This is a genomic window from Chryseobacterium contaminans (genome assembly GCF_001684955.1).
In the GTDB taxonomy this organism is placed as follows: domain Bacteria; phylum Bacteroidota; class Bacteroidia; order Flavobacteriales; family Weeksellaceae; genus Chryseobacterium; species Chryseobacterium contaminans.
Genome location: NZ_MAYF01000013.1, coordinates 1 through 57,671, shown reverse-complemented (window position 1 = coordinate 57,671; position 57,671 = coordinate 1). Strand labels below are relative to the sequence as shown.

Annotated in this window: 56 protein-coding genes and 1 pseudogene (1 of these 57 running past the window's edge); 15 read left to right on the top strand and 42 right to left on the bottom strand. The window is 35.9% G+C overall.

Features of this window, described 5'->3' with window-relative positions:
* The 15 genes from BBH99_RS01830 to BBH99_RS01770 form a co-directional block, all read right to left on the bottom strand.
* A protein-coding gene (locus tag BBH99_RS01830) for a hypothetical protein (protein WP_066691172.1) crosses the window boundary here: on the bottom strand, positions 1-28 show its 5' portion. The gene continues 872 nt to the left of window position 1, outside the view; only the first 28 of its 900 coding nucleotides appear in the window; its start codon is at positions 26-28; the stop codon falls past the left edge of the window.
* A 10-nt stretch (positions 29-38) separates the two neighbouring features.
* Entirely contained in the window at positions 39-1,379 is a 1,341-nt protein-coding gene (locus BBH99_RS01825) for a beta-carotene 15,15'-monooxygenase (protein ID WP_066691169.1), read from the bottom strand.
* Positions 1,380-1,385: 6 nt separating this feature from the next.
* Complete coding sequence (locus BBH99_RS22655) at positions 1,386-1,556, bottom strand: hypothetical protein (protein ID WP_228390720.1); 171 nt, start codon at positions 1,554-1,556, stop codon at positions 1,386-1,388.
* Positions 1,553-1,792 carry a hypothetical protein gene (locus BBH99_RS22650; protein WP_228390719.1) on the bottom strand — a complete coding sequence of 80 codons (240 nt, stop codon included), beginning with the start codon at positions 1,790-1,792 and terminating at the stop codon, positions 1,553-1,555. The genes BBH99_RS22655 and BBH99_RS22650 overlap by 4 nt, the downstream gene beginning before the upstream one ends.
* Positions 1,793-1,797: 5 nt before the next feature.
* Positions 1,798-2,199, bottom strand: a complete 402-nt coding sequence (locus BBH99_RS01815) for a DUF6804 family protein (RefSeq protein ID WP_066691165.1) — start codon at positions 2,197-2,199, stop codon at positions 1,798-1,800.
* Between the two features lie 9 nt (positions 2,200-2,208).
* Positions 2,209-2,424 carry a TM2 domain-containing protein gene (locus BBH99_RS01810; RefSeq protein ID WP_066691162.1) on the bottom strand — a complete coding sequence of 72 codons (216 nt, stop codon included), beginning with the start codon at positions 2,422-2,424 and terminating at the stop codon, positions 2,209-2,211.
* Between the two features lie 3 nt (positions 2,425-2,427).
* Positions 2,428-3,054 (bottom strand): PH domain-containing protein, encoded by a 627-nt coding sequence (locus BBH99_RS01805; RefSeq protein ID WP_066691159.1) that lies wholly within the window; start codon positions 3,052-3,054, stop codon positions 2,428-2,430.
* A 17-nt stretch (positions 3,055-3,071) separates the two neighbouring features.
* Positions 3,072-3,581 carry an SH3 domain-containing protein gene (locus BBH99_RS01800; RefSeq protein ID WP_066691156.1) on the bottom strand — a complete coding sequence of 170 codons (510 nt, stop codon included), beginning with the start codon at positions 3,579-3,581 and terminating at the stop codon, positions 3,072-3,074.
* 11 nt (positions 3,582-3,592) lie between these two features.
* Positions 3,593-4,663, bottom strand: a complete 1,071-nt coding sequence (locus tag BBH99_RS01795) for a type I restriction endonuclease (RefSeq protein ID WP_066691153.1) — start codon at positions 4,661-4,663, stop codon at positions 3,593-3,595.
* Positions 4,664-4,668: 5 nt separating this feature from the next.
* Complete coding sequence (locus BBH99_RS01790; protein WP_066691150.1) at positions 4,669-5,007, bottom strand: YegP family protein; 339 nt, start codon at positions 5,005-5,007, stop codon at positions 4,669-4,671.
* A 67-nt stretch (positions 5,008-5,074) separates the two neighbouring features.
* Positions 5,075-5,245 (bottom strand): hypothetical protein, encoded by a 171-nt coding sequence (locus BBH99_RS22210; RefSeq protein ID WP_165601863.1) that lies wholly within the window; start codon positions 5,243-5,245, stop codon positions 5,075-5,077.
* Between the two features lie 138 nt (positions 5,246-5,383).
* Entirely contained in the window at positions 5,384-6,049 is a 666-nt protein-coding gene (locus BBH99_RS01785) for a response regulator (RefSeq protein WP_066691147.1), read from the bottom strand.
* Positions 6,050-6,164: 115 nt separating this feature from the next.
* Positions 6,165-6,827: a DUF5932 domain-containing protein gene (locus BBH99_RS01780; RefSeq protein WP_066691144.1), complete on the bottom strand. Its 663-nt coding sequence runs from the start codon at positions 6,825-6,827 to the stop codon at positions 6,165-6,167.
* A 10-nt stretch (positions 6,828-6,837) separates the two neighbouring features.
* Positions 6,838-8,472: a tetratricopeptide repeat-containing sensor histidine kinase gene (locus tag BBH99_RS01775; protein WP_083188713.1), complete on the bottom strand. Its 1,635-nt coding sequence runs from the start codon at positions 8,470-8,472 to the stop codon at positions 6,838-6,840.
* A gap of 98 nt (positions 8,473-8,570) precedes the next feature.
* Complete coding sequence (locus BBH99_RS01770; protein ID WP_123872952.1) at positions 8,571-8,768, bottom strand: hypothetical protein; 198 nt, start codon at positions 8,766-8,768, stop codon at positions 8,571-8,573.
* Between the two features lie 382 nt (positions 8,769-9,150).
* Between BBH99_RS01770 and BBH99_RS01765 the strand changes: the two genes are divergently transcribed.
* Positions 9,151-9,963 (top strand): hypothetical protein, encoded by an 813-nt coding sequence (locus BBH99_RS01765; protein ID WP_066691137.1) that lies wholly within the window; start codon positions 9,151-9,153, stop codon positions 9,961-9,963.
* A 202-nt stretch (positions 9,964-10,165) separates the two neighbouring features.
* Here the strand turns inward: BBH99_RS01765 and msrA are convergent.
* The 9 genes and pseudogenes from msrA to BBH99_RS01720 form a co-directional block, all read right to left on the bottom strand.
* Positions 10,166-10,805, bottom strand: a pseudogene (gene msrA / locus BBH99_RS01760) (peptide-methionine (S)-S-oxide reductase MsrA).
* 187 nt (positions 10,806-10,992) lie between these two features.
* Positions 10,993-11,961: an ROK family protein gene (locus BBH99_RS01755; RefSeq protein ID WP_066691135.1), complete on the bottom strand. Its 969-nt coding sequence runs from the start codon at positions 11,959-11,961 to the stop codon at positions 10,993-10,995.
* 79 nt (positions 11,962-12,040) lie between these two features.
* Positions 12,041-13,249, bottom strand: coding sequence for a PepSY-associated TM helix domain-containing protein (locus BBH99_RS01750; protein ID WP_066691129.1), 1,209 nt, complete (start codon positions 13,247-13,249; stop codon positions 12,041-12,043).
* 20 nt (positions 13,250-13,269) lie between these two features.
* A complete protein-coding gene (locus BBH99_RS01745) occupies positions 13,270-15,381 on the bottom strand; it encodes a TonB-dependent receptor (RefSeq protein ID WP_066691229.1) in 2,112 nt (703 codons plus the stop codon).
* Complete coding sequence (locus tag BBH99_RS01740) at positions 15,381-16,583, bottom strand: PepSY-associated TM helix domain-containing protein (RefSeq protein ID WP_066691126.1); 1,203 nt, start codon at positions 16,581-16,583, stop codon at positions 15,381-15,383. Before BBH99_RS01740 ends, BBH99_RS01745 begins: the two co-directional genes overlap by 1 nt.
* Before the next feature lie 39 nt (positions 16,584-16,622).
* Positions 16,623-18,800, bottom strand: coding sequence for a TonB-dependent siderophore receptor (locus tag BBH99_RS01735; protein WP_066691123.1), 2,178 nt, complete (start codon positions 18,798-18,800; stop codon positions 16,623-16,625).
* Between the two features lie 152 nt (positions 18,801-18,952).
* Positions 18,953-22,027 carry a preprotein translocase subunit SecA gene (gene secA / locus BBH99_RS01730; protein WP_066691122.1) on the bottom strand — a complete coding sequence of 1,025 codons (3,075 nt, stop codon included), beginning with the start codon at positions 22,025-22,027 and terminating at the stop codon, positions 18,953-18,955.
* 124 nt (positions 22,028-22,151) lie between these two features.
* Positions 22,152-22,373, bottom strand: a complete 222-nt coding sequence (locus BBH99_RS01725; protein ID WP_002662059.1) for a DUF2795 domain-containing protein — start codon at positions 22,371-22,373, stop codon at positions 22,152-22,154.
* 136 nt (positions 22,374-22,509) lie between these two features.
* Positions 22,510-23,538, bottom strand: a complete 1,029-nt coding sequence (locus tag BBH99_RS01720) for a GDP-mannose 4,6-dehydratase (RefSeq protein WP_066691116.1) — start codon at positions 23,536-23,538, stop codon at positions 22,510-22,512.
* Positions 23,539-23,628: 90 nt separating this feature from the next.
* On the opposite strand from BBH99_RS01720, the gene BBH99_RS01715 reads away from it, so the two are divergent.
* Both BBH99_RS01715 and BBH99_RS01710 read left to right on the top strand, forming a co-directional pair.
* The gene (locus BBH99_RS01715; RefSeq protein WP_066691114.1) at positions 23,629-24,426 is read left to right on the top strand and encodes a DUF2797 domain-containing protein; all 798 of its coding nucleotides are present in this window, start codon (positions 23,629-23,631) and stop codon (positions 24,424-24,426) included.
* A gap of 30 nt (positions 24,427-24,456) precedes the next feature.
* Positions 24,457-27,114 (top strand): hypothetical protein, encoded by a 2,658-nt coding sequence (locus BBH99_RS01710; protein WP_066691107.1) that lies wholly within the window; start codon positions 24,457-24,459, stop codon positions 27,112-27,114.
* Positions 27,115-27,217: 103 nt separating this feature from the next.
* Here the strand turns inward: BBH99_RS01710 and BBH99_RS01705 are convergent, their stop codons facing one another.
* Positions 27,218-27,568 carry a hypothetical protein gene (locus BBH99_RS01705; protein WP_066691104.1) on the bottom strand — a complete coding sequence of 117 codons (351 nt, stop codon included), beginning with the start codon at positions 27,566-27,568 and terminating at the stop codon, positions 27,218-27,220.
* A 174-nt stretch (positions 27,569-27,742) separates the two neighbouring features.
* Here BBH99_RS01705 and BBH99_RS01700 point away from each other — a divergent pair, with 174 nt between their 5' ends.
* Both BBH99_RS01700 and BBH99_RS01695 read left to right on the top strand, forming a co-directional pair.
* On the top strand, positions 27,743-27,937 hold the full coding sequence (locus BBH99_RS01700) for a hypothetical protein (RefSeq protein ID WP_066691102.1): 195 nt from the start codon (positions 27,743-27,745) through the stop codon (positions 27,935-27,937).
* A gap of 122 nt (positions 27,938-28,059) precedes the next feature.
* Positions 28,060-29,106 (top strand): PA0069 family radical SAM protein, encoded by a 1,047-nt coding sequence (locus BBH99_RS01695; RefSeq protein ID WP_066691101.1) that lies wholly within the window; start codon positions 28,060-28,062, stop codon positions 29,104-29,106.
* 355 nt (positions 29,107-29,461) lie between these two features.
* On the opposite strand, the gene BBH99_RS22205 is transcribed toward BBH99_RS01695, so the two are convergent.
* Entirely contained in the window at positions 29,462-29,626 is a 165-nt protein-coding gene (locus BBH99_RS22205) for a bacteriocin-like protein (protein ID WP_165601862.1), read from the bottom strand.
* Between the two features lie 224 nt (positions 29,627-29,850).
* Here BBH99_RS22205 and BBH99_RS01690 point away from each other — a divergent pair, with 224 nt between their 5' ends.
* Positions 29,851-30,120, top strand: coding sequence for a hypothetical protein (locus BBH99_RS01690; RefSeq protein ID WP_066691099.1), 270 nt, complete (start codon positions 29,851-29,853; stop codon positions 30,118-30,120).
* Between the two features lie 48 nt (positions 30,121-30,168).
* Here BBH99_RS01690 and BBH99_RS01685 read toward each other — a convergent pair whose 3' ends face one another.
* Positions 30,169-31,119 (bottom strand): isopenicillin N synthase family dioxygenase, encoded by a 951-nt coding sequence (locus BBH99_RS01685; RefSeq protein ID WP_066691097.1) that lies wholly within the window; start codon positions 31,117-31,119, stop codon positions 30,169-30,171.
* 84 nt (positions 31,120-31,203) lie between these two features.
* On the opposite strand from BBH99_RS01685, the gene menD reads away from it, so the two are divergent.
* Positions 31,204-32,880, top strand: a complete 1,677-nt coding sequence (gene menD / locus BBH99_RS01680; RefSeq protein WP_066691095.1) for a 2-succinyl-5-enolpyruvyl-6-hydroxy-3-cyclohexene-1-carboxylic-acid synthase — start codon at positions 31,204-31,206, stop codon at positions 32,878-32,880.
* Here menD and BBH99_RS01675 read toward each other — a convergent pair.
* Positions 32,877-33,503 carry an aminotransferase class IV gene (locus tag BBH99_RS01675; RefSeq protein ID WP_066691094.1) on the bottom strand — a complete coding sequence of 209 codons (627 nt, stop codon included), beginning with the start codon at positions 33,501-33,503 and terminating at the stop codon, positions 32,877-32,879. The two genes, menD and BBH99_RS01675, sit on opposite strands and share 4 nt — an antisense overlap.
* Positions 33,487-34,464, bottom strand: a complete 978-nt coding sequence (locus tag BBH99_RS01670; RefSeq protein ID WP_066691092.1) for an aminodeoxychorismate synthase component I — start codon at positions 34,462-34,464, stop codon at positions 33,487-33,489. The genes BBH99_RS01675 and BBH99_RS01670 overlap by 17 nt, the downstream gene beginning before the upstream one ends.
* A 47-nt stretch (positions 34,465-34,511) precedes the next feature.
* Between BBH99_RS01670 and BBH99_RS01665 the strand changes: the two genes are divergently transcribed.
* The 4 genes from BBH99_RS01665 to BBH99_RS01650 all read left to right on the top strand — a co-directional run bounded on the left by BBH99_RS01665 (position 34,512) and on the right by BBH99_RS01650 (position 37,384).
* Positions 34,512-35,234, top strand: a complete 723-nt coding sequence (locus BBH99_RS01665; protein WP_066691089.1) for a hypothetical protein — start codon at positions 34,512-34,514, stop codon at positions 35,232-35,234.
* A 72-nt stretch (positions 35,235-35,306) separates the two neighbouring features.
* Entirely contained in the window at positions 35,307-36,044 is a 738-nt protein-coding gene (locus BBH99_RS01660) for a beta-carotene 15,15'-monooxygenase (RefSeq protein WP_066691087.1), read from the top strand.
* A 15-nt stretch (positions 36,045-36,059) separates the two neighbouring features.
* The gene (locus BBH99_RS01655) at positions 36,060-37,136 is read left to right on the top strand and encodes an AI-2E family transporter (RefSeq protein WP_066691086.1); all 1,077 of its coding nucleotides are present in this window, start codon (positions 36,060-36,062) and stop codon (positions 37,134-37,136) included.
* Positions 37,137-37,156: 20 nt separating this feature from the next.
* Positions 37,157-37,384: a DUF3820 family protein gene (locus BBH99_RS01650; RefSeq protein ID WP_066691226.1), complete on the top strand. Its 228-nt coding sequence runs from the start codon at positions 37,157-37,159 to the stop codon at positions 37,382-37,384.
* Between the two features lie 75 nt (positions 37,385-37,459).
* On the opposite strand, the gene uvrB is transcribed toward BBH99_RS01650, so the two are convergent.
* The 3 genes from uvrB to BBH99_RS01635 form a co-directional block, all read right to left on the bottom strand.
* A complete protein-coding gene (uvrB, locus tag BBH99_RS01645) occupies positions 37,460-39,451 on the bottom strand; it encodes an excinuclease ABC subunit UvrB (protein ID WP_066691085.1) in 1,992 nt (663 codons plus the stop codon).
* 178 nt (positions 39,452-39,629) lie between these two features.
* Positions 39,630-40,946 carry a M56 family metallopeptidase gene (locus BBH99_RS01640; RefSeq protein WP_066691083.1) on the bottom strand — a complete coding sequence of 439 codons (1,317 nt, stop codon included), beginning with the start codon at positions 40,944-40,946 and terminating at the stop codon, positions 39,630-39,632.
* An 83-nt stretch (positions 40,947-41,029) separates the two neighbouring features.
* The gene (locus BBH99_RS01635) at positions 41,030-41,401 is read right to left on the bottom strand and encodes a BlaI/MecI/CopY family transcriptional regulator (RefSeq protein WP_066691078.1); all 372 of its coding nucleotides are present in this window, start codon (positions 41,399-41,401) and stop codon (positions 41,030-41,032) included.
* A gap of 105 nt (positions 41,402-41,506) precedes the next feature.
* Between BBH99_RS01635 and BBH99_RS01630 the strand changes: the two genes are divergently transcribed.
* Complete coding sequence (locus BBH99_RS01630; RefSeq protein WP_066691076.1) at positions 41,507-42,724, top strand: PQQ-dependent sugar dehydrogenase; 1,218 nt, start codon at positions 41,507-41,509, stop codon at positions 42,722-42,724.
* Positions 42,725-42,886: 162 nt separating this feature from the next.
* Here the strand turns inward: BBH99_RS01630 and BBH99_RS01625 are convergent, their stop codons facing one another.
* The 8 genes from BBH99_RS01625 to BBH99_RS01590 form a co-directional block, all read right to left on the bottom strand.
* Positions 42,887-45,337 (bottom strand): TonB-dependent receptor plug domain-containing protein, encoded by a 2,451-nt coding sequence (locus BBH99_RS01625; RefSeq protein ID WP_066691074.1) that lies wholly within the window; start codon positions 45,335-45,337, stop codon positions 42,887-42,889.
* A 160-nt stretch (positions 45,338-45,497) separates the two neighbouring features.
* The gene (locus tag BBH99_RS01620) at positions 45,498-46,655 is read right to left on the bottom strand and encodes a pyridoxal phosphate-dependent aminotransferase (protein ID WP_066691072.1); all 1,158 of its coding nucleotides are present in this window, start codon (positions 46,653-46,655) and stop codon (positions 45,498-45,500) included.
* Positions 46,656-46,658: 3 nt separating this feature from the next.
* Positions 46,659-47,819 (bottom strand): FAD-dependent monooxygenase, encoded by a 1,161-nt coding sequence (locus tag BBH99_RS01615; RefSeq protein ID WP_228390718.1) that lies wholly within the window; start codon positions 47,817-47,819, stop codon positions 46,659-46,661.
* Between the two features lie 165 nt (positions 47,820-47,984).
* A complete protein-coding gene (locus BBH99_RS01610; RefSeq protein WP_066691222.1) occupies positions 47,985-49,361 on the bottom strand; it encodes a tryptophanase in 1,377 nt (458 codons plus the stop codon).
* 92 nt (positions 49,362-49,453) lie between these two features.
* Complete coding sequence (locus tag BBH99_RS01605) at positions 49,454-50,071, bottom strand: DUF502 domain-containing protein (protein WP_065400817.1); 618 nt, start codon at positions 50,069-50,071, stop codon at positions 49,454-49,456.
* Between the two features lie 24 nt (positions 50,072-50,095).
* The gene (gene miaE, locus BBH99_RS01600) at positions 50,096-50,674 is read right to left on the bottom strand and encodes a tRNA-(ms[2]io[6]A)-hydroxylase (RefSeq protein WP_066691070.1); all 579 of its coding nucleotides are present in this window, start codon (positions 50,672-50,674) and stop codon (positions 50,096-50,098) included.
* A 118-nt stretch (positions 50,675-50,792) separates the two neighbouring features.
* Entirely contained in the window at positions 50,793-51,887 is a 1,095-nt protein-coding gene (locus BBH99_RS01595) for an acyltransferase family protein (RefSeq protein WP_066691067.1), read from the bottom strand.
* Between the two features lie 118 nt (positions 51,888-52,005).
* Positions 52,006-52,893: a neutral zinc metallopeptidase gene (locus BBH99_RS01590; RefSeq protein ID WP_066691064.1), complete on the bottom strand. Its 888-nt coding sequence runs from the start codon at positions 52,891-52,893 to the stop codon at positions 52,006-52,008.
* 182 nt (positions 52,894-53,075) lie between these two features.
* Here BBH99_RS01590 and rplU point away from each other — a divergent pair, with 182 nt between their 5' ends.
* The 3 genes from rplU to BBH99_RS21985 all read left to right on the top strand — a co-directional run bounded on the left by rplU (position 53,076) and on the right by BBH99_RS21985 (position 54,279).
* Positions 53,076-53,651 (top strand): 50S ribosomal protein L21, encoded by a 576-nt coding sequence (rplU, locus tag BBH99_RS21800; RefSeq protein WP_073299989.1) that lies wholly within the window; start codon positions 53,076-53,078, stop codon positions 53,649-53,651.
* Positions 53,652-53,663: 12 nt separating this feature from the next.
* Complete coding sequence (gene rpmA / locus BBH99_RS01580; protein ID WP_027372929.1) at positions 53,664-53,921, top strand: 50S ribosomal protein L27; 258 nt, start codon at positions 53,664-53,666, stop codon at positions 53,919-53,921.
* 193 nt (positions 53,922-54,114) lie between these two features.
* Positions 54,115-54,279: a bacteriocin-like protein gene (locus BBH99_RS21985; protein ID WP_123872950.1), complete on the top strand. Its 165-nt coding sequence runs from the start codon at positions 54,115-54,117 to the stop codon at positions 54,277-54,279.
* A 247-nt stretch (positions 54,280-54,526) separates the two neighbouring features.
* Here the strand turns inward: BBH99_RS21985 and BBH99_RS01575 are convergent, their stop codons facing one another.
* Both BBH99_RS01575 and BBH99_RS22200 read right to left on the bottom strand, forming a co-directional pair.
* Positions 54,527-57,061 (bottom strand): DUF5686 family protein, encoded by a 2,535-nt coding sequence (locus BBH99_RS01575; RefSeq protein ID WP_228390717.1) that lies wholly within the window; start codon positions 57,059-57,061, stop codon positions 54,527-54,529.
* A 388-nt stretch (positions 57,062-57,449) separates the two neighbouring features.
* The gene (locus BBH99_RS22200) at positions 57,450-57,617 is read right to left on the bottom strand and encodes a hypothetical protein (RefSeq protein ID WP_165601861.1); all 168 of its coding nucleotides are present in this window, start codon (positions 57,615-57,617) and stop codon (positions 57,450-57,452) included.
* Between the last annotated feature and the right edge of the window lie 54 nt (positions 57,618-57,671).

Below are 57,671 nucleotides of genomic sequence, written 5' to 3'. Positions count from 1 at the left end.
ACAGTAATAAATAAAGTATTTTTTTCATAATCTGCGGGTTATAAAGATGATAAATACACTAAATTTTGGTTATCGGAATTAGCGCCTACAGCTTCCAGGCTGGTATTGTAGGTGGTAATACAATCATCAATCATCGTTTGTTTTTCCGTTCTCGATACTGCGATTTTTTCGCCGATAAACGTGATCCAGCCCTGGACGTATTCTGAAGCATAGAGTTTGTAATCCTTGGTTGGAATAATGACTCCGTCGATAATATTCTGAAGCTCTTCGATTCTGCCTCGTGTTTTGATAATGGTTTCTTTTATATTTCCGATACCTGTAAGAATTTCCTCAATTTCCTTTTTCAGAACATTTATTTTATCCTGAAAGAATTCAATTCTCTTCAGTCTGATTTCCTGTTCATTTTTAATCTTATCTTTTTCACGATGTTCTTTCATGACGAAATCGAAAACCAGTCCCCAAATAATGTAAACAATGAATCCGGCAAAAATAATTCCCCAAAACTGAATTTTGGTAAAAGCAATTTTAATATCAAAGGGTGGAGATTCAAAAGTTTTGTTTAATTCATATAATTTTGATTCAATTTCGTAAGCTAAAATGCAGTCGAAAATAAATGTCACGATAAATAATAAACCAAGCTTGATATAGTTGGTTCTCGTTTTATTCTCCCAGAACATGTGAATCAAATAACCCAGCCCTAAAAATACAAACGGAATCAATGTTACGAAAGCTCCTTCAATAACTCCTTCGTTCCATGCTTTGCTGAAAGCCTGTGCATCTAGAACACTCTGGATAATCGTACTTTTTGCATCGAAACTTTTGAAAAACGCTGAGTAGGAAGTTGAGATATAGAATGTTCCTAAATATAGGGTAATGGGAATCAAAAGAAAAAGTCCGATCCAGAATTTTGCAGAAGCTCCTCTTGTCGCTTTTATATTGTATTTTTCTGGGTTTCTGGGAAGATCAAGGATCTCTGCTTTTAATGTTTCAATGGTGTGCTGATGATTCTCAATTTCTGTGCTCTTGCTTTGTAATTGTTCCTCTTTCGTCTCCTGTGAAACGAATAAAGCTTTGATTTCAGTTTCCCGGTTTTTCTGTTCGTTTACATAGGATTCTTTAAGACTTTTCTGTTTTTCAACCATTTCTTTTTCTTCATTCTGAAATTTTGAATAAACAGCATCTAAACATATAGATAGGGTCGAATGATTTCCGTTGGTTCGCGAGCTGTCTCTGTAGCCCGATTCGTGATAGGTTCTTTTTCGGGTTTCTTCGAAAGATTCATCCCCCGGAATACTCTCGTTTTTAGGAAGTTGTTCCTGCTGGGGTTCTATCGGAATAGATTTTAGCTTAAATAAATTTTTTATACTGGTGGTATCCATGATGAGTTAGTTTTTTAATTCATATAAAATTTCGCTTTTATTCTTGCCGATTTTTATAGCTTCAATAAGGTAATCTACAATAGCTGTTGTATTTTCTTCAAGAAAACCGAACATCAGAACATACTTTTGCATGGCAGAATATTCATTCGGAGAAACGATTCCGTCGGCCCAGATCATGACGGTGAGGTCATACAGATATCAATTTTTTCCTCGATCGTTTGGGGTATCAATGATTTTAAATTGATAGGATTTAAAAGGATTTCGTCTAAATTTTTTGATGAAATTCCTCTTTCTTCTGCACATTTATAAAGCATTTTCAGCTCTAATGCACTAAAATCGTCATCACAGATCGCCATTTGATAGAGTCTTAGAAAATGGGCTTTGAGGCTTTCTGTTATTTGATTGTTTTCCATGATGGTTATTCTTGAGTTGTTTTTTTAGGATTAATAATTCTGTCTCTGGAAACAGTTCTTTGATGGATTGGCATTGCATGTTCTGAGGATTCTTCGACAGTCTCTTCTTCTTTCTTAAGCTCTTTTCTTTCTACGAAATTGATCATCAGAAATAATATTCCCGTTATAATATCAATGGGTAGCCATATTCCTTTCCTGTATAAATAAAAAGGAAAGATGGGGTTGAAAAGAATGAGAATAACAAGAAATATTATACTGAAATAATGTTGTTTAGAGCTTAGAGTATTGTATAAAACCATTAAAGCTCCAATGGAAATAATAATTCTAAGAAAGGTATAATATTCTATAGGAAGTTTGAAAATACCAATGAAGCAACATAACGCACAGAAGGTGAGAAATGGTTTCATAAAGTTTGTTTAAAATCCTGTTTTGAGATTGTATTTATAATTAAAACTGCTTTCAGACATAAAAATAAAGACGAAGAAATCAAAGAATGAAATTAATGTTGGAATAAAAGTCCAGCAAAACACCAGGTAAAATATTCCCTTAACATTCTGACCTAAGTAAAATCTGTGAATGCCTAATCCTCCAAGGAAAAATGCAAGCAGAGCGGTGGTAGATTTTGATTTCATAATTTAAACTCTGGATAAGATTTCGTTCTTTTTTATTTCAAATTCTTCAGGAGAAATTATTCCGTTCTCTTTTAAATCTTTCAATTTCTGTAACAAGGCAAAGGGATCTTCATTCTCTATCAATAGAGGATTTTTCTCCTGTTGAAATTGTTGAGGATGAGTGATAATAGGTGTAGCGTTATTTACGGTAACGCCTCCTGCGGAAGCTCTCAATGTTTCAAGATTTTTTTCTCTTCTTACCCCCCGCATCCTTTCTTCTACTTCCTGTGCAAACTGATATAGTTTTCTTGCTTGGTTTTTAGGGAGATAATCCATCATATTGGTATAGTTTTTTGTTGTTCTCATTGTAAAAGTTGAGCCAACAATTCCTTCTTTAATGTGACAATCAGCTATATCTACCCAATTATAATCCTGAAAATCCATTGATAAGCCGAAGGTTTTCGGTCGGCAGAAAATAATTCTTCTGTTGGTTAGAGCAATACAATCAGGAGATAAATTGATTACAGGCTTCTTCTGAACAGCTATATATTCTACAAATTCTTGTGAGGTAAGTAAACTGTTGATTCTTCCTAAAAGCTTTTCAACAGCTTGAGGATCCTGTTCTTCATTTAAAAATTTCTTTAAGTTCATATTATTTTGTTTTTTGATTATTTTACATCTTTATTGAAAACAAATCCTACTTTTCCACTTGATTTAACCTGTACTTTATACCATGATCCTTCCTTTGAGAGCTGTATTAGTTTGGTGTCTTTAGGCACTGTTGTTATTACTTTAGATTTAAAAGTGGGTTTCTCATAAACATTTGTTGTTGCAATGCCTGCAATGTATTTGTTGTTAGAGTTAAGATTGATGTTTACCTTATCAATAAATACTTTTGGAGGTTTACCGGTATGGGGCTTTGAAGATCTGTAAGAATCCGAGGGTTTATGTTTTTTAGTCTTGTCTTTCGAAGAGCTTTTTCCGGAAGAACCACCGCGACAGACACCACAAGTTCCACCACTGCTACAATGCCCGCATCCTGAACAGTTAGAACAAGCTGTACAATAAGCAGAACCTGTACATCTTCCGCCATGTCCTACATTGTCATTGGCCTTAAAACAGGAATTTAAGATAAATATATTGAAGGTAAGTATGATAAATGGAATTAGTTTTTTCATGATGAGTAATTTTATGCGTAGTTTTCCAGTGTCTGATGAAGCTGGTTCCTATAGTTGTAGATTTCGTCAAGCGTATTTAATAGAACCTTTTCACCGGCTTCCTTTCCGTTGTGGAAAGTTTCCAGATATTTATTTGTTGTATTGAAGTGTAACCTGCAAAGTGGCTTTCTGTTGTTATCATCCAATAAGATCCCGAAATAGGATAAAGTATCCCGGTAGGCAATTCTCGAAGAAGGAATTTTCTCTCTCAGAATTGCTTTTACAATCTGAAATCCTTCCAGCTCTTCTTCTGTGGTGATAATTTTAGAATCATTATTTTGATCAATAGATTGTGATGGTTTCACATCATCGTCCTTTTTTTCTATCTGTTCATTGATGCTCAATGCAGATTTTAACCGGAAACTGATCGATTCATTAATAGAAGTGGTTAATGCTTTTTTAGCATATTCTTTGAAAGAAATCATTCTGTTGGCTGTTAAAGGCTTTTCAAAGAAACGGTTCACCAAAAGTTTTACCAATTCATCAGATGGATTTTCAATTTCCTTTTCGAATTCCTTTCTGATGGCTTTGATATACTTTAATGCTTCTGCAGAATCAAGAATGCTCTCAAGGTTATAGTCTTTCTTGGTGAAGCTTTCCAGAATTTTAATGGAGCTGTCTTTCAGGTCTTCAATGTTAATGGTAAAAAACGGTTTTTCATCCATAATATTGGGTTTTTCCAAATCTGTATAAAAGTTGTACACAATTCCATTGGTCAAAACGCCAAATCTTGTTTTAGAAACATGATAATATCTGTGAAGCTGTGAATTATGGGCATCTGCGCTTTCCTTCCAGTGCTTGCATTCGATAATGAAGATAGGTTCATCATTATTTTTGATCACATAATCTACCTTTTCTCCTTTTTTTGTTCCGATATCACAAACGTGCTCGGGAACCACTTCTGTGGGATTGAAAATGTCATACCCCAGAATTTGTATAAATGGCATTACAAAAGCATTTTTTGTGGCTTCTTCCGTTCCGATCTGGTCTTTAAGCCCCATTACTTTCTGATGCAATTGCTCCAGTTTAATTTTAAGATCCATAGTATTTAGTTTTTTAAAGTTTCATCAACAATTTCTGCTGTTGGGGCATTTAATTTTACAGAAGCAATACCATTTTCTAATCCAGATTTTGAACTGTACATTTGACTGTTTCCAATAATTTCACCATTTCTTGCCTTTAACACGAAATAATCTTTTCCATTTTTTGCAATTCTTCTATCGTATTTTGAGAGATCCTGTGAATTAATTTTTACGGATTCTATTCCTTTTTGACAAGAAGCTTTCTGGACATAGCCTTCGCTGGTTAGAATAATTTCACCATTTCCTGCCTTCAGGTTAAACTGATACTCTTTGTTGATTCTTTGTGTGATTACGAATTTTCCCATGATTAATTTTATTTATTAGATAATCCAGTGACTATATTTATTAATAATCACTGGAAATAAAGACTTGTTAAGCGTACTGAATTAATTCCCAAGTAACCGCTTTACCACCATAAGGAGGTATTCTATTTCCTTTTGAAATTGGAGCTGTTGTAGATGGATTTCCAATGACTTTCCAAATTCCGGATTCAGGACAGGTTTCTCCTGTCTTCGCTTTTGTTCCTAATGGTTTTCTTTCCATTACAAAAATTTTTATTGGTTTAACAATTCAAAAATATGGGCATTAGATTTCAGTCTATTACGGAAAACCGTAAAACGGGCAAAAAATAAAAAAACCTTTCAAAAAATTTGAAAGGCTGTATACAAAATGAATTGTTTTTTATATAATCCCGATATCCTTGCAGAAGGCTACCAGCTGCTCATTGCTATTTATTTCAAGGTCTTCTTTCAGGCTATTTAATCTTTTCTCAACACTGCTCAGGCTGGAGGGTTTAATATTCCTTTCTTCCAGATGAATAGGTATGTTTTTCTGTAAGATTCCTTTAGAAAGAAGGGAAACAAGGGTAATGTCAAATGTAGAAAACTCATAGCTGTTGAACTTTTTCATATCCTGTTTCAGATCAAAAGATAAATAATTTTCGCCGATATATACAGATGCAATGGCCTTTTTCAGTTCTTTTGAATCGTTTCTGGCTTTACGGATATATCCGTTGATTTCATAATCTGAAAAAAGATTTTCTATTACGCCCGTTTTATGTTCTGCCGAAAATACAATGACTTTCAAATCAGGCTGTATCTCTTTTGCTTTTCTGATGAGTTCTTTTCCGTCTTTAAGGTTTTGCTCATGATGATCATCGTCATAATACAGATCTGTAATCAACAGGTCATAAGGATATTCTTCCCGTAATGCTTTCTGAATTTTTCCTATAGCATCATCACAGTAATATACGTAATCTACTGTGGGGATATTCAGCTCCTCAAGGGTTTTCTGAACAGAAATATTGATGCTTTCATGATCTTCAGCAATTAAAATTTTTTTGAACATGGTTATACGGTTTAATTAAAAAATTGGTTAAGACTTCAAAAGTATATTCATTTAATTTTTAGTCATTACGGTTTCACGTAAAAGGGACAAAAAAATGATATTTCAGCAGACCTGATCAGATGAGGCCAATATCCTTGCAGATGACGATCATCTCAATATTATTTTTTGCACCGATGCTGTCCCTGAGTTCGTTCAATCTCTTTTCAATAGACCTTATGCCATACGGAATCATTCCGCACTGTTTCAGAGAAGTACTTATTTCACTTTGTTTGAGCCCTTTGGCTAACAGATCAAGCAATTTGATATCATATGCATCAAACTCGGAAGAAATATGGCGCATTGTATTCAGAACTTCCTGGGGAATTACGGTTTCTCCGTTAAAGATTTTTCGTATTGTACTTTTAAGATCTTGCCCGTCACGCCTTGCCTTGCTTACAAAACCGTCTACCTGATAGATTTTGTAAAGGTCGTCAATTATTTTTGCTTTCTTTTCCACAGAAAATACCACTACTTTTAAAGTCGGCTGAACTTTTTTTGCTTCAAGAATAAGTTCTTGCCCGGAATGAAGCTTCTGGGGAATATGGTCTTTGTCAAATGATAGATCAGCAATAAGCAAGTCATACGGATTTTTTCTTTCAAAAGCTGTTCTGATTCTGTTTAATGCCTCATCACAATAGGTTACATAATCAAAATCCGGGATGTTTAACTCTTTTATCGTGTTCAGGATTCCCTGGTTCATTATTTCCTGATCTTCAACGATTAAAACTTTTTTGAACATGGCTGCATAGTTAGGAAACAGGGAATAAAATATTTACTTTCAGCCCCTTTTCAGTTTTCGTTTCAAAAGTAAGGGTTCCGTTGATTGCTTCAATACGGGATGCCGCATTAAGTAAGCCGTTTTTATAAATAAGATCCCCCGGAATTCCTATTCCATTGTCTTTGTACTGAATCTCAACGATATTGTTTATTTTTTCAAATTTAAGAGCAACATGACTGGCGTGGCTGTGTTTTTTCATATTCACCATCAGCTCACGGACCATTTGGTAAACCTCTTCTTTTACTGTGGGAGAAACGGACTCCCAGATTGTAGGACTGTTTCCTGCGGTAAAGGTTTTTACCGTATCGTTATTAAAGGAAGCGATAAGCTCTGAGATGACTTTGCTGAACTCTTTTTCTTCTTCAATTTTATCATAGGAAATATCCCTTGATTTTTCATATACAAACTCCAGTTCGTCAAGTGCTTTATCCCGGTCAAAATCTTCCTGGTTCTCAATCTTTGTCATCACCTGGTAAATCCCATTGGCAACCACATCATGAACTTTCTTCGACATTTTGAGCTGTGTGTTTTTTACCTCAATTTCTTTTTCTTGCTCAAGTCTTTTCTTTCGCTTCCTAAACCAAAAAAAACCACCAATTAATGTTAAAACTAATGCACCAATGCCAAAATTTTTATATAGTAATTCCACTTCTTTTTCTGCATTTTTTCTTTTAATCTTTTCCACATCAAATCTTATAAAGGCAAATTTGCTGTCACTTTTATCTTTTTCTCTTTGGATACTGTCGTTTAATGACAAATAGGTTTGAAAATTCTCTGCACTTTTTTCAGAATCCAATAAAATGAGCTTCTGTAATGCTTCTAGCCGGTCAGCCGGACTTCTAATTTCCTTTGCTATTTGGTACATATTTTCAGCATATAGTAAAGCCTTTTTTTTGTCATTAGTCATGTAGTAATCCGCGAGATGTGCGTATCCAGCATTTTGAGCCCATTTATCATCAATTTCTTTTTCAATTTCAATAGCTTGCAGTAATTGCTGTTCTGGGTTATAATGCGGATTGTTTAGAGATTTTACATTTTCAAGGTTTGAAAGTAGTCTTGCATATAATTTTTTATTAGTGTTTTTTATTTGGGGAAGAATGCTTTCATAAATTTTAATAGCTTCAGGATATTTCTTTTCATATTTATAAGTATTGGCCTTATTCTTTTGATAAGTAAGTTCATTTTCTTCAGAATCGGCATATTTTATGGCTAAATCATAATATTTTATAGCATTACGAAAGTCTTTTGCGTTATTACTTGCTATTGCTATGTTATTGTAATTTGAGCAGATATAAGCATATTGATCTTTATTATTTTTGTTAAAATATTGTTGTGCCTTAAGTGATAGTTCCTGCCCTGCATAATAATCTCCTTTTTCGGTTAAAATAATTGCTTTATTAACAATGCATTTTCCCATTCCTATGCTATCTTTATGAAGTCTAAAGACATCCTCGGCTTTATCATAGTATACATACGCGCTATCGGTTCTTCCTTTGCTATTTAACTCATATGCTTTGTCATAGAATAAGTTAGGCTTTATTGCCATTTTACTTTTTTGGCAAGAGAATAAAAGCATCAATAGAAGAATAGTTAAAATTTTTTTCATGGAAAAGTTTTAGCATAAATTTAAAAAAAAAGAACAGACATCATAATGCCTGTTCTTATTGAGTTTATTAATTAATGGATTTAATCTTTTCCAAATAACTATTTCTTTGGTGGAGTTTGAGTTGTTTCTCCTCCTGTATCGCTTCCCACACTTTCTCCTGTGGAACCTCCAGGATCTGAAGCCCCACTTTGAGTTTGAATAGTTTCAGTAGTTGGGTTATTATCATTTGCAGTTGTTGTATGGGCATTATTGTTTGAGAATGCTAAACCAATTAGCATCAATATAATCTCGATCATTCCTTAAAATTTTAGAAGTTTTTTGACTGTTTTTCTTCCTCCTGAGATGTATTTATCTCAGGCTGTACACAATTAAAATTTCGAAGCGCTTCTTAATTTTTTAGGGAAGTGAACCTTCAAAAACGGAGGAGAAACATCTGCTTCCCAACCCGGAGTTTTCCTCCGCTTTATCTGGTGATTTTTGAAATCAGTTTTTAGATTTTTTTTATGTTATTTTTTGTTCCTGATTTCTTTTACAAATATCTTGTATATAAACTCAAATATTCAGACAGGCGATGGACAGTTAGGTGTAGTGTAAGTATTTGATTTTTACGGAAAACCGCAATTCTCACGTCTTGTTTTTGTCTAATTTGGACAACAAATAACTAAGACCTGAAACATTATGTGCGAAAAGAAAAGATTTTTAATAAAAACGGTATTTGAAACAGCTAAAAATGTGCTTCCTCGTAAGAATAAAAGTGCTGTTTCGAAATATTTGAGTTTATTGTTTGAAGAGCAGTATGATTTTTCAAGAGATGATAAAACATACAGCCGGTTTTATACCTATTTAGTTCAAAAAAATAAAGATTATAATATTGATGATGATGCTCTATATTATTTAAGTAGGTATATAGGATATGATAGTTTTGACGATTTTTGTAATAGGGTCAGCATAGAGGGTGACGGTAAAACGACATTTACTCTAAGTTTTAAAGATCTATCGGATAAAATTCAGCAAACAATTATCACTGTAACACCAACCGTTTTATTACCTGATTTTATGAGGAAAAATGGATTGGGTATTTTAGAAATGACTTTAGTTTTATTCTTGGTTACAGGAGGCGTTGTTTTCTCTAATGGTAAAAATTCTAAATCTTTTGGATTTATGTCCGGGTGGAATTCTCCTGTTATTAATAAAGCTTATATGTATTGGGATAAAGATAGATATATGGCAACAGATAGTAGTTCTCTAGGTTCTCAAGTGGAGGTTGTTCCGATGAATGAATATATGTTTAAGTATTTCAAGAAAATTACGAGACCGGACACATTAACCGCTACAAATTCCTTAGGAAAAGTGTGGTATAACAAAAGTAAAAACCATGTAGAATTCTTTACAAGTTTTGGAAGACACCCTGAAAATGAAAAAACATTAAAAGAAGTTTCAGAAAGAATATTGGAAAATTATGCAGGGCAAAATGCAATATTAGAAGAATAATTAAAGTTCAATTAAAAGCAAATCCTTACCTATTCACGATAAAAAAAGCGAAGAGATTTCCTCTTCGCTACTATATTTTATATTGACATTTTAAATGTCAAGGTCACCTTTCTGGAATAATATCAATAGGAACTGACTAAAGTTCGTTTTAACAGAATTTATATCAACAAATTTGGCTTAATCAAACTTAAAATGTAAGGTTTTAGTTTGCATTCAGCATTCCTAATTCCCCAAAATACTTTTTAAATTTCTGGATTTTAGGGCCTACCACAGCACTGCAATAAGGTTGAGTAGGGTTTTCATTGTAATATCCCTGGTGATATTGTTCCGCAGGCCAGAATTTTTCAAAAGGAGCGAGCTCAGTGACATAAGTTCCTGCCCATCTTCCTGATTCCTGAGAGGCTTTGATTGCTTGTTCGGCCTTTTGCTTTTCCGCATCATCTTTGTAGAAAATTACGGAACGGTATTGAGTTCCGATGTCGTTACCCTGTCTGTTAAGTTGAGTAGGATCGTGCAGGAAGAAGAAAACATCCATTAATTGCTCGTAGGAAATTATCGAAGGATTATAAGTGATTTCTACTACTTCTGCATGACCTGTTTCCCCTGTGCAAACTTCCTGATAAGTCGGGTTGTCTTTGTGTCCTCCGGAATATCCTGAAATGGCAGATTCAACACCTTTTAAAAGATTGAAACAGCTTTCTACACACCAGAAACATCCGCCACCGAAAACGATGGTTTCTAAATTATTGTTATCCATTTTTTGGTAATTATATTGTTTTATGACATTTCTTCTGCCCACAAAGGGTATGAAAAATGCTAATCAAAAGTAAGAAAAACTTCATGGATTTTGACACGGTTCCGGTGAATTGTTTTCATAGATAATGCTAATGATAAGAGTAAGTATGAATCTGCATAAAAGTGCTGTACCTTAGACCATGAATGCAATGATCAATTCATTCATGAATTCATGACAAATAGAAAAGCGACCTCATTATGAAGTCGCTTTTTATATTATTTTTTGTATATCAGTTATTTTTCCCAAACTAAAGCACTTGCTCCAAGAATAGCAGCATCGGCTTCATCCAGTTCACTGAATACCAGTTTTACCTTATTTCTGAAGATCGGAAGTAGATTTCTTTCCATATGAAGCTTGGCAGGCTTTAAGATAAAATCTCCGGCTTTGATAACGCCTCCGAATAACAAAATAGCTTCCGGTGAAGAAAACATGACGAAATTGGCTAATGCTTCTCCAAGTTTCTGTCCTGTATATCTGAAAACTTCAATAGCGATGGGATCTTCTTTTATAGCACATTCATATACTGTTTTAGAATTGATCTCGTCCTCAGGATATTGATTTAGCATAGATTCCGGGAATTCAGCTCTCATTTTCTTAGCAGTGATGGTAATTCCTGTTGCAGAAGCATAGGCCTCCAGACTTCCTTCAGATCCTGTACTCCAGTGCTTTCTTCCGCCTGGTTTTACAATAGTGTGTCCTAGTTCTCCTGCAAAACCGTCATGTCCGTAGATCAGGTTTCCGTTGGCGATAATTCCGCTTCCTACTCCTGTTCCAAGGGTAATCATGATAAAATCTTTCATTCCACGTGCTGCCCCGAAAAGCATTTCACCCAAGGCTGCTGCATTAGCATCATTGGTTACCGTACATGGCAAATTGAATTTTGCAGTCATCAGTTCGGCAAAAGGAATTACGCCTTTCCATGGCAGGTTAGGGGCTAATTCTATAGTTCCTTTATAATAGTTTGCGTTGGGAGCTCCTACACCAATTCCGTCAAAGTGTTTTTCTGCACCATGTTTTTCCATTAAAGGGAATACGTGGTCATATAAAGCATCGATGAAATCTTCAACTTTATCATAGGCATCGGTTTTAAGGTTTCCTTTATCCAGAACTTCACCACGGTGGTTTACAATTCCGAACTTAGTATTGGTTCCGCCGATGTCAACTCCAAGGGCAACCTGTTTTGATAAATCTATTAATGACATTTCTATTATTAAATTCTAAGGGCTAAAATTATAAAAAAGATTGTATTAATAGCTTATTAACCTCGTATTATTTAAAAGATTAAGCTGTTTTTACCGGTTTTTTCTTTCTTCTTCCCCACCAGATCATAAATCCTGTTACCGGAAGTGAGGCACAGATAAGACTTACAATAAAAGCAATGATCTTAGTAGGAAGCCCTAAAATAGCTCCCACGTGGATATCATAATTAGCGCTCACTACTTTTTCTCCAAAGTTTTTGTCTTTTGGGTCATGGGTATGAAGTAATTCCCCTGAGTTTTCATCAAAAATAAGGCTGCTGCTTTTGTGATAGGAGTAAGAAAGGTGCTTTACATATACTTCAAAATTAGGATGCTCGTGGTCATCCATATGCTCATGTCCAAGATCTATCGCAAAGCCGTAGGATTCAGGATATTTTTCTTTAACGGTATTAATGATCTTATCCAGAGTAGTTTCAGTCCTCATCTCGATGGGAGCTTTTGTTTTAATATGCGAGAAATCAGGATATACGGTTTCCCCTCCGGAAAATACCACATAAATCATCGCCTGAACGACAAAGAATGCGTAAAAGAGCCCTGTTATTGAGAAGATAAGGGCAAAGATTGAAGCATAGAATCCTAATACATTGTGAAGATCATAGTTCTTTCTTTTCCAGCTCTTGATATTCTTCCATTTAAATGAAAAACGTTGTTTTCTTGCTGCTTTATTTTTAGGCCACCATAGAACAATTCCGGTAATCAGCATAATGATAAAGATAATTACGGGTATTCCAACCACATACGTTCCCCAATCCTGCTTCAGGAGGTAGCTCCAGTGGATCATTTTTACAATATTGAAGAATCCGTTTTTTTCATCATATACTCTCAGAACCTTTCCGGTATAAGGGTTTACATAAGCTTGCTTATAGATAGGAAACTCATCAAAATAATTCCAGGCATCCGTGTTATGCTCGTACCAGAAGAACATATAGGACATTTTCTTGTCCATAGGGATATTAACCCAGTGGATCGGATATTTCTCTTTTACCTGTTCTGCAACAGCTTTTTCCATTACACGGATGGGTAGAACCTGCTTTTGCTCAATATTCTGCTCGTGATGGTAGATCACATCCTTTCGGGTATAATTTTCCACTTCATCCTTAAAAACATACAGCGCACCGGTAATAGAGATGATAAAGATTAAAAATCCGATTCCCAGCCCAAACCATAAATGGAGTTTTGAGGACCACTTTTTAAAGAATCCCGGTTTCTTTTTGTGATGATGTTTCTTCATATAATGGTAGATTAGTTCTGTTAAAATTTGTATTCAATGATAAGAGTTCCTCTTGTTCCCGGAGCATTAACAAACTCACTGTCTCTTGCTGACCACCATGCAATAGAGGGCTGGTACAGTTTATTGAATAAATTTTCAATTCCTATAGAAAGCTTCCAGTTTTTATTGATCTCGCTGCCTAATTTTAGGTTAAATACAGTGTAATCAGGAACAAATCCCTCCCCATATGCATATTGCTTATTGGCATTAGGTTTAAACCTGTCCTGCTGAAAAGAATGAAGCATATCAACTCCAAGGAAAAATTCAGAAATTGGTTTTATCTGTACATAGGCAAGAACTTTAGGCGCTGAGATTCTGCTGTTATTGATTTTAGCTGAGTAGCTTCCGTTATCATCAGGAGAAGTAATTCCTTCCATCCAGCTATAGCTACCTCCAAACTGAAGCCATTTAAGAGGTGTAAAATGTAAAAATCCTTCTACACCATAGATGATTTCAGGTGCTCTTTTGATGGTTAAGGCTCTGTCTGCACTCTGAACAAAAGTAGCTCCAAGCTTAGAGGTGCTTACGTAAGAGGTTAACTCATAATTCATCCAGCTGGAAATCTGCCCTGTAGCTCCTAATTCGTAATTATTTACAATGATGGGTTTTGTTTCAAGGTTTTTAATGGTTTCAGAGGTTGAGGTTCTCAGGATTCTGCCTAATTCATTGATAGAGTAGGCTTGTGAAAAGCTTCCGAAGAGGTTAATGAATGGCTCAATATTGTAGCGTAATCCAATATTTCCAACCAGTGCATTGTAGTTTAATTTTCCTCCTGCTACCGGAATGCTTGGGGTAAATGTTCCATTATTTTTAATAACAGAAAGGGTATTGAAATCATCTACATTTACTTTGATGTTTTCATATCGAAGCCCTCCTTTAATGGTTAATTTTTTGAACAGATCAATTTTTGCCAGTAAGAAAGGGGCAATATTGGTCATATTCATATTCGGAGTCCAGAAACGGCCGTCTTCCAGTTTTTGTACTGTTTCATCGTTCAGAATATCAGCTCCATAGATGATTTCTGCCTGAGAGTTTTGAGTATTCCAAAGCAGGGTGTCAAAATTGAATCTTGCTCCTGCTTTTTTAGAAAGAACATTAGACTGTCCACCATTGAAAAAGGTATCACTATATCCGTAAACAGTTTTAAAATCCTGATAATAAAGGTTCACATTTAATGCGGTTCCGGCAAACAGATTTTTATTATCATAGCTTACTCTAATGTTATGGTTCCTTGGAGTTCCCTGTGGAGTTGTTTCCAATCCTTTTCCCTGACCTTCACCAATAGTAGGCCTAACACCATATATTCCTGTGTTTAGCCCAAGATTAAGATCTGATTTTGAGGAATAACCAATGTATGAAGCTTCAATTCTTTGGTTGTCATTAATATCATATCCTAACTTCAACATTCCGTTGTAGTTATCCATTTTTGCAGTACTGTAGGTAGGACTTAAATAGACTTTGTTGGCATCTTTCATATAACCCGTTCTTTCATAGGCTAAGGAAAGAGTATAGTCGAATTTATTGATCTTTCCCGATAAAAGCTGGCTGGCTCTTACTCCTAATGTTCCTCCTGAGCGCTGTCCGGTGAAGCCGATCTGCGAAATCCCGGAAATCGTTTTATTGGTTTTATTTCTTTTCGTAATATAATTGATAATACCACCGTCTGCACCGTTTCCATAGATGGATGAAGCCCCTTTAATGACTTCCACTCTTTCAATGGCTGAAGGATCAATAACTCTTAAGTCTCTTGCCCCATTTCGTAAAGGGGTGGATTGGGGAATCCCATCTATTAAAACCAATACCTGGCGTCCTCTTAAAGTTTGTCCGGTGTTGGATGTTTGTCCGGAATTAGTTCCTAAGCTTGGAACTGTATACTGCAATATGCTTGTAATATCCGAATTAACTGTCAACTGAGACTGAATCTGTTTTTCCCCAACAATGGTAATAGAGCTTGGTACTTCTTTAATACTCTCTTTTTTTCTGGAAGCCGTCATGACAACTTCTTCAACTTTTTGAGTGTTTAAAGAATCATTTTTCTGGGCAAAAACTGTTATTGTTCCCAGGCACGCAGCTGATAAAAGCGCCTTTTTCATTATATTTTCTTTCCTTGTTTCTTTCTTTTTCCCCACCAGATCAGAAATCCGGTAACAGGAAGTGATGTACATATAAGACCGGCAATAAACCAGATGATTTTTCCAAATAATCCAAAGTAGGATCCTGTATGGAGGTCATAATTGGCATTAGCATATTTCTCGGCATTGCTCAGTTGTTGATGAGGTTTGTTGGCCAGTAGTTTTCCTGAATATTTATCAAAAGTCAGGATGCTTCTCTCACTGAATCTTCCTTCCTGTCCGTAAATGGTGATCGGAAGGTTTTTAAGCTCTTTTCCTTTCTTGTTTTTTCCATTGAGTGAAATTCTGTAGCTGGATGAAGCTGCATACAGTTTTTCAGTTTGTTGTGCTGTTAAATCAAAAATATCAGACCTTTTAGCCATTAATGAATCAGGTGATTTGATCTGTTTTTCTTTGGGAAGATCAAGGGAGCCGGATAAAGTGTAATTGAAAGCATTCTTCACGTAGGGATAAGCAAAATAGATCCCGGTAATGCTCATTAACAATGCAATGAATGAAGCATAGAATCCCAGGACATTATGAAGATCATAATTTTTGCGTTTCCAGTTTTTTACATTTTCCCAGTTGAACCAGAACCTGCCTTTTCTTGCATTTTTGTTTTTAGGCCACCAAAGAATGATTCCTGTAATGAGCATCAAGATGAAAAGAACAGTAGGAATTCCTACTACATATTTTCCCCAATCTGAATTTAAAAGCAGCCCCCAGTGAATGTACTTTAAAATATTAAAGAAGTCATATTTTTCATTGTATACTGCCAGAATTTGTCCGGTGTATTGATTTACATAGACCTGTTTGTTGATAAGGACTTCCTGAAAGTAATTCCAGCCTTTTTTATTCTTTTCGTAATATAAAAAGCGATAAGATTTTTCTTTGTCCAATGATATTTCAACAGAGTTAATCGGGAATTTCTCATTGAGTTCCAGGCTTACCTTTTCCCGAAGGATATGAATCGGTAATGGCTTTTGATCAGAGGTTGTTTGTTGTACATACATCGCATCTTTACGGAGGATATTCTGTACTTCATCCTTAAAAACATACAAAGTCCCTGTAAGAGAGACTATGAAAACAATGATACCAACAGATAAACCAAACCACAAATGCAGTTTGGCAGACCATTTCTTTGTTGGAGAAATTTTCTTTTTATGATGATGCTTTTTTCTCATAGTAAAAAGTTAATCCCCGAGAAGGCTAACCTTTGTTTTTTAGAATTTATATCCGATTGATAATCTCCAGTTACGAGGGGCATTATATATCCATGCATATTCACCTGCATCTCCTCTGTATCCACTGTAAAGCTTTTTATTAAGTACATTATTCAGCATTAGATTAACATCAAATTTTTTAGCAACATAGGAAATCCCGAAGTTGGTATCAAAATAATCTGGCAGGCTTTGATCCTTTTTAGCATCTACACCATACCATGACTGCCTTCCCCCCTGATACTGGTACCCCGCAGAAATCCCGAAACCTTTCATAAGGCCATGCTCAAATCTGTAGTTTACCCATGTATTCTGTACATTTTTTGCATTTCCTGGTGACTGAACGCCAATTCTTGCGGGATCTGTATCTTTAATTGTTTTGGCATCTGTATAAGCATAGTTGATAATTATATTCAGCCCTTTTACAATTTCTCCTTTGATATCGGTTTCAAAACCTCTAGCTCTTTGTTCTCCGGAAGCTATCTGGAATGGATTTCCGTCGTTTTGCTCTTTAGGCCCGGAAACAAGTATATTCTTTCTTCTTATTTCGTATACGGCAAATGTCGTGTTCCATTTTCCTCCGAACCAGTCTTTTTTCAATCCAAATTCAATATTCTGCCCTCTGAATGGATCTGTAATCTTAGTTTTATTAATTCCTGTTCCGGATTGTGGTGTAAATGTTTTATCATAAATACCATAAGCTGAGAAGTTTTCATTAATAGAATAACTTACTCCCACTCTTGGTGTAAACTCACCGGCGCTATCAGGAACAATAGGGGTGCCTGGGCTAAGGTTAGGATATGCAGAATAGGTTTTACCATTTGTATATCTTCCAGCCAATGTTAATCTTAGTTTATTATCAAGCATTTCAATTTGATCCTGAGCATAATAAGAAGTGTATTTGACTCCCTGATCATTGTAGAATGGGGCTGAAGTGTTTAATGTATAAAAATCAGAAGATGGAAGTTTTGAAGGATCTATTCCATACTGTACATTATAAATATCAATAGGGAATACTGCGGTTTCTTCACCATCAACAATTTTTGAGTAGGAAGAAAAATCTGCAATGTATTTTCTGTCTCCGTAATCAAATCCTGCAATAATTTTATGAACAATGTTTCCTGTATTAAGCTTTCCTCTTACGTAAGTCTGGAAAATATGATTTTTCCCTTTTGCCTGCCAGTTGCTTAATGTTCTGTTTAAAACATTTTTATTGGCTGAGTCAAAAGTTCCCCACCAGGAACCTCCGTCATAGTTCAGGTCCATATAAGCATATTGTGTGCTCCAAACCCAGTCTTGCGAAAGCTTCTGGTCTAAGCTTAAGAATAAGCTCTGGTCTCTTACTTCAGTCTGTTTGAAGTTGGGATCATTAAAGTTTGTATGCACATCCAGTGAAGCATAGCCGTCATTAGACATCAGATAAGCTCCCGGTTGATTGAATTTTAAATACTGATAGTTATATTGAGCCGTAAACGTAGTTGTTTTTGTTGGTCTGAAAGTGATGGATGGCGCAACAATAATTTTGCTTGTCTTATCATTTTCTACCCAGGATTTGTTAGAACTTCCCATTAAGTTGATGCGGTAATCTAAAATACCATCTTTAACAAGAACTCCATCTAAATCTGCTTCTCCTCTGAAAAGGTTATAGCTTCCTGTTGTGAATCGTACAGTGTTGGCAAATTTTCCTGTTGGTTTTTTAGTTACTACATTATAGAATCCGGCTGGGTCTCCCATGGAACCCATAAATCCTGCGGGTCCTTTTACAAATTCTATCCTGTCAATAATAGAGGTATCGGGATTAATTGGCCCCCAGGTAGAGGATACATTCATTCCATTCATAAAAGTTGCAATACTTGCACCTCTCATATGAACGTTTGAGTAAACATTATCCCAGTGTTCTACTTTTCTGGCACCGCTTACGTTACGAACAATTCCTTCTGACATGTTTAATGTAATCTGATCGGAAAGAACCTGTGAACTTACTGACTGTACATTCTGCGGAAGCTCAAGAACTGGGGTTTGAATTCTTAACGAGCCTGAAACCTCATTAAGTTTGTACTTCTGATAATACCTTCCATTAACAACAACTTCTTCAATATCATTAGATGTAATAGAATCCTTTTCCTGTGCAAAGGTTATTATAGAACCTAGAATAGAAGCACAGATCAGTACGTTTTTCATGAAACTCAAATTTTATGCAAATATATTGTTTTTAACTATTCTAAATAAAAAACAATATTGATATTTATCATAAAACTATTATACAATTCATAATAAAAAACCGCTCCGGCCAATGCCAGAGCGGTTTTTTTAATAATATCGTTAATTATTTCTTATGCAGGAATTTCTCCTTTGTATAAGAAAGAAATAATTTCCTTGTTTAATTTCTCTATCATTTCACTGAATAAATGGAAAGATTCCTGTTTGTAAATTACAAGTGGATCTTTTTGTTCATAAACAGCTCCCTGAGAAGATCTTCTTAAGTCATCCATTTCACGAAGGTGAAGCTTCCAGTTTTCATCAATGATGGATAAAGTGATGTTCTTTTCAAAGTCGTTGATCAAACTTTCGCACTTAGTTTCATAAGCTTCTTTCAAGTCAGCCACAATGGTCATTGTCTTATGTCCGTCTGTGAAAGGAACCTGAATCATCTTAAACATTGAACCTTGGTTTTGGTATACATTCTCAATGATTGGGAATGATTTTTCTTTCAATAGGTTCAGCTTCATCTGGTAATCTTCCTGAGCCGCTTTGAATAAGATATTTGTTAAGTCCTGAACATTTTTATTCTTAAAATCATTTTCAGAAACAGGAGATTCCATGGTAAAGGTTTTGATGATTTCGTATTCAAAATCCTTATAGTTTCCTGTAGCTTTTCCTTTCGCAACGATAGAGTTCGCTACATCGAAAATCATGTTCGTAATGTCGTATTTCAGGTGATCTCCGAATAGAGCATTCTTTCTTCTCTTATAGATTACGTCACGTTGTTTGTTCATTACGTCATCATACTCAAGAAGTCTTTTTCTTGTTCCGAAGTTGTTTTCTTCTACTTTTTTCTGAGCTCTTTCAATAGACTTGCTGATCATAGAGTGCTGAATCACTTCACCTTCTTTATGTCCCATTCTGTCCATCATTTTAGCGATTCTTTCAGAACCGAATAAACGCATCAGGTTATCTTCAAGAGATACATAGAACTGAGAACTTCCCGGATCTCCCTGACGACCAGCTCTACCTCTTAGCTGTCTGTCAACACGTCTTGAATCGTGTCTTTCAGTACCGATAATTGCTAAACCTCCTGCTTCTTTTACTTCTTTAGATAATTTAATATCCGTACCACGACCTGCCATGTTCGTTGCAATGGTTACAACTCCCGGCTGTCCGGCTCCTGCAACAATTTCTGCTTCTTTTTTGTGAAGCTTCGCGTTCAATACCTGGTGTGGGATTTTTCTTAATTGAAGGGCTTTTGAAAGCAACTGAGAAATCTCAACAGAAGTTGTACCTACAAGTACAGGTCTTTTCTCTGCCGTTAATTTTTCAATTTCTTCAATTACAGCGTTATATTTTTCTCTGTTAGTTTTGAAAACTAAATCCTGTCTGTCATGTCTTAAGATAGGACGGTTGGTTGGAATTACCACAACATCTAATTTGTAGATCTCCCAAAGCTCACCAGCCTCAGTTTCAGCAGTACCAGTCATCCCCGCAAGTTTGTTATACATACGGAAATAGTTCTGAAGCGTAATGGTTGCAAAAGTTTGAGTAGCAGCCTCAATCTTTACATTTTCTTTCGCTTCGATCGCCTGGTGAAGACCGTCAGAATAACGTCTTCCTTCCATGATACGACCAGTCTGCTCGTCAACGATTTTTACCTCGCCATCAATTACTACATATTCATCATCTTTTTCAAATAATGTGTACGCTTTCAATAGCTGGCTCATCGTGTGAACTCTTTCAGATTTTTCAGCAAAATCACTGAAAAGTTTTTCTTTAGCTTCAAATTCTTCTTCTTTAGATAAATTTTTAGCTTCTACTTCTGCAATTTCAGTTCCGATATCCGGAAGAACGAAAAAGTTTGGATCAGAATTCCCCTGAGACATGTATTCAACACCTTTGTCTGTAAGGTCTACCTGGTTGTTTTTCTCCTCAATTACGAAATAAAGGTCTTTATCTACAATCGGCATGTCACGGTTGTTATCCTGCATGTATTGAGCTTCAACTTTCTGAAGCAATGCTCTGTTTCCGCTTTCCGATAAGAATTTGATTAATTGTCTGTTTTTAGGAAGACCTCTGTATGCCTGAAGCAATTTGAATCCTCCTTCTTTGGTATTTCCTGCCGCGATTAGTTTTTTCGCTTCATTGAAAATGGCAGAAACCGTTTTTTTCTGAACTTCAACAATTCTGTCGATAGAAGGTTTAAGAACGTCGAATTCCTGTCTGTCTCCCTGAGGAACCGGACCTGAAATAATCAACGGTGTTCTTGCATCATCCACCAATACAGAATCCACCTCATCCACGATCGCAAAGTTCAATTCTCTTTGTACCAGTTCTGAAGGTGAAGTCACCATGTTATCTCTCAGATAATCGAAACCAAATTCGTTGTTTGTTCCGTAAGTAATATCTGAGTTATATGCTTTTCTTCTTCCGTCTGAGTTCGGCTGGTGGTTATCGATACAGTCGATAGACATTCCATGGAACTGGTAAAGAGGTCCCATCCAAGCGGAGTCTCTTTTCGCAAGATAGTCATTCACGGTTACTACGTGAACCCCTCTTTCCGGAAGTGAATTTAAGTAAATAGGTAATGTTCCTACCAAAGTTTTACCTTCACCGGTTGCCATTTCGGCAATTTTACCGCTGTGAAGAATAATACCTCCGATAAACTGAACATCATAGTGGACCATATCCCAAACTACTGGAGTTCCGGCAGCATCCCATGAGTTTTTCCAAACAGCCTGGTCTCCCTGAATGCTAACGAAATCTTTTCCTGCAGCAGCTAATTCTCTATCCCAATCGGTTGCTGTTACACGAATCTCCCCGTTCTGTGCCCATCTTCTTGCCGTTTCTTTTACCAATGCAAAAGCTTCCGGAAGGATCTGGGTAAGAACTTTCTCTTCAATTTCGTATGATTCTTTTTTAAGAGACTCAATCTTTGTGAAAAGAGCTTCTTTCTCATCAACATTTGTTGAGTTCTTTATCTGCTCTTTAATCTGTTCTATTTGAGCTGTGATCTTGCTGGTAGCATTTTTAATATTTGCTTTAAACTCAGCAGTTTTTTGTCTCAAACCATCATCCGACAATTGTTGAATGTTTGGTTCTACAGCCTTGATTTTTGTTACAACTTTTTTTACTTCTTTTAGGTCCTGCGCTTTTTTGTCTCCCAAAAACCCTTTAAGAACTTTGTTTAAAAAACTCATAAATTTTTTGCTTTATGCTTAATGCAAGATGCTTTAAGCGTTTTAATGACACGCTTATCGTGTAGTTACTATATAAAAAAGGGCAAAAAAGCTCTAAGCCAGCAGCCTAAAGCTTATCGCTTTATTAATATTCGTCCTCGTTCCAAAGGAAATCCTCGTCAGTAGGATAGTCACTCCAAACTTCCTCAATAGATTCATAAATCTCTCCTTCATCTTCAATGGCCTGAAGGTTTTCTACTACTTCCATAGGTGCACCAGTTCTGATTGCGTAGTCAATAAGCTCTGCTTTTGTCATTGGCCAAGGTGCGTCACTTAGATATGAAGCTAATTCTAATGTCCAGTACATAATTTTCTAATTTTTTGCAAAAGTATAAAAATAGGTTGTATAATAAACTTTTTTATACTTGATTTTCAATTCTTTTTATAATTTTTTCTTATAAATCACTGTCACCAACTGTATGGCAGCCATGTCAGTAATTTACTTATTGTCGTTTTCTCAAAAACCATTCCACAAATTTTTTTATGCCATTTTGGAAGTCTGTGTCAGGTTTATATCCTATTAATGTCCTTGCTTTGGTAATATCGGCATTGGTTTTTGTGACATCTCCCGGCTGCATTGGCAGAATTTTTCGATGGGCTGTCATTTTTAAAGCATCTTCTAGGGCAGCAACCATTTCCGTTAAAGTGACTACCTGACTTTCTCCCAGATTAATGACTTCATATACATCGGAATGAGTTTCTAAATAAAAGACAGATTTAATGATTCCGTCAATAATGTCATCAATATACGTATAATCTCTGGCCGTTGTTCCATCACCATAAAAAGGGATTTCAATGCCTTCTGAAATAAGCTTTGTAAACTTGTGAATGGCAAGGTCCGGACGCTGCCTTGGCCCATATACTGTAAAGAACCTAAGCTGGATCATATCAATATGATAAAGAGTATGATAAACATGGCCCAGGATTTCCCCGCTTTTTTTTGTAGCAGCATAAGGAGAAATGGGGTTGTCTACATTGTCTGTTTCTGCAAAAGGAGTTTTTTCATTGTTTCCATAAACGCTTGATGAAGACGCACAAACAAATTTTTTAATGCCGAAGTCTTTACAGAGTTCCCAAAGATTCATCGTACCACGAACGTTGACTTCTTCGTATTCCAAAGGCCTTTCAATAGAAGGGCGAACACCTGCTAATGCAGCCAGATGGATTACCATATCGATAGGGTGGCTCCTGAAAATGTTTTCAAGTCCTTTTTTGTCTCTGATATCCTGATAGTAGAGGGAATATTTATCGGAATGAGATAGGGAAATCAGACGTTGAATATCAGCTTCTTTATCTGAAAATTCAAAATCCGAAATTTTATCAATAGACTCTAAAGTATTTTTAATTTTTACCTGATAGCTATAGAAATCATCAAAATTGTCAATGTTTATGACAGAATGTCCATTTCTTAATAATTGTTCAACTAAATGGGAACCGATGAACCCGCTACCGCCTGTTACAAGATAAATCATCAATGGTTTTTTATGTATACAAAAATATAAATTTTACTTTTTGAAAAATATAATCATTAAATTTACGTAAAAAAGTAATATAAATATAATATGCAGTTTCAAGGGCAAATTTTAAAAATGATAAGCTATGATGCTAAACCCATCCAATATTATCTGAATCTTTCAGGAGATTTAATACATATTAATGAGTTATTGGGAAAGGAATTAAGCATTAAGCATGTAGGGTTTCAATGTGTAAACTGTGGTGAAAATAAGCCTATCTATAGAATGGGCTTCTGTAAAAACTGCTTTTTTGAAAGCCCTTATGCCAGTGATACGATCATCCGTCCGGAGCTTTCCACTGCTCATTTAGGTGTAGCAGAACGTGATCTGGAAGTGGAAAAAGAAATTCAGCTTCAGCCTCACACTGTATACCTGGCATACACCGGAGATGTAAAAGTGGGGGTGACCAGAAATACCCAGATCCCAACAAGATGGATTGATCAAGGAGCCACATTTGCACTGCCTATTGCCAGAACTGAAAACCGCTATGAAGCAGGAATGATAGAAGTTGCCCTAAAAGAGCACTTAGCAGATAAAACAAACTGGAGAAAAATGCTTCAGGATGATTTTGAAGATGAAGTGGATCTTGCAGATTTCAGACAAAAGATAAAAGATCATTTCCCAGAAGATTTCCAAAAATTCTACAGTGAAGGAGAAGAATTGTGGAGATTTGATTATCCTTTTGAAAAACCAGAGAAAGTAACTTCATTTACATTAGATAAGAAACCGGAATTTACAGGGAGACTTACCGGAGTAAAAGGACAGTATCTGGGATTTGAAGGTGGAAATTTTATCAATGTAAGAGGACATGAAGGCTATGTGATAGAGCTGGAAATCAAAAATTAATTTCATTAAATATTCAACCAAATCACAAATATGAAAAAATGGGTTAAAAGACTATTAATCAGTTTCGGAATCCTTGCAGCTCTTCTTCTTGCTGCGAATTTCGGGCTGAACTTTTGGCTTAAAACCCAGCTTCCGACGTATATAAAAAATAATACGGATTATAGAGTTTCCTACAAAAGTCTGGATGTGGATTTTAGCACCGGAAATATTCTGGCAACCGGAATTTCCGTCAACAGTAAAAATCCACAAAATGCTAATGTTATTGGGCTTCAAGGAACCATTGATACATTAAAGGTCAGCCGTTTTGGGATTTATGATGCTATTTTCAATAAAACAATAAGTTCATCTGATCTGCTGCTGGCAAAACCTAACCTAAATGTCATTTTGGCAAAACCTGTGGACCAGAAAACAGGAAAAAAAAGAAATCCTTTCTTATTTGAGAATATCAGGATCAACACAGGGAAAATTGCCATTTTCAAGCATACCAAGCAGAAATTTTTATCTGTACAACAGCTTGATCTCCTGGTGGAAAATTTACAGATGACGGAAGAGTCTGTAGAAGATAAGCTGCCGGTTGTTTTTGACCGATACAGTATTAAAGGACAAAACTTCTTTTTCAGACCGGATGATGTATATGCAGTTACCATTCGCTCTATCAACACAACAGATGGGCAGATGGCTGTTGAGAATTTTAAGCTGATTCCGCTCCTGTCTTTTGCCCAGTTTAAAAGGTTTTATCCTCAAAAAACTCAGCTTTTTGAATTTACCATTCCTAAAATGGAATTTAAGGATGTGGTTTTGAATAAAAATAAAGTTTCCCTTTCTGATGCAGATTTTCAAAATCCGGTTTTTACGGTCTATAATACCGGCGTGAAAAACATTAAGAAGGAAGAGAAGAAGTCGAACTTTGAAGTTAATTTAGAGAATATAAAACTTAAAAATGCTGTAGCACAAGTCAATAAGGCTGACGGAAGCAGGTTTTTATCTGCAGGAAACCTGAATCTGAATATCAATCAGCTTAGATTCAATAAAGAGACTTCCGAGCAGGTGATTCCGGTTGGATATAAGGATTTTACATTCTCCGGGAAAGATATTATCTATGCTGATCATCAGAATATTGCCATTGGAAGTATTGCACTGAAGCCTACCAGCGGAGAAATTAAAGATCTTTCATTAACTCCGGGAGCACAAGCCAACGGAAAAACAACAATAGATTTAAAATCCAATCATATTGCTTTTAATATCAATAAACTGGAATTCATTAATAAAAAACTGAATCTTGACATTAAAGACGTTCTGATTGAAAATGCAAACGGAATCATTAATGCAGGGGAAAGTAAACCGAAGAAAACGACCAGCCCGGGTATTTTACAATCTGCCATCATCAGAAAAGTTTCCTTAAAGAACTCTAATATTACTTATGATAAAGGAAAAGAGCCATTAGCATTCCATGATTTGAATGCTACTGTAAATGATATTGAAATAAGCCCCAAAACAAATCATCAAGGGCTTTCTTTTAGGGTCAAAGATTACTTTCTGACAACACGTAATTTTGCTTACAGAACTCAATTTTACAATCTCAGTCTTGGGCTTTTAAAACTGAACAAGAATAAAGTCCAGATCAATAACTTTGCAATGAAACCTCTCGTTTCAAGAAGCCAGTTTATCAAAATGATCCCTGTGGAGAGGGATTTGTATGATTTGAAAGCAGGTCAGATAACAGCAGAAGGTGATTGGGACTTATTTTCCGATCATAAATTCATCAATGCTTCTCATATGGTGGTTCAATCTGCGGATGCTAATATTTTCAGAAGTAAAATTCCAAAGGATGACCCAAAGATCAAGGCATTGTATTCTAAAATGCTTCGTTCCATTAAAATCCCTATGAATATCAATACGCTGGATCTGAAGAACTCTGTTTTAGTGTACGAGGAAGATACTCCCGAAAGTATGGGGCCGGGGAAACTTACATTCAGTAATTTTAATATGAATGTTAAGAATCTGAATTCGGCAAAAGCAAAAGGAAAACCCACCAAAGTGGATATCAATATTAACTGTTCATTCATGAATTTATCGCCGCTTTCTGTGAACTGGGGTTTTGATGTTGCAGATCAGCATGATACTTTTACGATTTCAGGAAAAACCTCCAACCTTCCTGCGAATGGAATTAATCCGTTTATCAGACCTTATTTGCATGTAACGGCTACTGCGGGAACTATTCAGGAGATGTTATTTAATTTTAAAGGAAATCCGGCCGGATTACACGGAACATTTAATTTAAAGCATAAAGACCTGAAGATTGCTGTCCTGAACAAAAATAATCACGAAAAGAAAGGTTTTTTAACGGCAGTGGCTAATGTTTTTTTAAAATCAAACTCAGGAAATTATCCGGAATCAGTAACGGTAGAAAATGTGGAGCGTGATCCAACAAAATCCTTCTTTAACCTTTTTTGGAAGGGGATAGAACAGGGATTGAAGAAAACTCTCATTGGAAAAAATGTAGAAAAAACAGAGCAGAAAGTTAAAAATGCTGTTTCATCAGTAAAGGACATGAAACAGTCGGTAAAAAGTATCAAAGAAGAAATCAAGCATAAAAAAGATGCTTCACCATCTCCGGAAGATAAAAAGGAGAAAACAGGGTTCTTGAATGGTATTTTTAAAAAGAAAGAGAATGCTGAAGAGAAATAATTTTTTAAACCATTAAAGTGTAACCATAAAATTAGCAGGAAGTAATTTTATTTTAATTAAAATCGCCTTAATGGTTTAAAAAATAATATATTGGGTTCTGTGTCTAGAAATTGAACTCATCACTTTCGTGAACTGGGATATCTCTTAGGAATTCATCAAACTTTTCGCCAGGATAATTGCTGTCTGCACCATAGGAATCAATGATCATTCCACGGTTTCCGGCATCATCTTTTACCACATATAATACCGCATTGTCATCGGGATTGCTGTCTCCTTCAAAACGGTAGGTTTTTAAAATGGTTAATTCGGAAGGCTGATAAATTTTTTCAGAATTTTCAAATTTCATTTCACAGTTTTCATTCATTCTGAATTCCCTCTGTATCCCTCTCTCAGAGAGCTTTTTCATGACCTGACTTAACGTGGTCATTTGATCGATGTTTTCTGGATTTTCCATAATACAATTTTTGTTAATAAGTACAATAATTAAACCATTGCTTTTCTAAAGATAAGAAAAATAGTGGATTATAATTTTCTTAAAAATAGAGTTTAATGTTAACAAAATTTATAATTCGGAACAGTCAAATAGGTACACTTTTTGCAATACTCATCACAATAAATCAAAGAAAATATGAAAAAAGAAGTTGGAGTTTTACTGGCAGGGGGAGTTGGTCTTTTGGCAGTATTAAGTTTAATAAGCATCAAAAAAATATTGACTAAAAAAGATAAAAAATATAGTGACAGTTATTCAGACTATCACAGACACTTTGATGAAAAAAACCACGACGACGAAACACACGGAGTGGAGTTTTACGCGCTGAAGTAGTAAAAAAATATATTAAATTATGTTTAAATCCAACACTTTTGAAAGTGTTGGATTTTTTTGTGGAAAACTTAAATGTTAAAGTTCATTATTTTATAAAAAATCCATTCTAATTTTACATCAGAATGTCAAACGAAAATTTCATAAAAGGTCAGGGAGCTCAGCGAAACGTTATTAACCGTTTCGACAGGTATACCTATGAACCTGAAGATGAAGATTTCGAAACGGTGAAGACCTCTTTTACTGAAGTATTTCCAAAAACCATTGTGAATCAGGTGAAAAGTGAAGACCTTCCTATGGAGTATTCTATGAATCCTTATCAAGGATGTGAACACGGTTGTTCTTACTGCTTTGCCAGACCTACTCATGAATATTGGGGATACAGTGCCGGAATTGATTTCGAAAGAAAGATCATGGTAAAGAAAAATGCTCCTGAACTGCTGAAAAAGTTTTTTCAAAAAAGAGGCTATAAAGCCGCTCCTATTTTGCTCTCCGGAAATACCGACTGCTACCAGCCTGCCGAAAGACAATTCGAAATTACCAGAAAACTTCTGCAGGTTTGTCTTGATTACAGACATCCTGTCAATATTCTGACAAAAAACGCATTGGTATTGAGGGATTTGGATATTTTAAAGCCAATGGCTGAACAGAATCTTGTTTCAGTTTCTTTAAGCATTCCTACCATAAACGAGGAATTAAGAAGAAAGATGGAGCCGAGAACAAGCTCTGCTCCCAATAAACTGAAGGCCATTGAAATTCTTTCTGAAAATAAAATCCCCGTTCATGTCATGGTAGCGCCTATTATTCCTGGGTTGAACAGTGATGAACCCTTGAATATTCTGAAATCTATTTCTGATGCAGGTGCTTTGGGATTCGGATATACATTGGTGAGACTAAATGATACTGTAGAGCCTGTTTTTGTCAATTGGATTGAATCTCACTTTCCGGACAGGGCGCAGAAAGTATTAAATTTGATCCGTTCTATGCGTGGCGGAAAGTTAGGTGATAAAAGATATTTTGAAAGACAGAGAGGAGAGGGGAATATTGCTGAAATGATACATACGACCTTTAAAATAGGGAGGAAAAAGTTTTTTGAAGGAAAAGAGTTTCCCAAACTATCAATAGCCAACTTTACAGGAACGAAGGACCAGCAGTTGAGACTGTTTGATTAAAGTATAAAAAACCGCCCAAAAAAGGAGCGGTTATTAGTTCTAGTAAATAATAGGCTGTTCGCCATCGGGGCAAATGAATTCCAATCTGCACAGTGCTCTATATTGTATTCCATCGCTGCACACATAAAAACATTCACCGGGATATGGATAACTTATTCCCCCGGAAATTATTTTCAATTTGTCTTTACTTAATTTTATTAAATTTTTCATATAGTTTGATTTTGGTTTAAATAAAGATATGAAAATATTCTTAAGTATTTGTTTATGAGTTTTTTATTTCGTTGTTGCGTGAGAATACTGGACAATAAAAAAAACCGCTTCATAAGAAACGGTTAATTACATTCTAATAAGAGAATTACATTATTTCCTCACCTGTAACAGGGCATTTGAAATCATCACTGCAGACGGCACAAATGATCGTACCATTACAAGCATACAGACAGTATTCAACTCCTGGGAAATTAGCTCCTCCGGAAATACCTTTCAATTGGTCTTTTCTTAGTTTTTTTAGATTTTTCATATTGTTTTAATTAAAAATTTGATAGTAAAACAAAATTAATTAAAATGTTTTCAATTAAATAAAGTGATGGGTATTAAAAAATGGAATTTATTTAAAATGTTACTAAAAATTTAATCCAACGTAAATTTCAATTGTAAATATTTGAATATTAGATAAATAAATTCTAATTTTAGAAAAGCGGTATCCGAAAAGCTGATAGAGTAGGAAAAACGAAACATCAAACTATGAAAAATTTCAAAAAACTTTCCAGAGATGAACAAAAGAAAATGATAGCGGGTGACATAGGACCTGCCTATTGTTTTGAAGGAGGTGGGCCTGGTGAAGGTGGCTGTGCGCCCGGATATATATGTTCCGGAGGAAAATGTGTACCCTATGTAATTGATCCGGGCGGCGGTGGCGGCACCGGTGGTGGAAGTAGCTATACCTGTATTTGCCCGTGGGGAACTTTTATACAGTCTACTCCTTGTCCGGAGTTTTACTGTATAACGGGATAAATAAAAAAATAGTCAGTAATTTAATTACTGACTATTATTCATTTATGATTATTTTTTAATCAATCCTAATTCGATAAGTCTTTCATGTAAAAATTCTCCTGCAGTAGTGTCTTCGTATAACTTTGGATTGTTTTCGTCTACACAGTTTTCAAGAGCGTTTAATGACATCGCACTTACTGGGTGCATAAAGAAAGGAATTGAATATCTTGAAGTACTCCACAATTCTCTTGGCGGGTTTACCACTCTGTGAATCGTAGATTTCAATTTGTTGTTAGTATGTCTTGATAACATATCTCCAACGTTAATCATCAACTCATCTGGTTCTGCAATAGCATCGATCCATTCTCCGTTGTGGTTCTGAACCTGAAGACCTTTTCCTTGTGCTCCCATTAAAAGAGTGATAAGATTAATATCTCCGTGGGCTGCTGCTCTTACCGCATCATCTGGTTCTTCAGTAATTGGCGGGTAGTGAATAGGTCTTAAGATGGAGTTTCCTTCAGCGATTTTATCGTCAAAATAAAACTCATCTAAACCAAGGTGTAAAGCTAGTGCTCTTAAAACATACTGCCCGGTTTTTTCAAGCATCTGGAAGGCTTGTTTACCTACTTCGTTGAATTTTGGAAGTTCCTCAACGATGACATTGTCTGGATACTCAGCTTTGTATTTTGAATCATCAGACAGATACTGCCCGAAGTGCCAAAATTCTTTCAAGTCTCCTTTTTTGAAACCTTTTGCAGTTTCTTTACCGAATCCTACATATCCTCTCTGGCCACCAATTCCTGGAATCTCATACTTTTGTTTCGTTTCCACTGGCTGGTCAAAAAAGTTTTTTACCTCTCCATATAAATCTTCTACAAGGTTGTCATCAAGAAAGTGGCCTTTTAAGGCTACAAAACCAATTTCTTCATAAGCTTTTCCGATTTCATTTACAAATTTCTGTTTGCGTTCCGGGTTGTCCGAAAGGAAATCACGCAGGTCTACACTAGGTATTTTATCCATTTTTAGAAATTTACGAATAGCAAAATTACATTTTTTTTAAATTAAATGATTTTAAAATCATTATTTATAAGTTAAATTTGCTGTATGAAAAAATATTCTTCTAAGAGAAGTATCCAAATACTTGCACATCTTCTTCAGCAGTACGGAATTGCAGATGTTGTCATTTCACCGGGATCAAGGAATGCTCCTTTGGCGATTCATTTTTCAGAAATAGACAGCTTCAACTGCTACAGTATCGTAGACGAAAGAAGTGCTGCCTTCGTTGCAATGGGAATGGCTAAGAGTGAGAAAAAACCAGTAGCAGTTACCTGTACCAGCGGATCTGCGGTGGTGAATTACTATCCTGCCATTACAGAAGCATTTTATCAGAATATTCCGCTTTTAGTTCTAACGGCTGACAGACCAACGGATTTTGTTGATATTTTTGATGGGCAGACTATCAGGCAGAAAGATGTTTTTCACCAGCATTCTTATGGAGACTTCCAATTGCTGGAAGACAGTAAAGAGAATGCGGAAGATATTAATTTCGATACGATAAAAAAGGCGATTGAGCTTTGCTTTGAAAAGCAAGGTCCGGTACATATCAATATTCCTCTGGAAGAACCATTGTATGAATTGGTATCAGAACTTCCAACCTTCCCAACGGTTGAAAAGACCATTAAACATAAAGACTATGAAATTCCATCCAATCTGATTGCAGAGTGGCATACCTCTCAGAGAATTATGATATTGGTGGGAACCAGAGATTATAGTCCGGAGTTGGAAAATCAGTTGACACAACTGGTTAAAAACCATTCTGTGGTTGTTTTGAGTGAAGCAAATTCTAATTTATATCATGAAAAGTTTTTCAGACATATAGACCGTTATATCTTCAACTTTACAGAAGAAGATTTTAAAACCTATGCTCCGGATCTTTTGATTACTGTGGGGCAGAATGTAGTGTCTAAAAAAGTAAAACAGTTCCTGAGAAGTGCAAGACCAAAGCAGCACTGGCATCTGGATGAAGTATGGCAGCCGGATACTTATTTCTCTCTGACAGAAAAAATAGAGGTGAAACCGGAAATGTTCTTCTCCAAATTATTGAAATTTATTAATCTGGAACCAAGGCCTTATTTCAATCTTTGGGATGTTCTGAGAGATAAAAAAGATGCGAGGCATCAACAGTTTTTAAATACCGTTGAATTCTCAGATTTTTATTTCTTCAATAAAGCGGCACAGACTGTTCCTGAAAATTATAATATCCATTTCAGTAATTCATCAGGAATCAGATATGCACAGCTGTTTGATTTTGGAAAAAGAAGAATATACTGTAACAGAGGAACCAGTGGTATTGACGGCTCTACTTCTACAGCAATGGGCTTTGCCATTAAAAATCAGAATCCTACCTTGTTGATTACCGGAGATTTAAGTTTCTTCTATGACATTAACGGTCTTTGGAATCAATATATTCCACCTTTTGTAAGAATTATGATTTTCAACAATGGGGAAGGAAATATCTTTAAAATCATTCCGGGGCCAGGAAATGCTAATCCCAATACCTTAGATGAATTTATTGCAACTAAACACCGTAAAAATGCTGAACATCTGGCTAAGCACTTCGGATTCTCTTATATCAAAGTGGAAGATGAGCTAACGCTTGACAGGGTATTGGAGAATTTCTTCAAACCGGATGCACAGCCAAAAATCCTGGAAGTGAATACTTACGGGAAGAATAGCGCTGATGTTCAGAAAGCTTACTTTAATTTCATGAAAGAAAGCTAAAGGTCAAGATATTCCTCATTTCCCGGCAGATTCATAATTCTGTCGATAGGATAGATAAACATATCATCAAAGTCGTTTAGAGCGTTGATGAGTTGAAAGTGGCTGAACTGCTTTATATTTTGTAAGGTAATTTCAGCCTCTTTTATTTTTTTATGCTTTAAAAGATGCTGTCTTTGTACCCCATTCAGAAGATAAGAGCTTGGAGTAAACCAGTCTTTGCCTTTTAAAAATAGAAGATTGGAAAAAGAGGTATCAGTGATATGATTATTTTTAACAATAATGATTTCTTCAGCCTTGGCTTTCATTTTCATTTTGTCTAATTCCTTACGGTCTTCAAACTTGAACGAGTAATCAAAGCTGTTGTTTTCAACAAGCTGGAAGTCCTGAATTTCAGGAATAGCATAAGGAATCATCTGGGTTCGGATCCTTTTATCTAAATCATAAGAGATTCGCAGCTTGAAAAGCCCGTCTTCATCATGCTCCAGATTTTTGTAGATCTTGGCCAGATCAATAGAATCTTCTTTTCCAAAATGAGAAAAGGTTTGATTGACACGTTTTTGATGGAGTTCCAATAGAAAAATCTCCTGATCTTCTACCTTAATGCTTTCAATGAATTGGGACATAGATTTTATTTTTCATTTCCTGATATTCGTCTTCTAATTTACTCATGTGCGTTATACCGCCTCCGCTTTTGAAATAGAGCTTATCATGCTCTCTTTCAATAAAACGTATCATTACGCAGCTGTCTAGGTTCTTACCGTCAAACCAGCCGCAAACACCTGTGTAGTAGCCTCGGTCATAACCTTCTGCCTCCAGTATTATTTCCAGTGTTTTAGGTTTTGGAGCGCCTAAAATAGAACCTGCAGGAAGAAGCTTTTGCATAATACTTCCTATTTTTCCGTCAAATTCAGGTTTTAACTTTCCTGAAATTTCAGAACTCATGGCATATAAATCTTTTTGCCAGGTTTTAAGGAAGTCAATATGCTGAAATTGGTCTACATATACATCATCTGCAACCATGCTCAGATCATTGCGGAGTAAATCCACTACGGTATAATGCTCGGCTTTTTCCTTGGGATCACTCTTTAGGATTTCTGCAGCATTTTTTATGGAGGCGTCAATAGTGCCTTTCATAGGATACGTCAGAATTTTCCCGTCAATAATCTTTACAAAAGTTTCAGGAGAAAAAAATACAAAAAAATCTTTATAAAAAACCTTGTACTTGGCCTCAGAGTGATAAAAAATTTCTTCAAGGCTCAAATTGGTCTCAATTTCAGTTTTCCGGGTATAATTTACAAGATAGGAATTTCCGAGGCGAATATTTTTCTGAACCTTATCAAAACCTGTTTTAAAGCTTTCCTTAGTTTCCGGAAAAGCTTTCCATTCTATTTTTTTATTAAGTTTATGTTCTTTTTTTGTGTTTGAAAATGTTTGAAAATCAATTAATAAGCCTGATTTTTCAATCTCTTCTTCCTGATAGATTTCAACATTCTCTGAAAGAAAATCGATAACAAAGAAATAAGGAACCTTCTGAAGAGAAAGCTCATCCATTTCCATAAATTTTTGATGATTCACTGAAAACATTCGGCAAAAATAATTATTGATGTTTACTTTTGCATAAAATTTTTATGATGCAGAGTAAATATCCTCAGAAACCGGGAATTGATTTTATATTGAAGCAGGCTTTTTTCTACTGGAATAAAACACTGGTTTTTCAGTTGATGTTTTCAATGATCTTTTTTGGAATCTTTCTTACCTCCTTGTTCTTTTTCGGGAGCAGGTACGGCATATGGGAGCAAAATCAAGTGCTGACAGAGGCTTTAAAAGAAGGTACAAAGGCTTATATGGAAAAGATTGCGGAATTAAGTGCTACAGAAGCCTATCAGATGTTTACCCTTGCGATCTGGGCTACCACAGCATTTCTCTATCCTCTGAATCTTGGGATGTTCCAGATCTTCAGAAAGCTGGATCTTAATGAGAAAATTGAACTTGGGGATTTGTTTGTTGGCTATAACGGAGTTAACTTTTTTAAATATCTGGGATATTATCTTTTCTGGTTTATGATCTACAGGCTTACAGTTCCTACAATTCTGTTGGCGATTATATGGGTGGCAGTAACGGTATTTGTCGCGCCACTGATGTTTTTTACCAATAAAAGGATATTTGAAGCCATTTCTTTAAACTTTAAAGCTCTTAAAATGTATTTTGTGGAGATCATGGTGTGCATATTCGTTGCGGTTTTGTTTAAATATCTGGGTTTCAGTTTGTTTTTGATAGGGGGACTTTTCACATTTCCTTTCTGGAATGCGATGATTTATTCGTTGTATAAAACAATATTTTCAGAGAAAAGCTAAAATTCAGCCAGGTTTAATATGTTTTTTTATCAAAAAAAGTTAAATTTGGTAAAATCATTAAATATTTAAACTATGTCTGAATTTAACGAATTTGACCAGCAAGGTTCTGTACCCAACAGAGAAACGGGATCCATCATTTCACATGCCTTTGATATGTATAAGGGTGTTTTTGGGTATGCTATTGTTGCCATGATTGTCTATATCGTTGGAGGGATGATTATCCAAAGTATTACCGGCTTCAATTCTGCTGCTATTGTGGAAGAAATGCAATCTTCAGGTGATTATGGAAGTTTTAGATATTGGGAAACCCCAGGATTCTCAATGTATATGACGTTCTCCAGCCTTTTTTTACTGTTATTGACTCCTCTGTATGTAGGCTTGATTTACATGGTGAATAAATTCAATACTAAAAATCCGATTGAATTTTCAGATCTTTTTATTGGATACCGCCAGAATTTTGTTAATATACTGATTTATAGCTTCCTTTCAGGGCTTATTTCTTCGGTTGCACTAACGCTTTGTTTTCTTCCGTTTATTTTTATTTATCCGTTTCTTTTACTAGGATATCCTATCCTGTTATTTGAAAATTCATCAGCGATTGATGCCTTAAGCAAGTCATTTAATATTGCAAAGGAGAATTACGGAACATTTTTGGGAGTAAGTTTTCTAGGGCTTTTAATCTCATTAGCCGGAGTGATTTTATGTGGAATTGGGATTATTCTTACAGCTCCATTTATTATGGTCGTAATGTATTCTGCGTATTGTGCATTTGTTGGAAAGCCTAGGCAGATCATGTATAACAAACAATAAGATAAATAACTTTTGATGAATAAAGACAATCAAATAAGCAGTGTTGCCATAAAGCAGGTTTCTTTGCTCGCCATTATTTTGGTGCTGGCAGGTTTAATCTGCTTTAACCTTGCATTGTTTATTCCATCAGTTTTAGGAGCTATTACTATTTATGTGGTTTGCAGAAAGTATAACTTCTACCTTCAGGAAGAAAAGAAATGGAAACCTTCTCTTGCTGCTTTTGCCTTAATGTTTGCGAGTCTTATCGTTCTGATCCTGCCAATTTATTTTATTGCAGATCTGATTATTGATAAACTGGGAAATGCTCAGGCTTATATGGATAAATTCAATGTGTTTTTAGATAAAATACATTCTTATATTGAATCAAAAACAGGTTTTGATATCCTGAGCCAGGAAAATATGAATAAGCTGAAAAGCTTTGTCGGGAAATTCTCTACTTCAGCTTTGAGTGGAACATTCAATACGCTTACCGTAATAATGTCCATGTACTTTATTCTTTATTTCATGCTTGAAAAACCAAGATTGTTTGAGAGAATTCTGACCAATTCAGCTCCTTTAAAGCGATCCAATGTTTCATTGCTGGGCGAAAAGTTGAGAAAACTTATTATGGCTAACGCTATAGGAATTCCCGTGGTTGCTATTGGTCAGGGGATCGTTTCTCTTATCGGATATCTGATATTTGGAGCACCGGGAGCTGTTCTTCTTTTTGCTTTAACGGCTGCAGCGTCTGTTATTCCGGTTGTAGGAACAGCCATTGTGTATGTTCCCGTCTGTATCTTTATGATTGCAGAAGGGAATACAGCCCAGGGAATTGGTCTTGCCATCTATTGTGTAGTGGTAGTAGGACTTACAGATAATCTGCTTCGCTTTACGCTTTTAAAGAAGCTTGAAAATATCCACCCTCTGAATACCGTCTTTGGAATTATCATGGGAATGAATCTTTTTGGCTTTATGGGGCTTATTTTTGGTCCTATTCTGATCTCTTTGACCCTTCTTTTGATACAGGTATACAGAAATGAATTCGCTGATGAAAATGCACCTCCTGATCTGGAATTACCCAATCAGCCTGAAGTAAATGATAAATTGATTTAATTATATAAAAAGTGGAGGGAATAAATCCGGAAATATTAAAAGAGATCTGTATTGCTAAAATGCCATTTGGTAAATATGAAGGAACGGTTTTAGCAGATCTTCCTATAAGTTACCTTGAATGGTTTCATAGAAGTGGAATGCCTAAAGGAAAACTGGGAATGCAGTTAGCAACAATCTATGAGATTAAGTTGAATGGATTGATGGAGCTGTTAATACCTATCAGAGCTTCAGTTAGAAATGGACTGTAAAAAAGAAAACATTTTTTGTTTTAGATAAAGTGTCGGCGGCTTCGAAGAAGCCGCCGACACTTTTTATTCAATCTTTTAATTCTTCAGCGCTGCAATCTCATCTCTTAGTTTTGCCGCCTTAATAAAATCAAGACTTTTAGCTGCCGCTTCCATTTCTTTCTGTTTCTGTTCGATTATTTTCTCCACATCTTCGCTGGCATAGGTTGCTTTTACCTCAGCAACCTTTTGAAGAATTTCTTTCTGAGTATATTTTTCATCAGGGAAATCTTTGCTTCTTCCTACAAGGTTTTCAGAGATCTTTTTATTCAGTGCTTTTGGCACCAGTCCGTTGTCTTCATTGTATTTCATCTGTTTCGCACGGCGGTATTCGGTCTCGTCCAATGTGGCCTGCATAGATTTTGTGATCTTATCGGCATACATAATGGCTTTTCCGTTGATATTCCTAGCGGCACGTCCTACCGTTTGTATCATGGATCTTCTGCTTCTCAACATTCCTTCCTTGTCAGCATCTAAAATAGCCACTAATGAAACTTCCGGCAAGTCTAGCCCTTCTCTAAGTAAGTTTACTCCAATCAAAACATCAAAAAGGCCTAAACGGAGATCCTGCATAATCTGAATACGTTCCAACGTCTCTACATCAGAGTGGATATATCTTGTTCTGATCCCAAATTTTGTAAAATATTTCGTGAGTTCTTCTGCCATTTTCTTGGTTAGAGTAGTCACCAGAACCCTTTCGTCGGCATCTGCTCTTTTTTGGATTTCTTCCATTAAATCATCAATCTGATTTAAACATGGCCTTACCTCAATAATAGGATCAAGAAGTCCTGTTGGACGGATAATCTGTTCAATATAGGCTCCACCCGTTTTTTCAAGCTCATAATCTGCCGGAGTAGCAGAAACATAAATCACCTGATTCTGCATGGCTTCAAATTCTTCAAACTTCAAAGGCCTGTTATCCATAGCGGCAGGAAGTCTGAAGCCATATTCCACCAAGGATTCCTTTCTGCTTCGGTCGCCGCCATACATGGCATGAACCTGGGGAACGGTTACGTGGCTTTCATCTATTACCATTAAAAAATCTTTAGGGAAATAGTCAATCAGGCAGAAAGGTCTTGTACCCGGAAGTCTACCATCAAGATATCTGGAATAGTTCTCGATTCCCGAGCAGTAGCCCAGTTCCTTTATCATTTCAAGATCAAGTTCAGTTCTTTCCTGAAGTCGTTTTGCTTCCAGTGGTTTTCCAATAGAACTAAAGAAATCAACCTGTTTCAGCATATCATCCTGAATCTCTTTGATGGCCCCGTTCAGTGTTTCTTTTGAGGTAACAAAAAGGTTCGCAGGATAGATCTGAATTTGATCAAAATTAGATTCTACATTTCCGGTTACAGGATCAAAACTTTGAATTTTTTCAATTTCATCTCCAAAAAACTGGATTCTGATTGCATTATCAGCATAGGCAGGGAAAACATCAATAACATCTCCTTTTACACGGAATGTTCCTCTCTGAAACTCATTTAATGTTCTTGCATACAAAGCATTTACTAAAGAATGTAGTAATGCGGTTCTCGTTACTTTTTCACCAATAGCAATAGAAATTAATGATTTGTGAAACTCTGTGGGGTTTCCTATACCATAGATGCATGATACGGAAGCTACAATCAGGACATCTCTTCTTCCTGACAGAAGGCTTGCTGTTGCGGAAAGACGCAATTTTTCAACTTCTTCATTGATGCTGAGGTCTTTTTCAATATAAGTTCCGGTAGTAGCAATGTAGGCTTCCGGCTGATAGTAGTCATAGTAACTCACAAAGTACTCCACGGCATTTTCCGGGAAAAATTCCTTGAATTCCATGAAAAGCTGTGCCGCAAGGGTTTTATTATGAGCCAGAACCAAAGTTGGACGCTGAACATTTTGAACAACATTGGCAACTGTGAAGGTTTTTCCGGATCCGGTTACCCCAAGAAGAGTCTGGTATTTTTCACCAATTTCTATTCCTGCAGTTAGTTTTTCGATGGCTTGGGGTTGATCCCCGGTGGGTTTATATTCTGATTGAAGCTTAAAATCCATAAGAAAGAATGTATAGAACAAAAATACGAAAGAAATAGTTAGGCGTGCTAAAGTTTTGGTGAGGAATATTTTGATTGTCAAAATAATGAGTGGTTGTTCTATATGCTTTTCATTTCTTGCTTTTAAGAGAAAACGATCAGAATTAGAAATGAAAAAGCGCTTTAAAAGCGCTTCGTTCTCATGGTTGTGTGAAGTTCATGGTTGCCGGAATCTTTAACACGGATGCAATGGGTTGTCCATTCTTTGTTGCGGGTTTCCAGCTTGTTTCATTGCTGATGGCAGTCATTGTTCTGAGGAATTCCTTGTTGAAAATGTCATTGTCACCAGAAGTTGTTATATTAGTTGCTTTTCCTGTTTCGTCTATATGGATGTAAGCCATAGATTTTATCAGTCCTTTAAAAACATCAATATTGCTTAAATCCATAGTCTGGCTTATCTTTATTCTCAAACTCTTCATTCCATTTGGGTATTCTGCGCTGACCAGGTTCTCGTCTTCAGGAGTGTTTGTGTTTTTACCTTCTTGGCTTTTTTTCGGAGAAATGGTGTCAGTAACAGATTTTACAGCTTCTTTATTTAATGCTGTAGGAGTAACAGTTTCTTTTTCCTGAAGAATATCTTCTGGTATATTTTTTATAAAATACTGTACAACTTTTGGAGTTTCCTTAGGGATAGCTTTATTCGATATATGGGGAGATAAACTTTTATGGTGCTCAGGTTGAACAGAGATATTAGCATAGGTTCTTTCTGAAAGTAGTGCTGTAGCTGCTACAAGAGTCGTGATACCTACAATTTTTCGAAATAAGCTGAATTTGGTTTTTTGAGCTTTCATCATGATAAATCGTTTTTTGGTGTTGTTAAAATTAAGAGAATGAGTAAAAGTCATATTTTGACTGCCCATAAGTTCATCCAGAATAAGACTTTGATATTCCTTAAGGTTAAATTGGCCTTTCAACACAGCTTCATCTGCTAAAAATTCATGATTGGAAATGATTGCATTTTTATACATGAAAAGAACAGGATTAAACCATGTAAAGATTTTTACAAGATGTATAAGGATAAGGTCTATACTATGCATCTGGTCAAGATGGCTTTTCTCGTGAAGAAAGATTCTTGGATCAATAGTACCATTTTTCACATACCCTTTTCCCATATAGATGGTATTCCAAAAGCTAAACGGAGAGAGATTTTTTTTGGTGATTATGATATTATAATTTTGATAGATACGTTTTTCTCCCTGTATTCTTGTAATAGTTATAATAGCCAAGAGGTTCTTAACCAATATAAAAAGAGTGACAGTTATATAGATTGCCCATATCAGATTGATCCAATTAAAATTTTCCTGTTTTGTTTGTACTACGGAAACATATTGTGTTACCTCTTCAATAATCAGTTGCGGACGGGTTGTTTTTGGTGCCTGTATAGTAAATGTAATGAATGGAATTACATAGGAAAGGATCAACGAGCTTAGAAGATAGATCCGATTGAATCTATACATCTTCTCTTTTTCCAAAAACAAATAATAGACTGCAATGAAAAGCGATGAACACAGAACTATTTTTAGAATAATAGGTAACATGGCTACTCTTTTATCTGATCGTCAATAATATCACGGAGTTCTTTCAACTGCTTTTGGCTGAGTTTAGCATTGGAGGTGAAAAATGAAGCAAACTGTGCCACAGAACTGTTAAAAAAACGATCAATCATAGAAGTCATTTCTTCCTTGAAATAGTCCCCTTTCTCTACCATAGGATAGTATTCACGGGAATTTCCATATAATTTATAACCTACAAGTTCCTTATTCTGCATTCTTTTTAATAAGGTTGCTATTGTAGTGGGTGCTGGTTTAGGCTCCGGATAAGCTTCCAGAATATCCTTCATGAAAATATTCTTTTTCTCCCAAAGAATATCCATTAGAACTTTTTCAGAATCAGTAAGTTTAATCTCTTTCATTCTACAATGTTGTAATTTGTTCTACAAATGTAGAATAAAAATTTAATTATACAAATATTATGGCATTATTTTTCCATTCATTTTTTAACACTTAATCATAATATTATGAAAATCAATCAATTTTATATTCCGGCATTGAGTCTTTTTCTCATTTTATCTTCATGTAAAAAGAGTAATGCGAATGCACAGCAGGTCGGAAATGATGGCAGTGTAGAAACTGAAAAGCCTAATTCTGATTATCAGCCGGCGTTTAAGGGACAAACAAGAATTAAGGCAGTAAAAACAAATACGGCCTACAATGTTGAGGTTTTGAATAAAGATCTTGGGAAACCCTGGGGAATTATTAATCTACCGGATGGAAGATTTCTCATTACAGATAAAAGAGGATATATGAATGTTGTATCACAGGATGGAAAACAGATTACTAAAATTGAAGGTTTTCCGAAGGTAGATGCCAGAGGGCAGGGTGGGATGCTGGATGTAGCTTTGGATCCGGATTTTAAAACCAATTCCATTATTTATTTCAGCTTTTCAGAACCTTTTGGGAAGGGAAATCTTACCTCTGTAGCTAAAGGAAAATTATCAGATGATCTTACCTCTGTTTCAGAAGTGAAAGTAATTTTCCGTGCGGAGCCGTCATATGACGGAGACAAACATTACGGAAGCAGGCTGGTTTTTGATAAAGACGGGAATTTATTTGTGAGTACTGGTGAAAGGTCTGATAAGGTAACCCGTGTTTATGCTCAGAAAACAGATAATTATTTAGGTAAAATCATCAAAATTACCAAAGAAGGGCTACCTGCTCCCGGTAATCCATTTATAGGAAAACAGGGGTATAAACCGGAAATTTATGCTTATGGGGTTCGTAATCCTCAGGGGTTGGCAATTGATCCCAACGGAAATCTTTGGGATGTGGAAATGGGTCCAAGAGGAGGTGATGAAATCAACCTTATCCAGCCCGGGAAAAACTATGGCTGGGGAGATGTAACCTATGGAATTGAATATTCCGGAGCCAAAGTAGGAGACGGTATTACCCAGAAAGAAGGCACGGAGCAACCTGTGTATTATTGGGACCCTGTAATTTCTCCAAGCGGAGTCACTTTCTACACCGGAACTATAGAGGAGTGGAAAGGAAACCTTTTCATTGGATGCCTGAGTGGTGAGCATATCAACAGAATTGTAATGAAAGATAAGAAAGTGGTAGGAGAGGAGCGTCTTCTGGTAGATCAGAATGAACGATTCAGGGATGTATTGGACGGTATGGATGGAAATCTTTATGCCGTAACAGATAGCGGAAAATTATATAAAATTTCAAAGAAATAAAAACGCCTGCTGAAAATCTTCAGCAGGCGTTTTGTAAGGAAGCAGGAAGAGGGAAGTTATTGCAGTTATCATAAACAAGTTCTCATTGATGATTAAAGAAACTTTAAATGAATATAGGGCAACTAGGAACTTCCAGCCTCTCTCTTCCAGATTCCAGCATTATTAAAACTTAAAATTCAGTCTGGCAAAAACCTGTCTTCCTGCAAATCCCATCTGTACCGGATCAAAAATCCCACCGGATTCAGTGTTTCCGTCAGTTACCTGTGTTTTTTGCAGAGTTGGGTATCTGTTGAATATATTTTTGCTTCCCAGCGTAAAGTTGAGGTTATTTGAAATCTCATATCCAAAAGAAATATCAGTGGTCACTTTAGGATTATATACCTGCTCAGCATCATCATATCCAACTAGGGTAACCTTATCAAACCTCACTAACTGAAGATTCGCATTGAATTTTTTGATCTTATAGTTGAGGTTGAGATTAACCTTTGTTTTGGGTGCAGAAGCCAGAATAAAAGCTCTTTCCCTGGGACTTAAATAGACATCTTCCATACCTTGTAATTGGGGAGAGGTATTGACTTTGGTAATTTCCATGTCATTATAGTTTCCGGCTAATGTAGCTGTTAATTTTCCCGATCCTAGATTGTCGCTATAACTCAGGATAACATCAACTCCTTTAGTTCTTGTATCTATGGCATTAGAAAAGAATTGTGCCTGGTCAATATAAGGATAATCAACCTGAACATCAGTAGGTAAATCGCTTCTTGAGAAATTCCCTGTCAGAACGATCCTGTTTTTTACACTGATATAGTATCCGTCAATTGTTGCGGTGAATTTACCTGTATTAAAAGTAAACCCGGCACTCCCGTTTACAGATGTTTCCTGTTTCAGTTGTTCAATACCTAATCTGCTGGCGAGATCGCTGTCATTAGAAGCCAGTTGAATGGTAACCAATTTACCACCCTGGAAATTGGTGAACTGCTGGCTATAATATTTCTGGGCAAGGGAAGGAGCTCTGAACCCTGTAGAGACAGATCCACGGAAGGCAAATTGTGGGGTAAAAGCATATCGCGTAGCAAACTTACCGTTTAAAGTGCTTCCGAAATCATTGTAGTTCTCAAATCTTCCGGCTATACTTATCATCCAGTTTTTGGTAATATCCAGCTCAGTATCTACGTATGCTGCAAAATTATTTCTGCTTTTACCGATATCTGTAGAATAGCCAGGGAATCCCTGTGAACCTCCCGGTCTTATATTATCATCCGGATCAGCAAGAGGATTAGTAACCAATAAATTATCCGGAGTATTAGGGGTTACAGGATGGCCGTTGATGTCATACATCGTATAGGAGGCTTCTTCCCCTTTAATAATATTGAATTTTTCATATCTGAACTCTGATCCGAAAGCAATATTTAAACCTTCAAGTACCTTAAATTGTCTTACTGCATTAAAACCTGTTGTATTTTGTAATAATGAATGCCCTCCCGCATAAAATTGAGTTGGAGATTTAGGACCTAAAGTGGCATTAACAGTGTTGGTAATGTCGTAAGTAAATCTGTTATTTCCAAAAGCATTATAAAAGTCAATGTCCCAATTGGCCAATTTGAATTTTAGGCCATTATCAAAGGTGAAATCACTGATGCTGGTATCCTCAATAGGATCAAATCCCATTGGATAAATCTCAGGGATGTTACCATTAGCTTCGGGCGTTCGTGTCCAGGCATAGGCTTTGGTATTTCTATGCGAAAAGCCCTGGCGTGAATAGAATTTCAAACCATCGGTTAATGGAAGTTCAATATTTCCAAAGAAATAGACATTTTGAGCCTTTGCATCTCCAAAACGTTGTCTTGGGGCCGGATTGGGATCATTGTAAATATCTGGGTTAGCATTTCTGATAGCGTAATCCTTGTTGACGAATTCTGCTGTGAAATTACCGAAACCGCCCTTATTTCCAATTTTTGTTCCCAGATTTCCACTGAAATCAAAAGTAATTCCATCTACCTTATGATCGGAGACTACGTCATTATTTCCCGGACTTTTAAAAAGATTCATTCCATAGAAGGCGTTTCCTTCAAAGCCTTTATCCCTGTCATTAAGGATAACGTTAATAACACCGGCAATAGCATCAGAGCCGTATTGGGCCGAAGCTCCGTCACGAAGTACTTCTACACGCTTGATTGCTCCGATAGGAATGGTATTCATATCATAGCCCGTATTTCCTCTTCCTTTGGTTCCGAAAAGATTAATCAGGGAAGACTGATGATATCTTTTTCCATTAAGAAGTAAAAGAGTCTGATCCGGACCAAGCCCTCTTAATGTAGCCGGATCTACTGCGTCAGCACCATCAGATCCTGATTGCTTATTGGAATTAAAAGAAGGTGCGGAAAACTGTAAAAGCTGATTTACTTCCACCTGCCCCGTAGACTGGCTTACCTGTTTAATATCTATAACATCAATAGGAACGGGAGTGTTAATGACTGTTCTTTTCTTGTTCCGGCTTCCGGTAATAGCTACTTCGTCTATTTTGGATTCTTTTGTCAGCGTATCTTTTGCCTGTTGAGCGTAAGATAGAGAAGATGCTGTAAGAAAAATGATGCTTATGTATTTTATCTTCATATTGATAATTTTGAGTGATGGTACTCAAAATTATCAATATTTATTTTTAAATCAACACTTAAATTAATTATTTGTTATGAATGTCTTAATTTAATAGTGTTTGTGTTAAATAGAAGTAAAATAATAATCAAAATACATTAATTGGCGAAAAATTTTAATATTAAAAGCTGGTAATGATTCTGTTAAGGCCTTCTTCAAGAATTTCCTGTGACGTGGAAAAACATATTCTGATATGACCTTCGGCTCCTTTTCCAAACCATCTTTCTGATCCCGGAACAATAGCTACTTTACCATGTAGCAGAACATGCTGAGCAAACTGATCGCTAGACATGCCGTTTTCAATCTTTGGAAATAATACAAAAGTGGCTTCAGGAAGATTAGGAGTTACAAGTCCTGATCCGTTCAGAATTTGGAAAGCCAGATTCCTGTTCTGTTGCAGATGGCTTAAAAACTCTTTATACCAAGGCTTAGCCTTTTCCAATGCAACACTTCCGGCAATTTGTGATAACGTTGAAACACCTTCTATGGTAGAATTGAAATTGGATTTCTCAGTAAAATCTTCCAGGATTTCCTGATCGTTACATAGAACAGCACCAATCCTCAATCCTGCAATCCCAAATGACTTTGAAAATCCGTAGACGGTGAAGCTTTTTCTTTTCGCTTCTTCGGATACCGATGAATAGGTATGAAAATCTTTGTCATTATAAATAATATCACTCCAGATTTCATCACTCATGGTCCATAAATCATGAGCCGCGGCAATTTCAGAAACCTTTTTCAAAACTTCTTTGGAATATACTTTCCCAAGCGGATTGTGTGGATTACATATACTGATGAGTTTTGTCTTGGAATTAATTAAAGAAACCAGCTTTTCAAAATCAATTTCCCCGGTTTGAGTATTTATAGGGCACAGTTTAACGGTTCCACCAGCCGTTTCTATAGATTTCTTGAATAAAAAGTCTACAGGATCCAGAATGATAGCTTCATCACCGGGATTTAAAACATATTTAGCAATGAGGAACATTCCCTGGGCAGCACTGTTAACAGCCAGTACATTTTCAGGAGAAAAAGTGCCATGTTTTTCCTGATTAAAATGATCTGCAACACTTTTCTTAAATTCAGGGATTCCAGAGAACGGACCATAACTCAGATAACCGTCTTTTATATAGTCAATAATTCCCTGTTCTATTTCAGGAGCCATTCTAAAATCCGGATCGGCAGCTGTTAAAGGGATTATTCCATCTTCCACAGTTGCCCATCTGCCATTGTAGGCTTTTCTTTTTAAAGCTTCAAAATTGATATTGTTATTGGTAAACATTTCTTATTTATATGATATGGGTAAAATATTGTCTGTTTGTTGGTCTATAGGGAGAAGAAAGTGGTTCAATAATATTCTTCCATTCTTGACGTGGGTTTCTATTTCAGGCTTTCTTTCTGCTTCATATTTACGGAAAGCTTCTGCGACGGAAGGTTCTTCAACTAAATATTTCGTCAGTATATAAGAATCTTTCAGTGCTGAGGTTACTCCCTGGCTTGTAAAAGGAATGAGGGGATGTGCTGCATCACCTATGAATACAATATCATCTTTATAAAAAGGATTTAGTTCTTCCAGTTCATAAACACACCATAAATGTACATTTTCATAACTCGATTTTTGGATAATTGATGAGACTAGAGGATGCCAGTCCACAAAAACTTCAAGCATATATTTCTTCAGATTGTTTGGAGTGCACTCGTTGATCTTGTATTTCTTATTGTCAAACTGTGAGTACCAAAGAATGGTATCATGAGAAAGTTTAAGGATTCCAAAAGTAAGCCCACCCTGATCGTGATGAAATTTCATGAAATCATTTTCAACAGAAGCAGCGATGGCTTCGTCTTTAATGATATTGACTACTTCATTTTCCTGTACCTGCCTCATTTTTTCATCTTTGAATAGGCATTTCCTTATGCGGCTTTTAGAGCCATCCGAAACAATAATGATATCAGCTTCTATAGTGTTTCCGTCAGGAAGTTTCAGCTTCCCTTTTTCTTTATCGGATGGAGCTAATGTTGTATTGTATGATATTTTTTCAGAAGAAATATTTTCAGATAAAAGATAGATAAGTGCCTGTCTGGAAATGGCAAATACATTGTTGAGGTTCTTTTCTGCAAGTTTTTTTCCTGTGTGGGAATACTGGATATACTTTTTGAGAAAACTTCCGTGTTCGAAAAGAAGAGCAGGATCTATAATTTGGGTAAGATACTCTATGCCTTCCTGTGGAATAAGAAAGCCGTGGCCGGCAAGGTCCTCTTTTTTTCTTCTTTCGTAAATGTGATAATCAATTTTGTGTCTTTCGAGATAGTTCGCCATGCTTAAGCCGGAAATACCAGCGCCCACGACAGCAATTTTGTTCATGTTCGGAATAATGGTTTTTTTCAGGTTGGTGTTTAAATACTTTTTCGGTCCGTTTTTATGGATACAAAAGTAAATTAAAATCATTCATTATTTTTAAAAAATAAATTAAATTGATTCCTGATTATTGAAAAATAAGATGAAAGTATAAGAAACATCTTAGGATAAAGATAAGATTTTGAGAAAGATAATTGGTCTTATTAATAAGTGGTATAAAAAAACCGGAAATGAATTCCGGTTTTGCTTTTATCCTTAAGCTTTTTCAAGCTGAACAGTAAAATGTCTTAATATTTCAGGTTCCCAGGTGATTTTATATCCTTTCGCGATTTCATCACGTCTTTCATATACATTTTTAATTGCTGCAGCAATATAATCCATATGATTGTTGGTATAGGTTCTTCTAGGGATAGCAAGACGTACCAGTTCCAGTTTCGGATAACGGTTTTGTCTTGTCTTCGGATCTCTGTCGGCCAGTAAAGTTCCGATCTCTACAGTTCTGATTCCTGCTTCCTTATAGATTTCAAGACCTAAAGTCTGTGCCGGATATTCTTCACGGGAAACATTAGGAAGGAAGTTTAGGGAATCAATGAAAACCGCATGCCCGCCAATTGGCTTCTGTACCGGAATTCCATATTCAATTAACTTGTTTCCAAGATATTCTACCTGAGAAATTCTGCTTTCCAGATAGGCAAATTCTGTAGCTTCATCAAGGCCTACTGCCAGTGCTGCCATATCTCTTCCGGCCATTCCACCATAAGTAATGAATCCTTCATAAATGATCGTAAAGTTAGAAGCTCTTCTGAAAACGTCTTCATTATTTAAGGCGATAAAACCACCAATATTTACTAAACCATCTTTTTTAGAACTCATGGTCATTCCGTCACCGTAAGAGAAAATTTCTTTACAGATCTCTTTGATGGTTCTGTTTTCCTGGCCTTGTTCTCTTTTCTTAATGAAATAAGCGTTCTCAGCAAACCTTGCAGAATCAAAGAATACAGGAATTCCATATTGGTCAGAAAGCGCTTTTACAGCTTTCATGTTTTCTAGAGAAACAGGCTGTCCTCCTGAAGAATTACATGTAATGGTAATGAGGCAGAAAGGAATATTTTCTTTAGGATAGCTTTTATAAACCTCTTCTAATTTATCAAGATTGATATTTCCCTTGAAAGGATGAGGATTGTTAATATCAAAAGCTTCATCTATAGTACAGTCAATAGCATGGGCTTTTCTGAATTCAATGTGTCCCTTTGTTGTGTCAAAATGTGAATTTCCGGGAACAATATCCCCTTCTTTCACCAATACTGAGAAAAGTACATTTTCTGCGGCTCTTCCCTGGTGAGTAGGTAATAAATATTTGAACCCTGTAATTCTTTCAACACTATTTTGAAGTTGTTCAAAAGAACGGGAACCTGCGTAACTTTCGTCTCCGGTCATCAATGCTCCCCATTGCCTGTCGGACATGGCTCCAGTTCCGGAATCTGTTAAAAGATCAATAAAAACTTGTGAAGATTTTAAGTTAAAGAGATTATAATTAGCTTCTTTAAGCCATTGTTCTCTTTCAGCTCTTGTGGATTGGCGGATTTCTTCCACCATTTTAATGCGGAAAGGCTCCGCGTACGGTAAATTCATGGGTTGGTATGTTTTTAAATTGTATGTAAAAGAAAAATCTGTTTGAAAATAATTTTCAAATTCATCAATGTACATCTAAAGCAGAATAGGTGTTATTCCGGTGCTTTAAATATATTTTCATCAGAATGGAATCCGGCAACACCGCCGCTTACTGCAAACTTCATGGCAGAAGCAGCAGTCATCCCCACTACAGGTTTGATGTTTTTTTCTTCAGTAACAATTACCCAGCCCGAAATGGCATAGGAATGGGGTAAATATACCGCAACGTAATTATGTTTGTCAACGTCCGACATTTCTTTTTGGGTTAAAAAACCGATTCTCCAGATCTCCGGATTTTCGTTGGTTTTTACCCATACAGGATCGTTGAATTTTTTCTTATCACCCACAAAAGAGGACATCACGTCCTTGGTAGGAGTATAAATATGCTTTACTCCCGGTGTTTTTTCCAGTAAACTATCCATGGTGTCGAAAAAGAATCTTCCTACCACAAATTTGTTTCCCAGATACCCTAAAATAGCAGTAAGTAATATGATTGAAACGAAAACAAGCCCTGGAACCTGTTTTGCAAGCGAAGGAATAAGATTGTCTATAGCGCTTACAATATACCAGATCACAAAAATTGTGAGTCCTATTGGTCCAATAATAACCAGCCCCTGAAAAAAGTTTTTCAGGAATAGATTGGCAATACTTTCAAAGCTTGGTTTCTTCAATGTTTATTCTTTACTGTTTTATTTTTACCCGTGGATAGTTTCTTTATTTCCGTAGGATTTAATGATGCTGGCTTCATATTCCAACCATGCATCCCATCTTTCGTTAACCTTTTCAGGATTACCAAGCTGTCTTGCGAAACCAATAAAGGTTGTATAATGGTTGGCTTCTGAGATCATAAGTTCCCTGTAGAAGACTTTAAGTTCTTCATCTTTGATATTTTCAGTAAGAACTTTGAATCTTTCGCAGCTTCTGGCCTCAATCATAGCAGCAAAAAGCATTTTGTCTACAATAAGGTCTTCCCTGCTTCCCTGAATGATAAATTTTGCCAGTTCATTCACGTAATCATCTTTTCTTGCTCTTCCAAATTTATAGCCTCTCTTTTTGATGATCTCGTGGACCTGATTAAAATGATCCAGTTCTTCCTGGGCAATGGCAAGAAGTTCTGTAACGATTTCAGGATGTTCAGGAAGCATTGTGATAAGACCTATTGCATTGGTAGCTGCTTTTTGTTCACACCATGCATGATCCGTTAAAATTTCTTCGATGTTTCCTTCCGCAATGTTTGCCCACCTTGGATCGGTAGGAAGTTTCAACTTAAACATGTTTTAAAATTTTTGTAAATTTAATACAAATTAGACATATTCAATGCTTCTGGATGGATAGAATTTACTTTCTGTTAAGTTTTATATAATCGGTAGGCTATACGAATTTATGAAACAATCAATTTTTAATAGCTGTTTTTTTTCTTAAAAACTCAAGGATATTCCATCCCAATGCATCTACTTTTTTCAACCACGCAGAAATAATGAATGCTAAAATGATATTAATAACATAAATAATGATCATTAAAAGCCACCATGGTATATTTCCCTTCAGAGGAACTACCAGAAAATAAACCAACGATGAGCTTAGCCCCTGTGCAAAATAGAAGAAAATAGCATTTTTACCAATGTATGTTATGATATTATCTTTGGTCACTTTTAATCTGTTGTAAAGAACAAATAAAGTAACCAATGAGAACTGTGCCCAAATAATGTAAGGAATTTGTGGTGGAAATTTATTCTTATTGATTTTGTAGAAAATTTCATTTCCATAGTACCAGAACATCCATGTTAAAGCCACTCCTACAAGCGCATATAAGACAGGGATTAGTTTGGTTGCGATTTTTTTTCCGCGCATTCTGTTTCCAATTAAGAAGACTGCCATATAAAAAGCAACATAACCAACTTGTCCGGTTGGGTAATATTCAGGGAAAATGTTGATTAATAGGGTTAAGCCAATACAAAGTCCAATGAACCAATTGATATGTTTTGGGAAAAACCTTAAGATGAGTACACCAAGAACAGTAAGAATATAATATACTTTTAAATACCAGAAGCTTCCCATGACAACAGGAAATGTATCAGCATTGGTATATTGATGAAGATACCAGTTACCAAGGTTTTGCCATTGAGGTATTGATGAGATGCTTGTGGTTGAATATTTTGAACCAAATGTTGAATAAAAGCTTTGTAGCCATTCCAAAGAAAAGAATGAAAGTCCAAAAACCTTAAAGAAATAATCCAGAAAGAACAGAAAGGTTACAAAGATCATGTAGGTGATCTGAAGTTTAAGCAGTCTGTATAATGTTTTCTCAATATTAGCTCCCGAAGTTATTCCACTCAATGCATAAAATAGTGCAACATCAAAGACAAGGGAAAAGACCCTTACTTCAGCTGGAATATAAAACTGACCCGACCAGAAAGCTGTATGGATGAAGATAATAGATAGAGTAGCCAGTCCTTTGGCGAAATCAATATAGAGGTCTCTGTTCATGAGTATTGGATATAGGGTCAAAAGTAAATAAACTTCTGTTATTTTTCAAAACAAATAAAAAGAGGCAGAACCCAATTGTCTGCCTCCTTTCTTAAATATGCTAAAAATGAATGTTTCTTTATTGAAGATGTTTAAATTCTTCGGCTGAAATTTCTCCGGACTGAATTTTTCTCAATTCATCTATATATTGGCTCATGTAAGTATCAATTTCTGGGTTTACAGTGTTTTTAGCCATTTTGTAAGTTCCGTTAAGAACTCCCTGATAATAATAGAAGAAGTTGTAATCGAAGTTGGAGGCATTAAGATCATATTGCCCTAAAAGGAAACCTAAACGAACCGCAGATCTTCTCTGTGCCGGAGTTCCGTGGTGTCCTGGACTGTTAGTCTGATAGTCTCCAATGCTTTGTGCAAATTCATAAGCTGCAGCAATTTCCGGGAAACTGGTTTTATTGTAACCGTTTGGCCTTCTTAAGTAATATCCTGCAAAACCATCTGCTTCAAGCTCGTTGGGTCTTGCTGTGTTTTCACTTACTGAAGGAAGTCCAAAGATATATTGTAACTGATGCCCGTACTCATGAGCAAGGATCATTGCATTTACAATATCACCACCTTTTGCTTTCGCATCATAATAGATGGCGTATCCGTAATAGATCTTTCCTGTAGAGTAGGAAATGGCATTGTAGGTTGAATTGAAATTGGAAGGATCGTTCACAAATCTCAAAGTAGGATTGCTTCTTCCCCATAAACTTGCAATTTTAGTCATTTGAGCATTCATAAAATTGGTGTCTGTGGAATTCTGAAGTCCTGTCAATAAAACAGAAGATGAGCTCCAGTTGTTGTCTACGTAAGAACAGTTTTTTTCAACAGTTCCTGGTTGTTCAATTTTTGCACTAAGGCTTTCCTTTTGAGGAAGAACAGTCTCTTCCATTTTGTCATCACTACATGCTGTCAGGAATGTTGCAGCAATGGCGCCTGCTATTAAGCAGAGATTAAAGTTTCTTTTCATATAATTATTTAGTTGGTGAAACGAAGGTAAGAAATTATCTTTTATGTATGAGCACTTTAGTGTTAAAAATTATTCAAAACATAGTGAATATATTTTTAACAAAAAAACATTGCTTTGATTGTAAGGTGTTTAGAATTTTATTTGTATATTTGCACCTCGAAATAACTAAAAATTTATAAACAATGTTTGCAATTGTAGAAATAGCAGGGCTTCAATACAAAGTTGAGCAAGACCAGAAGTTGTTTGTGAACCGTTTAAAAGGAGATAAAGGAGGGAAAGTTTCTTTCGATAAAGTTCTTCTTACTGTAAACGGAGCAATCACTGTAGGCGCCCCAGCTGTAAGCGGTATCACTGTGGAGGCAGAGATCCTAGACCATGTTAAAGCTGATAAAGTAATCGTTTTCAAAAAGAAAAGAAGAAAAGGTTACAAAGTGAAAAATGGTCACAGACAATCTTTAACTCAAATCGTAATCACTGGTATTACAGGATTTGAAGCAGGAGCTAAAAAAGCTGCTAAAAAAGAAACTGTAAAGTCTGAGGTTCTTTCTGACAACGCAACTGTTAACTTTAGCGAAGATCACGAGTTGAACTATCACTTAAAGAAAAACAACTTGTCTCAGTCTAAAGAGAACAGAGAAACTTTAATTACTTTAGGTAAAGCAGTTAAAGTTGAATTAGAAAAGAATATTCTTACTCATGAAGAAGTAGATGCTGCTATCATTAAGAATATTGATCAATTTAAAGCACTTAACAAATAATCCAGTAATAAAATGGCACACAAGAAAGGAGTCGGTAGTTCCAAGAACGGTAGAGAGTCTCACTCTAAAAGATTAGGTGTGAAGATTTTCGGAGGACAAGCTGCTATTGCAGGAAATATTATTGTTAGACAAAGAGGTACTCAACACCACCCAGGTGATAACGTTGGTATCGGTAAAGACCACACTTTGTTTGCATTAGTAGACGGTAAAGTAGTTTTCAGAAAGAAAGCAAACAACAGATCTTTCGTATCTGTAGAGCCAAACGCATAATTCAGGCGTTTTATAAAAATTAAAGCCTCGGCATCTTGCTGAGGCTTTTTTTGTTTTTATATCAAAAAGTTAAATTTATTATAAATATTCTATGGTAGGTGAAATATTTATATATTTGTTATATATCAAATAACAAATCAGTTGCGGAAGCCGAAAAGCATAAAGAGTAGGCAACACATTAAAACTAAATAATATGAAAAATCTGAAAAAACTAACGAAAAGACAGTTGAAAACAATTGCCGGAGGAGAAAGATGTCCGATTCCTGCTTCATGGTGCAGTGAATGGTGTGGCTGGACAGCCTGGCAAAAAGCCCATTGCCTGAATGCTGTTATTGATGAAATGCCTTGTAATTGCTAGCCAATAGATGATGAAGAATTATAAAAGAATTACAAAGAAGCAGTTGAAATCAATCGCTGCAGGAAATGACTATATATGTCCGGATTTTATAATAACCACCTGTGCACAATGGTGTGGGTTGAGCTCCTGGCAGAAGCAATATTGTCTGAATACTTTAGAGGAGTCTTGTAATTGCTCTTAGGTAATAGAAATAAGTTCGGGCGGCTTCTTTGAAGCCGCCCGAACTGTTTATTATAATCATTTTACTTTAAAATCCTACCTGGATGCCGGCTTTAACACCGAATTTTGAAATATCAGGCCTGTCAAGATAATTTCCTCTCCAGTTGAAGTCTACTCTGAATAGTCTTAGGTTTCCGATACCAATGTTTTCAATTCCAAATCCATATTCATAGTAAATATGCTCGCTTGGTGCTGAATATTTAAATCCTTCCACATTAATAGCTTTGGATGCATCACTTAAAGTTCCGTATGCCGCTCTTATAAAAGCAACTTCTCTGAATTTTAATTTCTTGATTAAAGGAATATAAGACAATATTTTACCATTAAAGTGATGTTCCAGGTGAAGAGTTGTATAAGCGTCAGCCACAAATTCATAATAATTAAGCTGTGAGAATGTATTCGGGGCTAAACCATAAGAAAGATTAGCGGGAATAATATTCTGTAAAGCCAAAGGAACTGTATTGAAGTTCTTTCCTGCTTCAAAGTTGACAATGGTTTTACCTAATGTTCCAATTAAAAACGGCTTGTAGAACATAAACTGAAGCTTGTCGTAGTTGAAATCAGCATTGAATAATCCCTCAATACCTCTGGTGTATCTTAATACTATTGTAGGAGCTAAGTTTTTTGCCTGGTATCTGTCAATTCCGGTTTGAGAAAATCTTGCGCCTGGCTTTGCAATTAAACTAATGGTAACGTGAGAATCATTTACCGTTTTTCTTAATTGCCCATCAGGCTGATAATACATAAGGTTAAATTTTTCTGGAATCGCAGATTTAATACTTTGCATCACTCCATCAACTCTTATCTGTATGTTTTTCCATGGTTCAATGGCTGCAAAAACGCTCGTTTGGTTTACAGAACTTAAAGAAATATTCTCTCCTCTTGCAAAAAAAGTACTTGAAGATAAAGAACGTGATGCTACTCCGTCTCCGGAAGTAAGCTGTCCTCCAAGTTGAACAATATCCCTGCTGGTCCCGGCACCAATCATAAATCGGTTAAGCCTGTTGAACATATATCGTGCTTCCGCACCGTATTTTACCTGACGATCTTTAAAGCCATAAGCAGTATAGAATTGAACTCTCCATGGATCATTCAGTCCAAAATAGGATCTTGCTCCTAGTCTGATTCTGTCTCCTTCCACTTCATTTCTACCATATACAGAGAAGATAGGGCCGAAATCTACTCCTTTAAAAGCGTTATAATAACGTGAGCCAAGAGTTTCAAATAATTTTACCATGCGGTTGAACTTTGGCGTTTGTTGTAACTGATCCAACATTTTATAAACACCCTGTTCGGATTTAGACAATGTATCTGGTCTTGCTTTTGTCCAGTAAGCTTCATCTTTATCTGTAAATTTATCCTCATATTCCTCCTCCTTTCGTTTGAAAACTTTGGGGTCAAGTGGAATATTGAACTCATAATTAGAATAATCAACAGATTTTCTGGCAATAATGCTTTTGGAGCCTTTTTTCTTAGAAAAAGGACTCATTTCAACTTCCGTAACCAATTTCTTTGGAAGGAAGGTTGTTTCATCCGGATTATCATATTCCAGTTGGGTATAAACACTGTTGACGAAGTTAACATTGATTTTTTGTGTTGATCTTAAAGTCGCTCCCAAAACAGCATAAGTATCCGTATCTATATAAAGGTTTCCCTGAAATGCCAGTACATCCTTACGCTTTGGCTGATATCTTATTTGAAAAGCCTTCTCTCCACGAATAGAAATGGTGTCTACAAGGTTATAATCATAAGTTCCGAACCCATCTGTTCCTGCCGGACTTTGAAATCCGATATCAAAATAATTTAATGTATTATCATAAATATTAATATCCCGGTAAAGGTTCTTTGCGGAGACCGTAATTACCTGATTATCTTGAAATCCTGATGTTTTTTGAGCGACTAAAGTTCTTTTGCTGTCTTTATCCGGTCTGTTTTTACCATAATTTTCATAAACAGCTTCATTCAGAAAAATAGGAAGACCAAGCCTGCCGCTGGCAGTAGAATCCGCATAATCAAAAATAAAGTCAAGCTTATTGAAGATTTTTTTCTTCATAAAGGCACTGTCTATATTGTTAAGGTCAAACTGGGTTTTTTCATATTCCTTATAGGTATAAGTATCAAATTTTTCCAGACCGTTATTTCTCTTTTGAGCCCAAACTTTTTGCATAATCGCATAAGCCGGGTTTTCCTTCTTGCTTTTGTATTTAGGTTTTCCTGCCTGGATAACCACTTCCTGGATATTGCTTACCTTCGCTTGGGATAGCTGAACAAAAATATTTTCTGCATTCTCAGGAGTAATATCAAGAATTTCTGTAGTATAGTTTTTTCTAACAAATCTTAATCTTTGGATAATGCTATCTGACTGAACGGTGAAGCTTCCCGAAGTTGTAGTAAGAGAAGGAGCTGAATTGTCATTGATAAAAATATCAACCTTGCTCACTTCTTTGTTATTTTTGGCATCAACAATCTTTCCACTGGCCCTGTTTTGAGCATATGCAAAGCTGGTAATGGTCAGGAAAAAAAATAAAAAATAGTGTTTTTTGGAGTTCTTGTTTAACATCATTCGTTTCTTCAGGCAATTAGCACAAACAAAAAGTATGCACTTTTTTAAAAAATATATAAAAAAATAAAATATTCTTACGTTTCTATGTAAAACGGCAAATTTAACAAAAATAGTACTACCATTTAAGAAAAAATAAATATGCTATTTATTGCTTTAATAGATAAGGATCAATTAATTAATGATACTTTGAAAAGTTATTTCAATTAGGACTTATATTTACTCCATTCCTCTTTTTTAACATATACTAAGATATAAAGTCTTTAATAACCCTAGCTAAAAAATAAATTTCTTCAAATCTAAATGAATTTTAAATGTTCTTATTACGGATAATTCAACTTTCAAATCTATTAGGAGCTATTTCCCGCTATCCACTCATACTCCTCACGCCTTACACTCCTACGCTCAAACCCTCCGGCACTCCAACTCCCTGTTGCGGGGTAACCGTTCCTATCGGGGCTAGAGAAGGAGGGTGAATGATAGGTAATAGGTAATAGGTAATAGGTAATAGAGTGGTATCAATAATGATATTAACTTCTCTATAAAGAGTAGCCTTCATTTTTCCATCCTTTGGAGGGGTGTCGAAAATTCAAAGAATTTTTGATGGGGTGAA

Coding starts and splice junctions, on each gene's coding strand:
- BBH99_RS01695 (WP_066691101.1), top strand. CDS start 28,060: ATGTCAAACGAAAATTTCATAAAAGGTCAGGGAGCTCAGCGAAACGTT.
- BBH99_RS01785 (WP_066691147.1), bottom strand. CDS start 6,049: ATGTTCAAAAAAATTTTAATTGCTGAAGATCATGAAAGCATCAATATT.
- BBH99_RS01620 (WP_066691072.1), bottom strand. CDS start 46,655: ATGTTTACCAATAACAATATCAATTTTGAAGCTTTAAAAAGAAAAGCC.
- BBH99_RS01635 (WP_066691078.1), bottom strand. CDS start 41,401: ATGAAAGAGATTAAACTTACTGATTCTGAAAAAGTTCTAATGGATATT.
- BBH99_RS01665 (WP_066691089.1), top strand. CDS start 34,512: ATGCAGAGTAAATATCCTCAGAAACCGGGAATTGATTTTATATTGAAG.
- BBH99_RS01795 (WP_066691153.1), bottom strand. CDS start 4,663: ATGGATCTTAAAATTAAACTGGAGCAATTGCATCAGAAAGTAATGGGG.
- BBH99_RS01720 (WP_066691116.1), bottom strand. CDS start 23,538: ATGATTTATCTTGTAACAGGCGGTAGCGGGTTCATCGGTTCCCATTTA.
- secA (WP_066691122.1), bottom strand. CDS start 22,027: ATGAGTTTTTTAAACAAAGTTCTTAAAGGGTTTTTGGGAGACAAAAAA.
- BBH99_RS01775 (WP_083188713.1), bottom strand. CDS start 8,472: ATGAAAAAAATTTTAACTATTCTTCTATTGATGCTTTTATTCTCTTGC.
- BBH99_RS01630 (WP_066691076.1), top strand. CDS start 41,507: ATGAAAATCAATCAATTTTATATTCCGGCATTGAGTCTTTTTCTCATT.
- BBH99_RS01590 (WP_066691064.1), bottom strand. CDS start 52,893: ATGAAAAGAAACTTTAATCTCTGCTTAATAGCAGGCGCCATTGCTGCA.
- BBH99_RS01765 (WP_066691137.1), top strand. CDS start 9,151: ATGTGCGAAAAGAAAAGATTTTTAATAAAAACGGTATTTGAAACAGCT.
- BBH99_RS21985 (WP_123872950.1), top strand. CDS start 54,115: ATGAAAAATCTGAAAAAACTAACGAAAAGACAGTTGAAAACAATTGCC.
- rplU (WP_073299989.1), top strand. CDS start 53,076: ATGTTTGCAATTGTAGAAATAGCAGGGCTTCAATACAAAGTTGAGCAA.
- BBH99_RS01660 (WP_066691087.1), top strand. CDS start 35,307: ATGTCTGAATTTAACGAATTTGACCAGCAAGGTTCTGTACCCAACAGA.
- BBH99_RS01675 (WP_066691094.1), bottom strand. CDS start 33,503: ATGTCCCAATTCATTGAAAGCATTAAGGTAGAAGATCAGGAGATTTTT.
- rpmA (WP_027372929.1), top strand. CDS start 53,664: ATGGCACACAAGAAAGGAGTCGGTAGTTCCAAGAACGGTAGAGAGTCT.
- BBH99_RS01825 (WP_066691169.1), bottom strand. CDS start 1,379: ATGGATACCACCAGTATAAAAAATTTATTTAAGCTAAAATCTATTCCG.
- BBH99_RS01625 (WP_066691074.1), bottom strand. CDS start 45,337: ATGAAGATAAAATACATAAGCATCATTTTTCTTACAGCATCTTCTCTA.
- BBH99_RS01700 (WP_066691102.1), top strand. CDS start 27,743: ATGAAAAAAGAAGTTGGAGTTTTACTGGCAGGGGGAGTTGGTCTTTTG.
- BBH99_RS01810 (WP_066691162.1), bottom strand. CDS start 2,424: ATGAAATCAAAATCTACCACCGCTCTGCTTGCATTTTTCCTTGGAGGA.
- BBH99_RS01575 (WP_228390717.1), bottom strand. CDS start 57,061: ATGATGTTAAACAAGAACTCCAAAAAACACTATTTTTTATTTTTTTTC.
- BBH99_RS01740 (WP_066691126.1), bottom strand. CDS start 16,583: ATGAGAAAAAAGCATCATCATAAAAAGAAAATTTCTCCAACAAAGAAA.
- BBH99_RS01755 (WP_066691135.1), bottom strand. CDS start 11,961: ATGTCATTAATAGATTTATCAAAACAGGTTGCCCTTGGAGTTGACATC.
- BBH99_RS01615 (WP_228390718.1), bottom strand. CDS start 47,819: ATGATTTTAATTTACTTTTGTATCCATAAAAACGGACCGAAAAAGTAT.
- BBH99_RS01715 (WP_066691114.1), top strand. CDS start 23,629: ATGCAGTTTCAAGGGCAAATTTTAAAAATGATAAGCTATGATGCTAAA.
- BBH99_RS01610 (WP_066691222.1), bottom strand. CDS start 49,361: ATGAATTTACCGTACGCGGAGCCTTTCCGCATTAAAATGGTGGAAGAA.
- BBH99_RS01595 (WP_066691067.1), bottom strand. CDS start 51,887: ATGAACAGAGACCTCTATATTGATTTCGCCAAAGGACTGGCTACTCTA.
- BBH99_RS22210 (WP_165601863.1), bottom strand. CDS start 5,245: ATGGAAAGAAAACCATTAGGAACAAAAGCGAAGACAGGAGAAACCTGT.
- BBH99_RS01815 (WP_066691165.1), bottom strand. CDS start 2,199: ATGAAACCATTTCTCACCTTCTGTGCGTTATGTTGCTTCATTGGTATT.
- BBH99_RS22655 (WP_228390720.1), bottom strand. CDS start 1,556: ATGATCTGGGCCGACGGAATCGTTTCTCCGAATGAATATTCTGCCATG.
- BBH99_RS01655 (WP_066691086.1), top strand. CDS start 36,060: ATGAATAAAGACAATCAAATAAGCAGTGTTGCCATAAAGCAGGTTTCT.
- BBH99_RS01725 (WP_002662059.1), bottom strand. CDS start 22,373: ATGTACTGGACATTAGAATTAGCTTCATATCTAAGTGACGCACCTTGG.
- BBH99_RS01805 (WP_066691159.1), bottom strand. CDS start 3,054: ATGAACTTAAAGAAATTTTTAAATGAAGAACAGGATCCTCAAGCTGTT.
- BBH99_RS01780 (WP_066691144.1), bottom strand. CDS start 6,827: ATGTTCAAAAAAGTTTTAATCGTTGAAGATCAGGAAATAATGAACCAG.
- BBH99_RS01770 (WP_123872952.1), bottom strand. CDS start 8,768: ATGATCGAGATTATATTGATGCTAATTGGTTTAGCATTCTCAAACAAT.
- BBH99_RS22650 (WP_228390719.1), bottom strand. CDS start 1,792: ATGGAAAACAATCAAATAACAGAAAGCCTCAAAGCCCATTTTCTAAGA.
- BBH99_RS01670 (WP_066691092.1), bottom strand. CDS start 34,464: ATGTTTTCAGTGAATCATCAAAAATTTATGGAAATGGATGAGCTTTCT.
- BBH99_RS01750 (WP_066691129.1), bottom strand. CDS start 13,249: ATGAAGAAACATCATCACAAAAAGAAACCGGGATTCTTTAAAAAGTGG.
- BBH99_RS01710 (WP_066691107.1), top strand. CDS start 24,457: ATGAAAAAATGGGTTAAAAGACTATTAATCAGTTTCGGAATCCTTGCA.
- BBH99_RS01685 (WP_066691097.1), bottom strand. CDS start 31,119: ATGGATAAAATACCTAGTGTAGACCTGCGTGATTTCCTTTCGGACAAC.
- BBH99_RS01745 (WP_066691229.1), bottom strand. CDS start 15,381: ATGAAAAAGGCGCTTTTATCAGCTGCGTGCCTGGGAACAATAACAGTT.
- BBH99_RS22200 (WP_165601861.1), bottom strand. CDS start 57,617: ATGAAGGCTACTCTTTATAGAGAAGTTAATATCATTATTGATACCACT.
- menD (WP_066691095.1), top strand. CDS start 31,204: ATGAAAAAATATTCTTCTAAGAGAAGTATCCAAATACTTGCACATCTT.
- BBH99_RS01800 (WP_066691156.1), bottom strand. CDS start 3,581: ATGAAAAAACTAATTCCATTTATCATACTTACCTTCAATATATTTATC.
- miaE (WP_066691070.1), bottom strand. CDS start 50,674: ATGTTTAAGTTGAAACTTCCTACCGATCCAAGGTGGGCAAACATTGCG.
- BBH99_RS01690 (WP_066691099.1), top strand. CDS start 29,851: ATGAAAAATTTCAAAAAACTTTCCAGAGATGAACAAAAGAAAATGATA.
- BBH99_RS22205 (WP_165601862.1), bottom strand. CDS start 29,626: ATGAAAAATCTAAAAAAACTAAGAAAAGACCAATTGAAAGGTATTTCC.
- BBH99_RS01705 (WP_066691104.1), bottom strand. CDS start 27,568: ATGGAAAATCCAGAAAACATCGATCAAATGACCACGTTAAGTCAGGTC.
- BBH99_RS01735 (WP_066691123.1), bottom strand. CDS start 18,800: ATGAAAAACGTACTGATCTGTGCTTCTATTCTAGGTTCTATAATAACC.
- BBH99_RS01640 (WP_066691083.1), bottom strand. CDS start 40,946: ATGTATAGATTCAATCGGATCTATCTTCTAAGCTCGTTGATCCTTTCC.
- BBH99_RS01790 (WP_066691150.1), bottom strand. CDS start 5,007: ATGGGAAAATTCGTAATCACACAAAGAATCAACAAAGAGTATCAGTTT.
- uvrB (WP_066691085.1), bottom strand. CDS start 39,451: ATGGATTTTAAGCTTCAATCAGAATATAAACCCACCGGGGATCAACCC.